Raw genomic sequence first — 57,671 nt, forward strand, 5'->3', positions numbered from 1 at the left:
TAACCATGATCGCCTTTAGGGTGAATTGAATGACTTAAACTATGTGAAATAATTGAATCTTGTAACGTAAAGTTACGGTTATTATAAAAGCTCGCAGTTTCATCCACGGACCAACTCAATGAACAATGGTCAATAATGACATTCTCACTGTTACGCACCGTTAATGAATCATCAGCATAACCAAATGTACCTAAGCGAAAGCGTAAGTAGCGAATAATCACATTATCTGCGGATGAAACCGTAACAGGTGCACCAACAATGGCAATCCCACCTGGTGAAGTTTGCCCTGCGATGGTTATATTACCGTGTGATATTTTAAGCTCCCCTGCCAATTTGATCACACCCGATACCGCAAATACGACAGTGCGAGGATGCTTTTGCACAATTGCATAGCGAAGGCTGCCTGGTTGCGGTTTATCTAAATTATCTTCTAATGTAGTCACTCTATAAAGCGTGCCATTAATGCCCCCAGTTGCGTACTTACCAAACCCTTTTGCCGTTGGAAAAGCCAATGGTGTATTAACTTGTGCAGCGTATAAATTAGTCGAAACAAAAACCGTTAACACAATAATGATGCTTAGTAATACGATATTGAGATAGTTTAAATTATTATTCTTCAGAACTTGCATAATGTTCCTTGGCTATTTCGTTTTTAATGCTGGTTAAAATAAAAAATTGTCAATATGTAAATTGACAGTTTCATTAATACAGTGTTAACTTCATGTTATTCCATTTTGCCACCGGTGGCAAGCTGGGATTTGAATCAACGGGAATCGCATATCTTGCACACACAATTAAAAGCCTGGAAAAGGAACAAAGATGAAGAGCATGAGATTAAGCACGATCGCAGCAGCATTAATGGTAGCTACGCCACTTTATGCGCAAACAGCTGATCCTGTACAGCCAAAGGTAGAAAGTGACAAACCAACAACAAACGCCGAAATAACAGCAGATAAAAAAAACGTAGAAGCTGAAGATGATATTGAAATCATTGCTGTAACAGGCGTTTATCAAGCAGATTTAAAAGCACGTGCTATGGAGCGCGATGCAAAAGCATTTAGCTCAGTGATTGCCACGGATGACATGGGAAACTTTGTTGACCAAAATGTTGCAGAATCACTGCGTCGAATCCCAGGTGTGACACTTGAACGCAGTGAAGGTGAAGGAAAATACATTGCCGTGCGTGGTTTAGGCCCTAAATTCGTATCAGTGAGCATGAATGGTGCAGAACTGTCTGGCGCAGGTGATGACCGTAAAATTGGCCTTGATGGCATCACCAGTGATTCACTCGGTGCCATTGAAGTATTTAAAACCCTTACCCCAGATATGAACCTCAATTCAATTGGTGGTGCAGTCAACGTAAAAGCCATCTCTGCCTATGATCGTGGTAAAAACACATTAAAAATGAAGCTTCAAGATTCATACAGTGAATTACGCGAAGAGCAATCACCTAAGTTTAGCATTGATGGTACGCAACTATTTTTAGACGAGAAAATAGGGGTTGGTTTTGCTCTATCCTATGAAGATAGAAAAACCCAAGTAGATGAAGTACGCCATCATAGCACTCGCGAATTAAACTTTTTACAAGGGGGAATTGGTCTAAGCGAAGAAGAACTCAGTGTCGCGCCAGAAATTTTGATCCCCGCGCAACTCGAAAACCGCCGTGAAATAGCCGACAGAGAACGTACCACTGCAACACTTAATGTTGAGTTTAAACCAACCGCAGACAGTTTTTATTACATTCGTGGTAACTACTCAAATTACACCGATAATGACGTTGCCCAAAGAGAGTTTTATAACTTTTATAATGGCGACCAAGCAGATGAGATTATCTATGTAAATGCTGATACAAAAGAGTTTGCACTGTCTGATATCGATATTTACAACCAATTTTTCATTCAAGAAGGTGAAACGACTACAACCAATTACAGCATCGGTGGTGAAAACTATATTACCGATACTTTACGTGTAGATTATGAATACGCGTATTCTAAAACAGATGATAAATCTGTGGGTGATCGCCGCGTGCAATTTCGTGAGCGCGAAAATATTGTCTACGGTCAAGGTAGTAAAAATAATATTGTTGCGAAAGTGCTTACTCCTGAAGAAGCAGCTGCCTTAGGTGGTTTTGCGTTAGATCCAGATAATGATGTTTTTGCCGGTGAAGCCGATGGTGATATCAGCGATTTATCAAATATGGAATACGACAACTTATTTATGGAAGACAGTGTCCGAACAGACGAAGTCACGAGTATCAAGTTAAACTTACAAAAAGACTTTGATTTTGAATACCTGAATTTCATTAAAATTGGTGGCACTTATAACGAACGCGAACACTTTCGTGATAAAGATCGCTGGAGCTATGCAATAAATCCACTGGACTGTGGCACAGATGAAACCTGTATTACCGTCGCCAACTCAAATGTGACAGATTATAACTTCGCGGTGCCTGAAGGTGGCTTATTTACCTACCCTTTTGTTAGCAACGAAGACCTTGAGTACATGGTTGACTCAACAAAAATTACACGCGACAGTGCCACCGGTGGCGAGGTGTCAATCGACAGCACTAAAGAAGACTATACCTTATACGAAGATACCTACGCAGCCTATATTATGGCTGAGCTGCAGCTATCAGAGCAGGTAAGTGTTATTACCGGTGTTCGCTATGCACATACCGAATTTTCATCAACCGGTTATATGTCATTATCAAATGATGATTGGAATTTTGGCGGAGATCACACCTTAGATATTTCGGTCCCTTTACCTGAAGCATCTATTACCTACAGTGAATTTTTTCCAAGTATGCATATACGCTACGAACCGAATCCTGAAATGTTAGTGCGTACGTCACTTTGGACTAGTTATACCCGCCCTTCTTTTAAACAAGCCCGTGGTTTTGCACGTTTTGATAGTGATATTAGCTTATGTGATCCAACAACCAACGAATGCTATAGCACCCCTGACGGGCAAAGTGCCATTGATTTACAAGGCTATATTCTAGGGCCTGACAATGCGCTACAAGTGGGTAATCCAAACTTGGTGGCCATGACCTCAGATAACTTTGATGCCTCATTTGGCTGGTATCCATCCAAAGAGTTATTTATGGAAGCGGCGGTATTTTATAAAAATATTGATAACTTCATCGTGGATGTCACCGGTATTCAAATGAGCATCGATGAGCTACCGCTTACTTTACCTGTAAACCAAGTGTCTGATTTTGCTATTCCTCAAGATCTAGCTCTCAATCAGGTTGATATCACCCTCAATGGCGATAAAGCCACTGTGTACGGTGTAGAGCTCAGTTACAACCAATTCTTCGAAAATGGCTTATTTTGGCAAAGTAATATGACCTTTGTAAAAAGCGAAGCCGAACTCGACGCCACTATCCGTCAAGACAAAATGCAGTTACCTGGCCAAGCAGATATTACCGGTAATGTTGCTGTTGGTTGGGAAAATGAGACTTTCTCGTTCCGCCTAATTAGTAATTATCGCTCAGATATTCTTGAAGAGGTTGGCTCTTGTCCCGTATCAGCTTCCGTATCAGACCCCCACACCTGTAAGTCATGGGCTGATATATACCAAGACGATATCTTAACCTTTGATATGAAAGTGAAATATGACTTCACAAAAAGCCTCAGCGTGTACTTTGACGCGATTAACTTAACCGATGAAGCGGATTTACGTTACTTCAAAGGGAATGATTTAGCCGGCGGTGAAATTCTCTACCAACGAGAAGATTATGGCCGTACGTTCCAGTTGGGTATGAACTATAAATTTTACTAATAATAAAAAACGAACTTATTAATACCACACACAATTAACGCGTAGAAAACACGCTTTCATCCTTGGAGGGATGCATGAATAATACAATAAAAATACCATCGTGTTTGCTGATCAGCTTGATCTTAGCAGGCTGCGGTGAAGAAAGTTCAGTTAATGTCAAAGAAGCACCGTTGCCACCTATTCAAGGGGTGTTTGTTGACAGTCCAGTTGCAGGTTTAACTTACAATAGTCCGTCGGTCAGCAATGGTGTAACGAATGCTGAAGGTCAGTTCGATTACTTTAGAGGTGAAGCTATCGATTTCTCTATCGGTGCACTTACCTTCCCTACGGTTTCCGCTGCCAACGTACTTACTCCACTGGCTTTATTTTCAACAGATACCGTGTTTCACCCTGCTGTTATAAATAGCTTACGTTTATTGCAGTCACTCGATGTTGATGGCGATCCTAGTAATGGCATCACCATTAGCGCGCAAGCTGCGCAGGCAGCTCAAATGACGCTTAGTGAAGGTCAAACAGTGACTGATTATTTCAGCAGCGATGAATTTGAGGCTAACGTTAATGCATGGCTCGCTGATGCAGGCTCAGCCAACAGTACTTTAATTCCAGCTGATCAAGCTATTGTGCACTTTGTCGATTTTATTTTTAAGCAATACAACAGCACTCAGCCTTTAGCATTTAATACTGCTGATTTTACCGGCACCATTTACAACCCACTAGTACAAGGCAGTGAAGCAAGCATTGCACAGTTAGTGTTAACACCAGACGATGAAGCAAACCTTGCAGGTATTTTTAGTCATGTTGTAGATGGCAGTGAGACTACAACCGGTAGTTATACATTTTTATTCGGTAATCGTGTACTTGCATTAACATCTGGTGAAGGTGAGTCTGCTACCACTGAGTATATTATTTCTCGCTCCCACAATACGGTTAATAATACTTACAGCGTTTGTGCCACCAGCGATCCGGCAGAATTGGCAACACTGGTGCTTACTTGTGATAGTAATGATGATGCTAAAAACAATATTTTAGTGTTCTCCGAGCAGCAAGCGCAAGAAGAGCTCATAAAGCTTAACGATCTCGCAGAGCAAGCAGGCTTAGCCCTAATTGAAGAATTTGATACTGACACTGAAACGTTTTTCTCATCAAGCTATAAAAGCTTATCTGATGAGCAAGGTAGCGGCCCATTGTATTTTAAAAGCGGTGGTAGCGCAGAAATTGACGACGTTGCAGGCCAACTAATTCTCGAAGGCGACCGTATTACAATCGGTAATACCCTGCCTGGTAAAGAATCAACAGCGGCTGATAGCTCAGGTGTGGGGATTTATAATTTAAGCGAAGGATTTACCCTCAGCTTTGATGTTATTTCTCACAATGGAGCCGGTGGCCTTTCGTTGTATGTCGATAATAATACCGCCAGTCAAAGTAACTCAGTGCATGGCGGTGCCTCTAAGTTTTACGGCAAAGATATAAATGAAACCAACACCCCTGCAGGTCAACGGTTTTCATATACCTACATTCCAGGCGAAGATGTAAATACTGGCCCAGATCTGACTCATGTCGATGCCCGCGGTATTTTAAATCCTGAGATTAAAAATTCATATTTCCAAATACGCACTGATTCAGCGGCAATGATTGTCATTGATAACTTAACCATTGAAACTGTCGCTACAGATGTTCCTGATGTTGAACCGCCGGTTGAGCCACCCATTGATCCTCCTGTAGAAGGTGAGATCCCAACAGTAGAATTACCAATCACCACTGACTTTACCACACTCACTGCAGATATTTTCTCTGTTGATCATCAAAAAATTATTGATGCTAACGGCGATGAAATACCCATGTTTAGCAAAACGGGTGGCTCAGTAACGGTTATTGACACCGGTTTAGAGCTTAATGGTGGCCGTTTCACATTAGGTAATACGACGCCAGGTATTGAAACCGCCGCAACAGATACCACCACCAGTGGGGCTTTAGATTTGTCTCGTCCGTATCAAGTAGTGATGGATATCGTTAGTGTGAGTGACCCAGAAGGTGATAATAAATTCCAAATCTATGTGGATAACAACTCATCAAGCAGTTCTAAATCAATCCATGGTAATGACTCTCGCTTTTATAATGAATTAATCAACTCGCTTACTGCTGGCCAAACTTTAACAGTCCCAGGTCAACTTGCGACTAAAAATTCATTTTTACAGCTACGTACTGAAACAGGTGGCACTGTGGTTATCAATAACCTCAGAATTGAGTATGTTAAAGATCCATCAGTATTTAGCTGCGCAGATGCGCCAGAGCTGTATTTTTGTGATGACTTTGCCAATGGTGAGTTAACTAATTGGCAAATTTTAGCCAAGCCTGATAACACCGAAGCCCCAATGGGTGAGTTTGATGTACTCGACATTATGGGTAATAGCATGATGCGTTACACAGCCGGTGGGGCTGGTGGTGAGCTGATTTTAGCCACTGAAGAAGCAATGGCTAACGTGCCGACTACAGGTAACTACTTTGTTGAAGCGAAAATTCGCCCACGCCAGAACTCTACCACGGCCAATAAGCAAATATTTTTGATGGCACGCTATTTAAATGCCGGTAACTGGTACGCTGGTGGCTTAAATGTGCAAAACTCATCAAGCAGTACCCAAGTGGAAGTTGCCGTGAGTAGCGAAGGCTCAATTTCGCGTCCAGTGCAAACAAAATCACCCATTTTACTCGGTGAAAAAGGTGCTACAGAAGATGGCGTTTGGTACACCACTCGCTTTGAGATGATTGATGATCAACTAACCGTATACTTAAACGGTGAAATAATGGGCACGGCTAGTGATACCAGCTATACCGCGCGTGGTTTGATTGGGGTGTTTACGAACAATCGTTCGTTTGAAATTGATGATGTAAAAGTGGGCGACCCAAGCATCAAACCAATTCAGCTAACCCTTGATTATAAAGAGCCAGCTTGGGATACCAGTACCACTATGGACCCACTTGTGATCAATGTCACAGCAATCAAAAACGATGGCATCACAGCTGATACCTACACTGTCACGTCAAGTAATGATGCAGTGCTAAGTGTAAGCATCGATGCAAATATGATCACCCTAACGCCGATTGCTGCAGGTGACGCAATAGTCACGTTTGTATCAGATTCAGATCCAAGCATTACGCGTACTATTAAAGTATCTGTTGCAGAAGGCTTTGTAATGCCAACTACTGTCTACGGTGACTTAACAACTAAAGTAATGCCAGCGATTGCTAGCGATAATCAATTTGTTGACACTCAGTTATCGATTACTTTTGATAATGCCCCTACATTTGGCAGTTTAGGTGAAGTACGTATTTATAAACAAAACGACAACACCCTAGTTGATACCCTCAAAGTGGGTAAGAATATCGATGTAATTGGCTACACAGGCCAAGATAGACTGCGCTCTGTGTATTACTTCCCGCTTAGCCTTGAAGGTAACACTTTAACGATCAAGCCACATAATAATGTACTTGAATATGGCCATACCTATCGCGTAGTGATTGGTGATGATGTGGTAATCGGCGCACAATTAAACGGAACTGACTTTGTCGGCTTAGGTGATAGCAGTCAATGGACGTTCACGACTAAAGTAACAACGCCTGCAGGCAACCAACTATTGGTTGATGACGATGGTGTTGCAGACTTTAGAACCGTACAAGGTGCCCTCAACTTTGCGATGGCAAGCCTTGGCAAAGACGAACAAACCACTATTTCTATAAAAGATGGTATCTATAATGAGTTACTGTTCTTACGCAATAAAAATAACGTAACAATACAAGGGCAAAGCCAAGACAATACTGTTATTCAGTACGAAAACTACGAAACACTTAATGGTGGTTCTGGTGGCAGTGCGCCTGTAGGTTCTGGCACACCGGGTGGCGGTCGTGGTGTATTTTTAGTTGAAGGTGCCGATATGTTGACCCTCAACAACCTTACATTAAAAAATACTCACTTGCGTAACAAGGTCGATTCAAACCAAGCTGAAACGATTTACTTTAATAGTAATGGTCGTTTAGTGGCTAATAATGCCAGCTTTATCAGCGAACAAGATACCCTATTACTGAAAGGTTATAGCTGGTTCTATAACAGCTTAGTTGCAGGCAACGTTGACTTTATTTGGGGCTATCCAGTTACTGCGTTATTTGAAAATAGCGAAATTCGCACTATTGGTGATTCTAAAGACGGTGATCCGACTAAAGACACCTCTGGAGGTTATGTATTACAAGCACGCGTACCAGTGGCGACTGATCCTGGGTTTATCTTCTTAAACAGTAGTTTTACGCATGGCCCAGGCCCAATTGGTAATGATGTGCTTGATAACTCAACCTATATTGCACGAAGTGGTGGCAGCGATACATATTTTGATAACATTACGCTTATCAATAATAAGTTTGACACTCACATTGCAACCTCAGGTTGGGCAGTGCAAGGGGTGAATGATCAACCGGCTCCAAACCCTGAAGTTGCAACGGCTACCAGTGGCTGGCGCGAGTATGGCAGCATGGACTTAGCAGGTAATGCCCTTGATTTAAGTGCTCGTGTTGGTGGTTACATTATGCAAGACAGCGACGTGGTTAACTTACTTGACCGTAATGCTATTTTCGCAAACTTTAATGATGACCAAGGTTGGACACCTGAACCGCTTACTATTCCTGTCCTGCCTGATGAACCGGTGGCAATAACACCTGTCAATAATAACCTTGGTTTTGCCGGTTATAACTTCAATGTAACAGGTGGTGAAGGTGGTACTGTGGTCACCGTTGATAATGGTGCATCGTTAAAAGCGGCGTTATCACAAGCAAAATCATCGGGAGTTCCGGTTATTATTTATGTGGATGGTGTGATCACCGATGCAAACAGTGGTGGTGATAACTCATCTATTGAAATTAAAGACATGGATAATGTTTCTATCATTGGGGTTGCAGATCGCGGACAACTAAGCGGTATTGGTATCGCTATTCGCCGCGCTAACAATATCATTATTCAAAACCTGAAGATCCATGAAGTATTAACGGGAGGCAAAGATGGTATTTCGATTGAAGGTGATGAAAATAAACCGACCGCTAACATTTGGATTGACCACAATGAGCTGTATTCATCTTTAGCTTCAGATCAAGACTATTACGATGGTTTAATCGATTCTAAATCAGGTGCTGAAAACATTACTATCTCGTATAACTATTTACATGATAGCTGGAAAACATCGCTACATGGCCACAGTGATGACGACTCAAGTAGCAACAAGAATCGCCATATTACTTTTCACCATAACCGGTTTGAAAACATAGTATCGCGTGTGCCGTTGTTTAGATTTGGTCGTGGCCATATATTCAATAACTATTATAACAATATTACTTCAAGCGCCATCAATTCACGGATGGGTGCAGAGTTACATATTGAAAATAATTACTTTGAACATACTAAAAACCCAGTGGTTTCTTTCTATTCAAAAGAATTAGGTTATTGGAATACATCGGGTAATTATTTAGGCGAAGGTGTTACATGGGGTGACGTTGAAGACGGTGATGTTGCCGCTGAAGTTACTACTACAGGCATGACACCAACAAGCTCTTACCAAGCGCCTTATGAGTATACTTTAACGCCAGTAATGGATGTTAAAGCACACGTTTTGGCCCATGCCGGCATTGGTAAGATTGACCAAAGTGATTTGGATATTCCAGATATTGCAGCACCTAGTGAGCCACCAGTACAACAGCCGCTTGGTTTACCATTTACTGAAAATTTTGCCGCAGCAAATTCTGACGAATTTTTTAGTAATAGTTACCGCGACCTATCAGGTTTAGCGGGTACGGGTACCCCGCTGTTTCATCGTGTCACTGGCACAATCGATGTATCAGCAGGCCAATTAACCATGACAGGTGCACGTATTAGTATTGCTAATACCACCCCTGCGGTGAATACCACCTCAGCGGATGCAAGTACAACAGGTCTACTTGATTTAAGTAACAACTATCAAGTGAGCTTTAAAGTCGCGGATGTAGCAGGTAACACCGCAAAAAGCTTCCAAATATATGTAGATAACAACACCTCAGGTAGCGCGAATTCAATCCACGGTGGTTCATCGAAGTTCTACTCAGTGCAACTTCAAGACTTAGTCCCTGGTCAAACTTATACAGTCGATGGATTGGTAGCCACAGCGACCTCATTCATCACTATCAGAACGGAAAGTGAAGCCACTATCACATTGGATGAGATAACCATTCAGTAGTTGTAATGAGAGCAGCCAAACACTGCTTTGAAACAATTTGATAGTTACCAATACCCTTGCCACGCACAGCAAGGGTATTTTTTTGTTTTAAATCCCCTTCAGCAGTCACAGCACACCAACGACAGCAACATCTTACAACTAGCGAAACGTTACTCGTGTTACCACCAGTCCAGTAATTGAGTAGTTAGATTTAGCAGCCATACATCGTTCGTGACCAGTAATTTTAGAGTAGTTTATTGTGAAGTATTAATACTTAAGAAGAGTTTTCTAAGGACAAAAAAAATGCGCCCTATTTAAAAATGGACGCATTGGAAGTCATATTGGGTTGTGGTTATTAAACCCTTTAGTTTTAAATGATAGGCTATTTTCCACATCTATTGGTTGATTCACGCTTCACTAGATAAGGGGTTATCACGTCATCTAGTTTGACACGTTCGCTGTGGGTAGATTGACTTTTATTAATTAACTTTTGCACCGCTAAGCACGCCATATTCTGCACTGGACGACGAATAGTGGTTAACGATGGAATAATTCGTGAAGCCAAAATATTATCATCAAAGCCTGCGACCGAAAGCTCTTCAGGGACTTTGATATTCAGGTTATTTGCGACACGTAACACCCCTGCGGCCATTTCATCATTATTAGCAACAATGGCTGTTGGGCGCGGCTCGGTGCTTAATAAACTCATCGCACACTCAATACCACTTTCGTAACTATTTTTGCCTTCGATAATACGGTGTGACGGTAATTGTACATTACACACTTGCAACTCGGCCAAAAAGCCCGCCAAACGCTCAATTGATGAACGATACACTTGCGGACCAGAGATAAAACCAATGTCTTTATGACCAAGCTCAACTAAGTAGCTGGCCATTTCTTTCATCGCCGCGCGTTCATCAGAGACAACAATGTTGTCAGCATCATCTAAATCAACGGATGCTAAACGCACATAAGGACAACCCGCGTCGCGAATAGCAGCGGCAAGTTCTTTATTTTCTGATACCGGTGGCAAAATAATGACGCCATCGAGTTTAGAACGTGAGATAAATGACAAACAATCATCAATAAATTCAGCGCTTTTAGAGTAACTTGGATGTACAACCAGCTCATACCCCAACTCGGAGCACACACTTAATGCACCACGTTGAACTTGGTCAATGTACAGTGCATCGGGGTTATCGTAGATCAAACCTAATAAGTAAGAACGACTAGATGCTAAGCCACGCGCTTGTTTATCTGGTGAGAAGCCAACTTCTTTTATTATTTGTAAAACCCGCTCACGGGTAGCCTCGCCAACTGCCCCAGAGCGGTTGATCACGCGCGATACGGTGCGTTTCGACACACCGGACAATTTCGCCACATCATTAATCGTTACTGACATAAAAGTTCCTGTTTTAGGATGTAATCAAAGTTTAACACTAACCCTAGGTTCATAAAAGTCTCTAGTCAGCGGTTCTCTCAATGAAAGTAAATAACCTGTACATCTAGATAGTTAATTCCTTAACCGTGTTCCGGTTAAGGAATAAGAATAGTCTGATTATAAAAGTAAAATGGAACTACTTTAGTTCCATTTAGTGCCGTTTTCAATTTCAGTTAATGTTACTCTATTAGCCCAAATAAGCGAGGTAACGTTTCACTAATTGCCGGCACATAGGTCACCAGCATTAACACCAAAAACATCACGCCATACAGTGGTAACATTGGCTTGATGATTTTATGCAGTGATGTTTTTGCCACCGCACAACTGACAAACAATACACTGCCTACCGGCGGCGACACTAAGCCAATTGATAAGTTAAGCACAATCATAATACCAAATTGAATTGGTGACATACCAAGCTGCTCAGCTACCGGTAAAAATATCGGCGTAAATATCAATACAGCAGGTGTCATATCAATAAACGCCCCAACCAAAATCAATATCAGGTTGATCAGCAGTAATATTAATAATGGATTATCACTGAGCGTTAAAAAGAACTCACTGACCAATTGCGGAATATGCGTGTATGACAATAACCATGACATGCCCGACGATGCCGCAATAATCAACATAACGATGGCCGTTGTTTCACATGCTTTTAAAAGCAAAGCTGGTAACTCAGCAGGGTTTATTTCACGATAAATAAACACCGACAGCACTAACGCATAAATAACCGCAATAGCACCGGCTTCGGTTGCCGTAAATACGCCACCAATAATGCCGCCAATAACAATAAAAATAAGCAATAAACTCGGTAAAGCAGCGAGTATTTTTTCAAGCACAATCTTAAATGGTAAACGTGCGGTTACTGGGTAATTATTTTTAATCGAGTAGATTGCACAAACAATCATCAGTGCCAGCCCGACTAAAATCCCCGGTAAGTAACCGGCAATAAACAAAGCAGCAATCGACACCCCGCCGCTGGCAATTGCATAGATAATTAGAATATTACTCGGTGGTATTAGCATACCTGTGGTGGCTGCACTGGCAGTCACTGCCGCCGCAAAACTGGCACTGTAGCCATGTTTTTTCATTTCAGGCACCATAAAGCTACCAATCGCTGAGGTTGCCGCAACAGCCGAGCCAGAAATTGCCCCAAATAACATACACGACATAACATTCACCAGTGCTAAACCGCCAGGTAAAAAGCCGATCATCGCCATCGCACATTCAATTAGCCGTTTAGCAATGCCGCCTTGGCCCATTATCAAACCTGATAGAATAAAAAACGGAATGGCGAGTAATGCAAAGCTATCAATACCACCTGCCATTTGTTGGGCGATGGTAGTGGTGGCTGGTGTGAAATCGATATGCATTAACAGCGCCGCTAAAGTTGACAGCGCAATACACAAAGAAATAGGCACATTGATAAATAACAATACAAAAAAACAAACGATTAATACAATTGCAGTTAAATCCATTACGCTTGCTCCTTGAATGCTTGCTGTGTGTAATTAACTAAGTTTTCGATGCAGTTTATTACAATCAGCACCCCACTTAGCGGTAACACGATATACACGTAACCCATGTTAATACCTAATGCTGCTGAGGTTTGTTCTAACTCAAAGCTCAACATCATTAAACGACTACCACCATAAACCAAGATGCTCAATGCAGTGAATAACACGCAAATTTCAATCACAAAGGAGCATTTATACCTAAGTGATGGGATCATTTTCTGATAAAAAAGATCAAGCCCTAAATGGGCTTTGGTGCGATACGCATAGGACGCGCCTAACACCCCGATCCAAATCAGTAAAAAGCGGGCTAACTCTTCTGTGTATGAGCTGGGTGCACGTAAAATAAACCGTGAAAATACTTGCCAACAGACAACGGTTACAATCGCTATCATGGCTAAAATCAGTAATCGCTCGATGATGCGATTTAAGTGTGTGTTTAGTTGTCGCATTGTGTGCCTCTACATGCTTTTTATTTTTTTAATATGCTCTGCAACCGCTGTATTAGCGAACGAAGCATGAAAATCAGCCACTTTATCTTGAAACGCTTGTTTATCTGGGTAAGTCACTTCTACGCCTTCAGCAATCACCGCTTTAAGTGCTTCATCGGATGCGTTTTGCCACAGTGAACGTTGATACTCTACAGAATCAGCCATGGCTTGGGTTAACCACTGCTGTTGTTCACTATTGAGCGAATTCCACACATCTAGACTTGCTAAAATAACGTCTGGCACGAAAGTGTGTTCGTCCAGAGAATAATATTTAGCAATTTCATAATGACGAGATAGGTAATAGCTTGGCGGATTATTCTCTGCGCCATCTACGACCCCTTGTTGCAATGCGGCATATAATTCACCCCATGCAATCGGTGCAGCTGCGCCGCCTAACGCTTGTACTGTGGCGACTGCTGTTGGGCTATTTAATACCCGTATTTTTTTACCGATTAAATCATCCGGGGTATTAATCGCACCATTGGTAGTGTAAAAACTACGACTGCCCGCATCGTAATAACCTAAGCCTTTGAGCCTTGCTGTAGCTACTTTATTAAGTAACTCAGTGCCCAAGTCACTTTTTAGCACCCGCCAAAAATGCTCGCTATCACGAAACAAATACGGAATACCAAATACTTTCATCTCTGGTACAAAGCCCTCGAGTGGACTTGCCGATACTTTAGTGATGGATAAACTGCCTATTTGCAGTAATTCAATCAGTTCACGCTCTGATCCTAGTTGGCCTCCTGGATAAATAACAATTTCCATTGTGCCATTTGAATAAAACGCCAAACGTTCGGCCATATATTCCATTGCTTGATGCACCACATGGCGAGTATCGAGTGTATGCGCCATGGTCAGTCGCAGCGTTTTTTTATCATCGCTACAGCTACTAAGCAAAAATAACGAAAAAACCAGCATTATCTTTATGAGAAGATTTCTATTCATTATTATTTCTTCTTATCGCTATTTGATCTCAAATGAGCTGATTATCTCAGCTCGCTCGGTTGATATTTATCCATATCGTCGTAGTCAAGGTTTTCACCTGCCATACCCCAGATAAAGCTATAGTTTTGTGTGCCAGCACCGGAGTGAATTGACCATGGCGGCGACACCACGGCTTGCTCGTTATGTACCCAGAGGTGGCGAGTTTCACTCGGTTCGCCCATAAAGTGACACACAGCTTGCTGCTTCGGAACTTCAAAGTAAAAATACACTTCGTTACGACGATCATGCTGATGAGCAGGCATGGTATTCCAGACACTCCCCGGCTTTAACTCGGTTAAGCCCATTTGCAATTGACATGTTTGCACCACGGTATTGATCAGCATTTGATTAATATCGCGCTCATTGGAGGTTTCAAGCGCACCTAAATGCAATACATTGGCATCATTACGAGTTACTAATTTGTTTGGGTATTTGTGATGAGCTGGTGCAGAATTAAGGTAAAATTTCGCAGGATGATTACTGTCATCACTTTTAAATACCACATCATTGGTATCTTTACCTAAATACAAGGCATCTTTATAACCAAGCTCAAACTGTTGGCCATCCGCAGTTACAGTGCCACTGCCACCGACATTAATAACCCCAAGTTCACGGCCAGCTAAAAAGTTGGCAGCTTTTAAATTATCTACCGTCTCTAGTGTGAGTGGCTTACTTGTTGGTACTGCGCTGCCGACCATAAACCGCTCATAATGAGTGTATAGCCAATAAATTTTATTCTCTTGCATGAGTTTCTCGACCAAAAACTCATCTCTTAATTGTTGGGTGTCATAGCCTTTAACTTCATTTGGCCCGACAGCGTAACGTGACTCTATTTCTGTACTCATAACTTGCTACCTAAAATTAAAAATTATCGTGCTAACCAGCCACCATCAACAGCAAGAATATGGCCATTGACATAGTCACTGGCTGTTGATGATAAAAAGATGGCTGAACCAATTAAGTCTTCTGCTTCACCCCAACGCCCTGCAGGAATGCGTTTTTCAATTTCGCTATTACGGGTGGCATCATCTTGTAAGGCTTGGGTGTTATCAGTTCTGAAATAACCGGGGGCAATGGCATTGACCTGAATATTGTGTTGTGCCCATTCGTTTGCTAATGCTTTAGTAAGACCCGCAACTGCATGTTTACTCGCGGTATAGGCTGGGACTGTCATGCCGCCGCTGTATGACAACATCGAGGCAATATTAATTATTTTGCCAAAGCCTTGTTTGATCATATTTGGCGCTACAGCTTGTGCTAATAAAAAGCTAGCATCAAGATTTACTTTCATCACGTTCTGCCATTGATCATACGGATAATCTACCGCAGGGCTGCGAAAGATGGTGCCGCCAACATTAACCAAAATATCAATACCGCCATGGTTTGCTAAGGCTGTAGCTGCTAAGGCATTCACTGAATCCGCATTACTTAAATCTGCTGCATAATCATACGCTTCGCCACCACGCTCTTTGATCATCTGACACGTGGTTTGGCAGCCTTGCTCTTTACTACTGCTACAAATAACCTTGGCGCCAGCGCTTGCTAAGCCCACTGCGATTTGCTGACCCAGTCCACGGCTTGCACCGGTAACGAGCGCTGTTTTTGAAGTGAGATCAAATAAAGTGGCTGTCATTTTAAGTTCCTATAAATTTATTTATTGCTATATTACTAACTCAATGTAAACCGAATTAGCCAAACTTGTTAACACCCATTCTTCGCTACCGGTGGCAATTTGTCAAATATTATTTGCCACCGGTGGCAAATATAGCTAAGATGTAAAAATCAATCAGCCCATATCACGTTTATAGGTTCATATTATGCAAGCACTAAATAGAAAAAACTTTAATAAAAACAAATACCCAACAAAAATAATGCAATACGGTGAAGGAAATTTCTTGCGTGCATTTATCGATTGGCAAATTGATAAACTCAATGAAACAAGTGATCTAAATGCCGGTGTTGCAGTTATTCGTCCTATCGATTACGACGCAATTCCTTTACTTAATGTTCAAGATGGCTTGTATACCACCATTATTCGCGGCTTAAATGAGCAAGGTGAAACCGTAGCAGATCACCGTATTATCAGCTCAATCAATGAAGAAATTCCAGTTTATAAAGACTTCCCTCGTTATATGGCGTTGGCAGAAAATCCTGATCTGAAAATTATTTTTTCAAATACCACGGAAGCCGGTATTGAGTACATTGATACAGATAAACTCAATGACTCACCTGCTAAAGCATTTCCAGCTAAATTAACCCAATGGTTGTTTCATCGCTTTAATCATTTTAATGGCTCAACAGACAGCGGCATGGTGATCATCCCTTGCGAGCTAATTGACTATAACGGCGAGAAACTCAAAGAAATCGTATTTCAATACTGCCAGCTTTGGCAACTACCTGAAGCGTTTTCAAACTGGCTTAGTGAGGCTAACCACTTTTGTTCAAGCTTAGTTGACCGCATTGTCACTGGATTTCCACGTGATGAGCATCAACAACTGCAAGAGTCACTCGGTTATTTAGATAACTTTATGGTGACTGCTGAGTACTTCCATTTATTTGTTATTCAAGGGCCGCAGCATCTAGCAGAATTACTCTGCTTACAAGACAGTGACCTAAATATAAAAATTGTTGATGATATATCACCCTATAAACAACAAAAAGTGGGGATTTTAAATGGTGCTCATACCGCACTAGTGCCGCTGGCTTATATGGCAAACATCGATTCAGTGGGCGAGGCGCTGGCTGATCCTTTGTTTGAAAAATACTTAACCCAGTTAATTTTTGCAGAGATTATTCCTACTCTTGATTTACCGGAAGATGAATTAAAGCGCTTTGCCAATGATGTACTAAACCGTTTTAGAAATCCGTATATTTGCCATTTATTACTGTCTATTTCGCTTAACAGTATGACTAAGTTTAAAACCCGTATTTTGCCGCAGTTACACACTTATGTAGCAACTAATAACGCGGTGCCAAATATGATGGCATTGGCTATTGCAGGGCAAATTTTAATGTATAAAGGCCTACGTAATGACCAACCGATTGAATTGAGTGACGCACCACAATGGTTAGAATTATTTAATACCCTTTGGCATGACTTTGATAACAATGCATTGTCATTAACAGCCCTTGTAGAACAAGTGTTAGGTGCAAAATGGCATTGGGAAAGTGATTTAAATGAACTTCCTGAATTAACTGCCACCGTTACAACTCACCTACGTACTATGCTCACCGACGGTGTTGCCGCTACGCTTACTAAACAATTAGGCCAATAACATGAAAGCACTAATAAAATTACATCCAACCGATGATGTTGCTATTGCAATGCGCAATATCAGTGCCGGTGAAATACTGCCCGTTGATAACGAAGAGCTCTTAGTCAATGAGAACATCGATAAAGGCCATAAAGTAGCGCTACGTGATATTAATAAACAAGAAAACGTTATTAAATACGGTGCGCCGATAGGCTTTGCTCTAGAGAATATACAAAAAGGCGGTTGGGTGCATACCCACTGCGTTAAAACCACGCTTAATGATGAGTTAGATTATCAATATATTCCTGAGTTTATTGAGCAAAGTGAAGCAACGCCCTCACCTGCTGTTAATATTTACCGTCGTCAAAATGGCGAAGTCGGTATTCGTAATGAAATTTGGTTGATCCCTACAGTAGGCTGCGTTAATGGCATGATCAATCAAATGATCAAAGAGTTTAAACAACGTAACCCGCAGTTAGAGATAGATGGCATTTATGCGTTCCCTCACCAATTTGGCTGCTCTCAACTAGGCGATGATTTAGACACAACACGGATACTGCTCCAAAACATGGCACTGCACCCTAATGCCGGTGGTGCTTTAGTCGTTGGCTTAGGCTGTGAAAACAACCAATTACCTGCCTTTCGTGATGGTTTAGGTGATTACGATGACAGCCGAATTAAATTTTTGATCACCCAACAAGCTGACGATGAAATTGAAGAAGGCGTGATTTTACTTGAACAAATTTATGCGCAAGTAAAACAAGATAAACGCCAACCAGGCACATTATCAGAGGTGAAATTTGGCCTTGAATGTGGTGGTAGTGATGGCCTATCGGGGATCACTGCTAACCCCATGTTAGGTTATTTTTCTGATTATTTAATTGCCCAAGGTGGTACCACAGTACTGACCGAAGTACCTGAAATGTTTGGTGCTGAAACCTTATTAATGTCGCGTTGTAAAGACGAAGAGACCTTTAATAAATTAGTTAGCATGGTGAATAACTTTAAAGGTTATTACAAAGCGCATAATCAGCCTATTTATGAAAACCCATCACCGGGCAATAAAAAAGGCGGTATCACCACCTTAGAAGATAAATCATTGGGTTGTACGCAAAAAGCTGGCACCAGCAAAGTACAAGCGGTATTACATTATGGCGAGCGCTTACAAGTGCCAGGGTTAAACCTCTTGGATGCGCCAGGTAACGACCCTATTGCCACCAGCGCGCTTGGTGCGGCTGGTTGTCATATGGTGTTATTTACCACTGGCCGCGGTACGCCTTATGGTGGCTTTGTGCCAACGTTAAAAATTGCCACTAATTCAGAGCTTGCTAATAAGAAAAAGCGCTGGATTGACTTTGATGCAGGTGTATTAATTAACGATGTCACAATGGAACAAGTGCACGGCGAGTTCGTGCAATTATTGGTTGATATTGTTAACGGTAAACCAACTTGCAATGAAATAAACGATATTCGTGAAGTCGCGATTTGGAAAAAAGGAGTGACCTTATAAATGACCCCTAAGTCCATCGCAATTATTGGCGAGTGTATGGTTGAGCTAAGCGGCCAACCATTTACTGCTATGCAACAAAATTATGGCGGCGATAGCATGAATACCGCCATTTACTTAAAAAAACTCGCAGCCAATGAGGTAAATGTCAATTACGTCAGTGCTATGGGCACTGATCCATTAAGCCGCGCATTAATCGATAAATGGCAAGCTCACCATATTAATACCGATAATGTGCTGCTCAGTCATAACAAACAACCGGGTTTGTATATGATCCAAAATGATGCTTCTGGCGAGCGAACTTTTCAGTATTGGCGCAGTGACTCAGCGGCTAAATACTTAGTGCAACATGCTGACTTTTCTAAAGTACTTACTAACCTTGCTGAAGTTGACGCTATTTATTTATCAGGGATCTCATTAGCAATTTTACCTGAGCAAGATTGCCATACCTTGCTCAGCCATCTAGCACAGCTAAAACAGCAAGGGATCATGATTATTTATGACAGCAACTACCGCCCATCACTATGGACAAGCAAAATGCACTGCCACCTTGCTAATAATAAAGCCTATGCGCTGGCAGATTTAGCATTAGTGACCTTTGACGATGAAGCGCAATTATGGGGAGACAGCAGTGTTGCACAATGTACCGAACGTTTGCACCAACAAGGCGCTCATGAAGTCATTGTAAAACTCGGGGAAGATGGTTGTCAGTACAGTAAAAAACACCCAGATAACTCTATTTCAGTTGAGCTGTTTAGCACTGTAAAAATAGCAAACGTCGTTGATACCACTGCTGCGGGTGATTCATTTAATGCTGGTTTTTTAGCGCAGTGGCTCACAGATAAGCCCATAGCACAATGTGCGCAAGCGGGTAATTTACTGGCTGCCCAAGTGATCCAAAAGCGTGGGGCTATTGTCGAAATTGACACTGCAACAATCAAACAGACAATAAAGGGTTAGCTTTGACGATGAGAAAACAGTTTATTGTGTATCTTAGTTTAATGATTGTCTGCGCTCACTTAGTGACATCAGCAATAGCGGCAACGCCACCCATTGGTACTGAATCAAGCAACATCTTGTATGTAGATAAAAAACAGCCAACAGCGTTTAAAACAATTCAAAGTGCTATTGATGCCAGCAGCCAATTTAAATCTGTAATTATCTTGATTGCTCCAGGGTTATACCAAGAAAAACTGTACATCACCCGTAATAACCTCAGTTTAGTTGGCAGTTCGCTTAGCGATACCCGTATCGAATATGCGCAGCTGCGTAACAACTGGCGTGAAAATCACGACAGTGATTGGGGCGCGGCAGTGATCAATATAGCAGGTAGCGATATTAATATTGTTAATCTTAGTGTTACTAATAATTATGGTCGCTTACATAACACCCATGATCATCAGTTTGCTATTCGCGGTTTTGAAAACGCCACACGGATCATATTGCATCAATGTGATATTACCGCCGATGGTGCTGATACGTTAAGCTTATGGAATAAAGAAAATGGCCTTTATTACCACTCTTATTGCTCATTCACTGGGGCAACGGATATGGTTTGCCCACGTGGTACAGCGCTTATCGAGCACTCAACGTTTTTCAACCTGAAACAAACAGCAACCTTGTGGCATGACGGTGAACTGGACTCGGAGCAAAAACTAGTGGTCGCAAGCAGTACATTTGACGGTGTAGAAAATTTTTGGCTTGGTCGTCATCACTATGATGCGCAGTTTTATTTATTCAACAATCAGTTTTCTGAGCGTATGGCTGATAAGGCTATTTTTAAGAAAACCTATGACGATGTTTCACGTAATCGTAACAACTATTATGGCGCCCGTTATTACTTTTATGACAATCAGAGCCCAATCAAGTTTCCTTGGCTAGCAACCAATATAACCCAAGCTCAACACACACAGTTTACAGAACCCTCATTAGAGCAATGGGTGTTTAAAGGCAACTGGCAGCCCACTAAAGTGCTTGCAGAGCTGCAAAAAGAGCTTCAAAAAGAAACAAAAAACCATAAATTTAAAAGCGAGCCGTTTAAGTTATAACACTCTTTAACGCTCGATAACCAAACCTGAGTGCATACCTAAGTATACTTATTTAAAATAACTGCTGTGAGACGCTTATTTTGTTTAAGTATACTTCCTCTCATGGGTATGCACTCGAATTCATCACGGCAGTCATCGCAACTTATTAGCGTTATCACTAAGGCGCTGATTTACCATCGGCATCGATGCCACGCTTCCAATACGCAGAACACACTATTTTTGCACTCGGCACAGCAAACTGCTCTTTTGCAATACTTTGGATTGTGCGCACCAGTGAACCTTCAAGCCCCATAAAAATTAATGGTGTACCAGTGTACTGATTTAAATAATTCGTGACTTGTTCCACTAACGCTATTTGTGGCTTGGTTGTAACCAGCCACTTAATACGGTGCTTAGTATGTGCCTCTATGGTATCTAGTGTGATGATATCTTGTGAGTCAGCAACATGGATGATCACATCAACAGCGGCACTTGCCGGTAGTTGCTGCAAATACCCATTAATTGCGTTCACAGAGGTTAAGTCAGCAATCATTAAATACTGAGACTGACTAAAATCAGTTAACTTTTTAGGACCCGGTCCTGCAATAGCTAACTTATCGCCAGGTTTGGCCTGTTTAGCCCAATTAGTTGCTATACCCTTATGTTGATTAACCACAAAATCAAGGGTAATTGTATGGTTAATATTATCTATCGCTCTAATCGTATATGAGCGTTTAGGTGCAGGATTAGTGGCTTTAAGGTCAATTTCGACCTCATCTTTACCATAATGCGGCAGTAATACTTTTACATAAGCACCGAGTTGATCCGCTGGAAAATCATAAAACTCATCAGATCCAACCACCAAACGTCTTAAATGCGGGGCTATATCTGCTGTGCTGATCACAGTTGCACGACGTACTCTTCTCGTCATTTTTGTCTCCTCATACGATTAATTCATTGTTTAATTGCACAACGCCCCATTGGTTGATAAAATCAACTATAGCAATTTAATTGATATTGTCAACCATTATGGATTTATTATGAACTCTTCATTGGCCAATACATTATTTGCTTTAATGCAAAATTATCGCGTTACCATACGCGAAGCCATTAATGCAGGTGAGCTTGGGTTAAACGCGATGCATGTGCGTTGCCTGCATATTATTGCTGCGACAACTCACTGCACTGCTAACGATATTGTGAATCAAACCCAGCGCGACAAGGCGCAAATAGCACGCTTAGTTAAAGAGCTAATTACATTAAAACTGATTGGCAAAGATGCCAGTGAGCACGATAAGCGATGCTTTATCTTATCGTTTACCGCTGAAGGTCATGCTCTTTATGACAAACTATTAAACGCCGAACAGCATGTGAATGAGCAAATGTGCAAAAACTTAAATCCTCAACAAATCAATGACTTTTTAGATACAGCTCAAAAAATGATTAAAAATATGCAGTGATCGCAGGTCCATTACTTGGCATAAGTTAACTAAAACGCATACACTGTACACTTATACAGTATATGCGTTTGGTTAATTATTTATGCTTGTTATTCCTATTTATATCGAAGCGGGTATTTGTGGCTTTGAATCACCTGCCGCCCAGTACAAAGAGCTGGGGTTATCCCTCGACCAATTATTGATTAAACACCCCGATGCCACCTTTATTGGCGTTGCCTCTGGTGAGTCAATGCAAGGTGTGGGGATTTTTGACGGTGACTTACTCTTGGTCGATCGCGCTGTCGATGCCAAAAATAATGATGTGATCGTGGCTAATTTAAATGGTTTATTTGTCTGTAAACTGCTTGATAAAACCAATGCACGCTTACTGTCGGCATCCCCCTTATATGGTCCAGTGCAATTAACCCAAGAAGATGAATTTCAACTAGAAGGCGTTGTCACCCTTTCTATCCGGTTACACCGTGCAAATCCTGAGTTACATCAATGTATGCCTTAGTGGATGCAGTGGCATTTTATGCCAGCGCCGAGAAAGTGTTTAACCCTGCTTTGCGTACTAAGCCGGTTGTGGTATTAACTAACAACGACGGCTGTATATGTGCAATATGCCCTATTGCACGACGGCTCAATATCCCTAAGTTTCAACCTTATTTTAAAGTTAAACATTTATTAGCCAAACATAATGTGGTTATTTGCTCATCTAACTATGAGCTGTATGCCGACTTGAGCGATAAAATGATGAATATCATCAGTCGCTTTTGTGATAATCAGTTTGTGTACTCGATTGATTTATGGCTACTAGTATTTTTCGTAAAGCATTTATACATAAAATTATCTCATAAAATTAATAATAACAAACATTTAAGTCTATATTTTTTATTGACGTGATATGTATACATATGTAACTATACTTTCAAAGTATAAAGAGGGGCTATGTTTGCATGTTTGTAAAAAAATTTCACAATCCCCTTTCTCCTGGCAAGCAGTGCGTAACCTTGGTAGACGAAGATGATATCCCATTGGATTACCCCGGGCTGTTCATCAGTCAAACAATCAGTCGCTCTCGTTACTCAATCAATACCCAAGAACGGATGGTCAGGGACTTGCAGTTTTTTCTCTTGTGGTGGAAAGAGCGAAATAAGAGCGGAGGCAATCTCCTAGAACGAATCCAAGCTGGTAAGTACCTAACACTGGATGAGATCGAAAGGTTTTCAGATGCAACGCGACTGAAGAGAGAAGATGCCTTTCGTGACCCGAATGTTTCGTCGTTGCATCCTGAAATCCAACAACGAATCGTGATGGAAGCCGTTTATGCGGGTCAAGTAAAGAGGTCGTTAGTAAAGGCTCAAACAACGAACTACCGTCTTGTAATGGCACGGCGCTACATTAATCACCTGATCCAGCTAATCCATGGCTTAAATGAGTCCTGGATACTTCGTCAGTCCCGTGAGGATATGATTCACGCACTAGACTTAGAGATGCGCCCTGTTTCTTCGGACGAACAGGCCGAACCGGATAGTTTAAAAGGCAACGAGCCTGAAATCAGCGATAATGCAATGATTCGACTAGGGCACCTCATTGAAAATGACCACAGTTCTATAGATTTCAGGCCAATTTGGAAGAACCCCACTATCCAAGAACGTAACTGTCTCATTATTGATCTGTTACGAACCACTGGTATAAGGCGATCAGAGTTATGTGGTATTAAGCTTGACGATATAGATTTCAGTACGCATAAACTTCGGATCATTAGCCGACCAAATGATAAAGCTGACCGTAGAGCCCTCACTTCTGAAGTCAAAACTCTCAGCCACACTTCTGTACTACCTGCTCATCTGCGCCGCCGAATTAAAAATTACATCGTAGACACCCGCTGCAAGGTGCTAGGCGTGCAAGGCACCGAGTATTTGTTTGTTGCACACCAAGGTAAGACTTGTGGTCGAGAGCTCTCTCTCAAGACAGTTTCAAAAATATTTGTATCTCTTAGTCGGGTTCTTGGCGAGCCGATAGCTGCGCACAAATTGCGGCATCGATTTGTTCAAGACCTGAAATCTTTGATGGACAAGCAAAAAATCGATACTGAAGAACAAGCCCAAATAATGCGTCAACTGCTTGGCTGGAGCCCGAACTCGGATATGCCGGAAAAGGTATATGATGTCTACAACCTGAACCAAAAAGCCATGCGGGCCATAACTGCCCTTAATGAAAAGCGCTTTGCACCGAAGAAAACTTATGACAATAACCTCTAATTACCTGGCTATCCAGCCCACTCGCACTAACGAAAATGAAGATTCAAAAAATAGGCTAAAGGTCGCCAAAACTGGTCTAAAGTTCGATCCCGAAACCGATGTTTGGAAGCTAAAACACGGGGTCTCGCCGGTAAAAGTTGGGTGGTTAAGTTCGCTGAAGGACAATACTTTAGCTGCTGAATTGCGTGAGGGATTAGCTTCAGCAGCGCGGAAACTAACTGTCTCCCGAATCACCCCTGCTAGTAAAGCTTGGAGTGAATACCTGTCCCGGAGTAACGAGGAAGTCACTAAGAGTAGTCTTATAGCGTATGTCGCATATGTACACAAGACCCAATCTGCAGATGTCAAGTTGTCTGTAATCAGCGGCACTCTTAAATACCTTCTTCCACTGAATCGCAGTCGATACAAACCTTTAGTTGATCACTTCAAAACCGTGACCTTCCGCAGCGGTAACAGAAATGACTTCCTGAACCCCGAAACTGGTGCACTCAGTAGTACCGAGGACGGTAACCTTGTTAATGGTCTCCGACAGCATTATCAAGGCTTGTTGCAAGCAACAAGTAACTCTGATGATTCTGGACTGACTTATGCCGCTTGGTCCGGTTACTTCGGAGTTCGTTTACTGCATTTTACAAACCGACGTTTCGATACTCTATCTCAGATGAAGTGGAAGGATTTCATAAATATCCATACACAGGGTATCGAACTCATTCGGCACGAAGCTCGTTTTCCTAGAGCGAAAACACAGGATGGCGGTTTTCGTAAACAATGGGAAGGCTACCGCATTGAGCTTAATGAAGAATTGGTAGGTGAACTCAATATGTTTCGGAGCGTAACAGAACGTTGCATACTCCGCATGCTTCGTGAGAACGAGATAAAGCTAAGCGAAAGTGATTTAGTCATACTCTCTAAGGAGTGGCCACTGCTTTGTCAACCCAATGCATTTCCTGGTTGCTACCAGAGCATGGAGCTGTTGAAGTGGCCAGATCAGATGTCATTATTTACCGCAGCAAAGGGACCTGGTCTGCACATGACTTCTAATACATTCAGTTCACAGACTCGAAAAGTGCTTAAAGCCATGGATATAAAGAGCGAACGAGTCTCAGACTTTAGCTATGGGGCGCGCCGTCAACGTCATACGTTGGGCACTTCAATGGCCATCGAAGGGCATGAGGATGCGGTGATTGCAAAGGCGTTAGGTGTAATTGATAAATCCACCGTAAAGGCATATAAGGATATGACTCCGGGGGCAATTGATACGATCGACCGCATTATGAGTCCTGTTCTTGGCCCACTCGTCGATGTTGCCATGGGTCGCGTGATTATAAATCGTGATGAAGCGGATGCCCAAGTGACTACCGATGGCATCGACGCGATAGGTGCGTGTAAGCATTGTCAGCAGCAGTGTAAAAGTAAGGAGTTGTCAGCGCCGTTTGCCTGCTATCCATGTGATCTGTTCCGACCAATAGCGTCAGGGGAACACAGTAAGGTACTGAATGAAGCCGTACAGCATTACAAGCGTGAGGTGAAGCGTGGCGCACGTCCGTTTCAATTACGAGGTTGGTCAAGAGTTATCCGTTACATCCAGCTAACTATCATTGCTTGCCACAAATTCAATCAGGAGCAATCGGATGTCTAAAGACTTTCATTTTGACAGGTTGCAGGTTAATGCTGAGCAGTTCATCACTGAGATGAAATCGGTGCCTTTTCCCTTTGGCTCGTTCGGCAAAACATGGGTTGATGATAACTGGCCGCACTTTACCTTTTCACGTCATGGCGTTAATTCAAAAGATATCAAAAACTACGCACCGGGAGAGCTATTACCCCAACCAATACGGAATTTCGCCAAGGCTTGGGGAGTTTGGTGTATTACCCAATATAACAATAATGCGCCACAATTTGCGTTGCATGTATCGCCTATCAAACTGATTGAGCTAGCGCTTCGAGAGGAAGGTCTCCCGTTAAAAATCAGCAGCTTTACCGAGGCAGTATATGATCGCTGTCTTAGTTTGATAAAAAAGCACCATCGTGGCCTAGGACGGCGAACAACTCAAGAGCACCTAAATAAACTCGTAAGGTGGCTCAATTCACGCACGGATTCTGAACAATTGATCCCTCGCTACATTGCTACACGGCACCCCTATCGGGGTAATACCCCGCACTATGTGGATAATACTGCTGAAGAACGGCGAAGGTCGAGGATTCCGGACAGTGAAGTAATGCTGGCAACTGCCGAGATTTTCTCGACGGTGATGCCATCAATGGCAGAAATGGAGGCGGCAGAAGGTAGCTTAAGATTTGACAGTTTCGAAAAACGTTTCGTCGCCTCATGTTGTGCACTACTCATGATAGAGCCTGCCCGGTACGGTGACATTTTCCTACTGGAGCGCAATTGTGTCGTGGAGAAAACCGATGATAAGGGGAAAACCTACGTCGCGCTGCGGTATCGTGGTAGTAAGGGCCACCCAGACTTTCATAAGGCGATACCTGAAACTACAGTCCCCTTGTTGAAACGTGCCGTTACTTGGTTGCAACACATGAGTGAACCAGGCTTGGTCTTGGCTCGTTTCTATGCCAATCCTAACATAGCGTTGAAAGATCTTATTGCTGGAACGGGATTTTCAGTACCAAAGTACCTTGAACACGCTAAACCTATATCTTTATGGCAACTCGGAACGATCGTCGGTGTTTATGATTGTAAACCTAAAGATGAAAGGCTGAGTAAGGCTTGGGATGTATGGGGTGAGTCAAATAAAAAGAGTCCAGAGGGCCAAGATCTAGAAATATCAATGGAATTGGCTGCGGTGGCATTAAATGTGCCATTGAGCGCTGCAAAGACACTCGGTTTGCCATCGCCGCTGACATTGAATTCATTACATGGTTTCTGGATCAAGCGGCAGCAAGAAGCCATGGATAATGGTTACCGCTATCATCTCGGCGCTGAGCATAAAGGTAATGGCAAACGCATACCACTCAGTTCTGCTCTGATAGTGCCAACCGGTGCAATGACCGGAAGAGGAAGACCCAAGCCAGATTCAAGCTCACAATCAAGGCCATCTGGTATAGGTTCCAGCTCAGGATTATCGCTGTCTTTCGCAAATGTAGGATCGTGGTTTACGCGTCGCTTAACAGGCAAAGGCAGTGCTACCTCTATCTTCAAAAATATGGGTTACCCAGAGGACTATTCTTTAAATAGTCATGGATTTCGTCATTGGCTGAACACCGCCGCTCAAGAACAGGGAATGAGTGATTCTCTTATTGCACTTTGGTCTGGACGTGCCAATAAGAAAACCAATTTTGTTTATGACAACAAAACTGAAGATGGACGTCACGAACACAACCTTAGTGTGCTAGGTGACACTGACGAGGCGGTAAATATTATTGTGGTTCCTGAAAATGCAGCGGAGTTTCGAAAGAAAACTGGTCGCAATGGCCTGACACCAACCTTGGCGTTACCTGACGAGGTTGAAGAAAATGGTGAGCCAATCACATCATTTGTCTTCAAGACAGCCCATCGGATGCGTACAGGTTACTGCGTTCAGCCTCTTGAATTAGTTCCTTGCAAGAAATTGGAAGGATTGGACTGTGTGGGTTGCAATAAAAGCTGTCACGTTAAGGGAGATCTGGACGACCTGAATGTGTTGCAAGAGGATCACGCAATACAAGCATACCGCCTGCATTCTGTGATTAAGCGCCGGGCAACGGGCGTTCCTGTTGATGACAGGTGGTTGGAAACACACGAACGTCGATACGCTAAGCGCACAGCTCTTTTGTCTCTCCTAACTGATAACAGTATTGAAGATGGCGCTGTGATTCGCGCAATCAATGATGAAGATAATCAATACCTTGTAACAAATGCTGCAATGACACAATCGATCACGATTCTCCCTCACTTGCCGGATTTACGGGAAAGGCTAGAGGCTGAAGAACTCGCCAAACAGCCGATTCAAGAGACCAATGCGGGTGATGAAACTGTTTATGAGTTCTGTCCGGAAGCTTTTTTAGCTGAATTAATGGAGTCGTGAGGTGGCAGCAAAACTAAACCTAAATAATCAACAAGTATCGATGATCTGCAAGATTATCGTTACCTGGTCAGATGGTGAAAAACTAACTTGGCAACGTTTGACGAAGGAAATCAAGGCCAGGATGTCTCTTGATGTGACACGGCAAACGTTGTGTAAATACTTTTCTGTCAAATACGAATACGATCTTAGGAAAGAGGCACAACGTGCTGGTGAACCATCTGGGCGCAACCCACCGTTCTCTGCTACCGAAAACGATTTACGAAATGAAATTGCACGATTACAGCGAGAAGTCAGTGAGTTAGAGCGTAAGGTTAATGTTCAGATTGTCGCTCTTAATCGTGCCAAGGTAAACGCTGCGAAACATAACCCACCAATCCTCCCTCATATTCTTTTTCAAGCTCCTGCTGAAGAAAATCGAGAATAGGAAACTCCGATGGGAAAGGTTAATTATGGACTGATGATGCTTCAGCTTGGCAACGGAACAAACGATCACGCCAATGTGTTGATTTTAAGGCTAAGTAGGGTGTTGGCACTGCAAAGTAGAAGCTTGCTCAATGACAATGAAGTAGCAAGATGTTGGGGTTAAGCACCACCTGTGGGGGGAGGAATGAGTCTCATAAGGACATACTTTTTGCGCTGATTGGTTTCTAACAAGGACGAAACTGCCCCAAGATGAGTTAACGTAAATGCTCTAAGGGCGGCTTTGAGCGAAAACCAGTCATTGTAGTTCGAGCAATTTTACTTCGTATTGATATACTAATGTCATGATTAAAGTTGATTTTATGGTTGGACGATGAAAACAATAGGCAAGTTGGCTAAAGAACTTGATATAGGCGTAGAAACTATACGGTTTTATGAGCGGGAAGGCTTGATAAAACAGCCTCAAAAACCTCAAAATGGTTATCGTGTCTATGACGACTCAATCACCAAACAATTACAATTCATCTGTAAGGCCAAAGCACTTGGCTTTACTCTAAAAGAAGTGGCTTCATTGATGTCAATGGATGGCGATTGTGCCAAAGTAGAATCCCTAGGCTTGCTGAAATTGAACGTAATTCAAAATAAGATAGCTGACCTTCAACGCTTAGAAGTCGTCATAAAAGAAATGACTAATTCATGCCGCAACAATAACGATCAATCTCACTGCCCAATAATCGATTCGCTAAAATAGTATTGACTCCGTACCTACCTACGGAGTTCATACTCAAATCATTCAAATAATGTTAGACGTTAAAAATGATTAATAAGATTTTAGATAAAGTTAGCTCAGGTGGTGTTTGGCTTGCGGCTCTTAGTTGTACGGGGTGCTTCCCCGCACTCGGCTCGTTAGCATCAGCATTAGGATTAGGCTTTCTCTCTCACTTTGAGGGAATTGCTGTAAATACCTTGTTACCTATATTTGCAACTCTGGCATTGTTGGTAAATTTGTATAACTGGTATAAAAACCAAAATCATGCGAGAGGTATTCTTGGGGTTATTGGCCCTATAGCGGTTTTGTTAACCCTCTATCCACTATGGCAATACGAATGGAGCACTTATTTGTTTTATGTAGGTATTTGTTTGATGATTGTAATGTCCGTATTAGACATTGTTAAACCTTTGAAGGAGCAAACATGCAAAGTATAGAGTTAAATTCTACCATTACTTGCCCTGAGTGTGGCTTCAGTAAAACTGAAGAAATGCCAACCAACGCTTGCCAGTGGTATTATGAATGTGAATCTTGCAAAGTTCTCCTAAAGCCTTTGAAAGGCGATTGTTGCGTATATTGCTCTTATGGAACAGTGAAATGCCCGCCAATTCAAGAAGGTCAAAGTTGTTGCGATAGCTAAATGACAGTCTATTAATGGCAATGAGAAGGCATAAAAAGAAATAGTGAAATGTCAGCAATCGTATCATTGCAGCCTTTATCACTAATTCACTCAAGGGCTGCTTTTGGCACAAAGCACGCATTCGTCCTAGCTCATAATTGTCCATCGATGAGTTATACATATAACTCGCCTTTGCCCCGAAATGTGTTTAGATAACTGCAAACCTTCATAAAGATAATTTGTCCAACAGGCTGTTGGACAAACTCTAGTATCCAATTTTGCAAGAGTGAGGAGAGTGTTCAGTTGTTGCAAAATCACAACAGCTACCACCGACTCCAAATTTGCAACAGCCTGTTGCAAAAATCAGTCAGAATCAAGAATGTCCAAACTTTAGTTTGGTCATGCATATTTGCAGGAACAAAGCGCTAAATTAAGTAATATTAGAGGTATTTCACCATCATATCAAATGCATCAGGTTCCAGCATTAATACCAGCTTATTGATGATTATCAGTGTAATTTTATTTCAGAAATTCTGGGGCTCTAAGATCTGAAGTTTTTGCGTTTTTCGATAACCCCTCAAAATAGATTAAATAATAAGCAGCTAGAGCACCTGTTTCACAAACTTTTCATTAATTGTAAAGCTACATTAATAATAAATCATTGTTATTAATTGACATAACTATAAATTCACCCTTTTGCTTTATAAAAAAGTAGCCATAAATTGATGAAGCGTTTTTGCACTTTAACGGCTTTACGCCAGTCATTAATGACTGGCACCAGTACGGCCAGTTAATTCGCCGTACTGTGTGGCGCGAAACTAAACTACCCGTTGGAGTTGGCTTCGGTCCAACGCCAACCCTTGCCAAAGCGGCTAATCATGCCGCAAAAAAACTCAGTGGCTTTAATGGGGTGGCCGTGATTGATGACGAACAATCGCGTACGACAATATTAGCAGCCATGGATGTAGGCGATATTTGGGGAGTTGGCAGGCGTTTGGCTAAAAAATTAAAACTAATGAATATTAACAGTGCACTCGATTTAGCCCAGCAATCCCCATCCCATATGAAGCGCTTATTTAGTGTGGTACTTGCCCGTACAGTTGATGAGTTAAATGGCCGCCCAACCTTAAACTGGGATGACGTGAAGCACAATAAGCGGGAGATATTTTCAACCCGCAGTTTTGCAACTAGGTTAAGCTGCCCTATTGCTTTAAAAACAGCGTTAGTGAGTCATGCCATGATTGTTGCACGTAAGCTACGCGCCCAACACTCAGTCACTAAGCGATTATTGTTGTTTATTGCCAGCTCACCCCATGAGCAACATTACACAAAAAAATCGCTTATTTATGAACTCCCTCACGCGAGTGCCGACAGTACTATTTTTGCTAATGCCGTAACCGCTATTTTCGAGCAACTGTATCAAGTGGGTATACGGTATTATAAATGTGGGGTTGGGGCATTAGAGATAAGCACTGCGCAGTTTCAGCAACAAGATTTATTTAATCAAAAAACAGATAATATTAACTTGATGGCCTGTTTAGATGCGGTCAACAAACGTTACGGTACAGATAGCTTAACGCTTGCCAGTCAGCAACAAACTAACCAATGGCATATGAAGCGCACTTTTTTATCGCCCCACTATACAACCCGCTGGCAACACTTGCCGAAGATAGCGTGTTGCTAGCGCTGTAACTCAAACTGACAAACGGTATCGCTGTCTTCTACGCTATAGTGTAGGCGGCTATCAGCAATAAATCGCAGGGTCTGACTCGTATCAAGGTTATCGCTGTCGTTTTCACAACGCGTATGGCGCAGCGATAAAATGATGCTTTGCGTTGTATATTTATATTTAGTGGTCACTAAACAAAAGTTTGCCACTTTATTGGTTTGCGTACCATTATGCAGGGCATTAAAGATGATGCTATTGCCAAGTTTAAAGCCCAGATCAGGATTACTGTCATCAAGCCATGCCAGCGACCCAGGCGCGCATTGCTCCGCAGCACCGGCCACTAATTGATAGTTGCCCACTTTGCTATTCAACAAAGAAATAAACTGACTTTTATTACTGGGCAACTCAGTTTTAGCGTTGCCTAACGCGCTCATACATAAGCAAACGGCATACAATAGTACTTCACTATAACGCATTAAAAACCTAACTATTCATGGTGTGTAACATCAGCATAGCATAACTACAATAATTAAAATAACATCAATAACCTAAACACTTATCTAAGCTATTGAATAAAATCACGTATTACTGCCAATACTTAGCAAAAAGTTGCGGGTAAGCTAACTTTAAAAACTTAGGTTTATCTTTGAAGCGTTTACCTTGTGGCTGTTCAAGGCCTGAAGGTACAAACGGCAATTCGTCTTCGTTTCGCTCTTCGTACAATAAACCCGCGATTAAGTCGTATTCATCTAAATACGGATAAGGCTGCTCATTTAAATGATAAACAGGAGTACAATCAGCTAGAGAATCGGCATTATCAAGTGCAGCTTTAAAAGCAGCTTCACCGCGAGAGATCAACCAACAACGAAATTCTGAAAAACCATAGTCATCATTACAACCAGCCATTACAAATGCCGCACCGAATAACTCCCACGTATAACTTTGGCGCATACAAAGGCTAAATTGCTTATCAAACTCAATCAGCTGCTCGTCAGTCAAGTCGCTTAATAACGCTTTTAATCGTTCGCTTACCGACTCTGGCTCGGCGGTTCGATCTTCCACCGTTACTAATTGCCAAAACTCGCTAGATGAAAGTGCGCTCATGACAGGATCTCTTTCACTCGCCCTACTTGGCCGTCTTCTAATTGCACTTTAATGCCATGCGGGTGATTAGGTGATTTAGTCAAAAGGCGCTCAACAACTCCCTGTGTTAATGTGCCGCTACGTTGATCTTCTTTTAAAACAATGTTGACTTCGGTGCCCGGAGTAATTTGCGAACGAGTAGGTACTGCCATAATGGATCTCTTTTACTATTTTGTTGGATTATAGCTGCATGTGAACGCTATACCAAATCAAACAATGCTAATAACAATAGCTTGTCGTTCATTAGTAGTTAAAATTGATACTAGATGCGTATTTATCTCGCTAACACTACCCAATATTTGAAAATCAAAACCTTGCCCATTACCATCAAGAATACAACTTAAGTAATTGTCAGCGATTGTGATTTTGCTAATCCTTGTGATATCAACCTCAGATATCTTTTTTATTGGCGCCTGTTTTATCACGAGCTCATTATTAACTCGAGTGATGGCATTCACTAGCGAATGTTGTTGTATAAACTTATCGCTGTAACGACGCGAAAACGCCCAAAATGCAATTGAGATTATAAAGCCATTACTAAAAACAGGTATCGGAGTCTCATTAGTTGATGCTGTTACTTGATAAATGCCTAGAATAAAAAAAAGCAATGCAAGTGCTAATAAACTGTATTGTTTCTGCTTGTTAGATAAATTTGAAAATACGCTAATCATAAGTAAGTTCGCTCAAAAGCTTATTGTCGGTGACTTAATGTTAATGGCTGAAAGCTGTGCTTTGATCTCATTTTCAATAGCGGGTAATTGTTGCTGTTCAGTCGCCTCTGACAGTGATAGTTCATCGATAAAAAAACAACTCACATGCAAGCTGTCATGTATTTTTTTTAGATTAACGGCATGGGTCAAGTGACTAAAACCAGTACACTGATCTTTTATATTTTCACAAGCTATGGTTAGAGCTTTACGAAGTGCTTTGTCCAATTGCTTTTCTGTTTTAGTCATTTTTTTCTGCGTGCTCAGTTGTTCTGCTCTTTTTATATTCGTCGTAGCTATCTTGCTGGCGTTTTACGCATTCATGGTACTCTTTATCTGCCATGTAACTACATTCTCCTAGTCGGGCAGATTGAATTTCGTGATATCGCGCATCGGTACTACAAGCGGTTAAGAAAAGTGCTATCACAGCACCGATGACATATTTTAGCTTATTAAAAAGCATTAAAAATTCCTTACATTTTTAACAGGAAAAGTAATTCATCCTTGGTGATTTTACTGTATATTGCAGACGTTTTATATCACTAACCGTTAAGGGCTCATTATGATGTTGTCGCAGTTACAAGAGCTGTTCCAGCGTATCGATAAAAGTAAAATATTTCAATCATTTGTTATTGCCGTTATTGTTGTCTCAGCACTGACCGTTGGTGCGCATACCTATTCATTACACCCAACTGTAGAGTTTGCGTTGCATTGGATGGATGTTGGCATAACCGTGTTTTTCTTAATCGAACTTATTATTCGCTATGTAGCAAGCAAAGGTCTCAAAGACTTTTTTAGCAAAGGCTGGAATATTTTTGATTTCATTATCGTTGTAGGTAGCTTATACCCTGCTGCGGGATCAACCATATTTATAGCTCGCTTACTGCGTATATTCCGTGTACTACGATTAGTGTCAATGATCCCGGAGCTACGCTTGCTAGTAAACTCATTGCTCAAAGCGATACCGCAAATGGGTTATATCGCCTTGTTAATGTTTGTGATCTTTTATATTTATGCCGCTACAGGCAGTATGTTATTTGCAGATATAAACCAAGTACTCTGGGGTGATGTATCAATCTCAATGCTAACGCTATTTAGAATTGCGACCTTTGAAGATTGGACCGACGTAATGTATGAAACCATGGCGGTCTATAAACTGAGCTGGATTTATTACCTGACGTTTATATTCCTAACCGCCTTTGTGTTTTTAAATATGATGGTCGGCGCAATTCTTGAAGTAATGTCCGAAGAGCATCGCAATGCCCGAGAAGAGCAAGCAGATGTAGACTCTTTGCCTGCAACCCAAGGACAAGTTAATGAGCTCAAAGCACAAGTTGCAGAGCTTACACAACTAATAAAAAATCAACGCTCATAGTAAAAAATAGGCCAGCTTAGCTGGCCTCCTATTAATTACACTTTAAATTTTCCTACCAACTCAGTTAATACTGACGAAAGTCGATTCATTTTATCACCATTTTCGTGTGTCGCATTCGCAATATCACTAACATCATCGGCAACATGTTTTATCTCAGTAACATTACGGTTGATGTCTTCTGCAACATGTTGCTGCTCTTCTGCAGCGGTCGCTATTTGTGTATTTAAATCACTGATAGTTGCAATCGATGTGGTGATCTCAGCAAACTGTTGTTGTGCCGAGTGTGATAACTCCACCGTTTTATGGGTGCTTTCAAGGCTGCGATTCATTTCACTAGACACTTGCGCAGACATACTACGTAGCTTATCAAGTTGTGATGCAATCTCTTGCGTTGATTCAGCAGTGCGTTGCGACAATGCGCGTACTTCATCGGCTACAACAGCAAAGCCTCTACCATGCTCTCCTGCTCGCGCTGCTTCTATTGCAGCATTGAGGGCCAGTAAATTTGTTTGCTCTGAAATACCGCGAATAACATTCAAAATAGACATGATGTTTTCACTTTCAGCATCAAGCTGTGAAATATCAGCACTGGCTTTAGTGATCACCACTGAGAGTTGTTCAACACTTTGCACAGTTTGTGTGATCACCGATTGACCAAGCTCTGACGCTTGTTGTGTTTGCATTGCAAGATCCGCCGCATTAGCACAGCTTGCCGACACTTCATTGGCGGTCGCGGCCATTTCGTTAATTGCTGTGGCTGCCATTTCCAGTGCTTGCTGCTGCTGTGAGGTCGCCCCTGTTAACTGCCCTGCTTGTGAAGAGGTCTGCTGCGATGCATCAGAGACATCTTTAGCGCACTCGTTGATTTGCGTAACCAGCTCCGCAATCAGGTTTAAAAATAAATTAAAACTATTCGCAAGTTTTGCCGTTTCATCTTTGGTTTTGATCACTAATCGCTTGGTTAAATCACCGCCACCTTGTGAAATTTCAGTTAGGCCATCGCTCACTTCAACGATTGGACCGGCAATTAATTTAGAGATGTAACTGGCAATCGCGATGAAAACCACAATCAATAATAGACTGAGCCCCAAAATGGTCCATGTCATCGTGTTAACTGGTCCCATCACTTCAGATTTTTCAACCAAGGCAATGTATTTCCAGCCAAGTTTATTCGAGCTGAAAATATTTACTAAATAAACGGTGTCATTTAAATTAAGTTCAAATTGGCCATCGCGGTTATTTGCCAATACTTTGTATGTGCCATTTGCAACTTCACCTAACTGTTTAAAGCGATAATTGTCGTGTTTAGGGTCAACTAAAATATTGCCACTGTCTTCTGCCAGCATCAGATAACCGGTTTCGCCAAGTTTTATATTTGCGATAATATCGGTAAGTCCTTGCAAAGACACATCCATGCCCTGCACACCCACTATTTGCCCGTTATTTTTAATTGCTTTGACTGTTGAGACAATGACAGTGTCATCTATTTCCCAATAATAGGCGTTGGTGCGAATAGCATTGCCATTGGCTTGCTTAGCAGCCGTGTACCAAGGTCTTTGGCGAGGATCATACTTGGCATTTACTTCCCCCTCTGGCCACTGAATATAGCCGCCTTGCTCATTGCCCATATAAATATAAGCAAGCCCAGAGTGAGTTTCACCAAAGTGATTAAATAGCTGATAAGCATTAGCTTCCGTGCTAGTGCCTTGAGTATGCATAAGCTGCGTAGCTGAATTCGATGAAACATAGGTTTTGACATCTTTTTGTGCGGATACAACATCTGGATGAGAGGCTAAAAAGTCGACGTTTTTTTCAATCTCAGAGAAAAACATCTGCATAGCATTATCAACTTGACTTGCTTCGCGGTCGCTGAGCATTTCAAAGTTATCGAGTGCTTGATTTCGAGTTTGAGTAATAACCAGTGAAGCAATAATTAATAGTGGTAACACGATTGCTAACGCAAACGATAACTTAAGTTTTCTTGAAATATTCATTCAGTACGCCCCAACTTTTTTATTAATATAGGCGCGAAAAGCATTGGCAGCAAGAAAATGATTTCAAAACCACTAAAATCCTTAAACCCCCTTTGGATCAGGTATTTGTGATGTGCTTACAGTCGCCGAGTAAAATCACTTTGTAGCGGTGCAGTTACCAAGCTAAGACAGCCAATCAATAAAAAAAGCACTAAACGCAATCGCATTCAGTGCTTTTATAAACTCAAAACAGTTTTATGAGCGCTATAAACTCATAACACCCGCTTTAATAATCAAAAAATCTTAACCTTGGCCGTCAACAATAATACGTAACATGCGGCGAAGTGGCTCTGCAGCACCCCATAATAATTGGTCACCAACGGTAAACGCGCTAATATATTTAGGGCCCATGGCTAGTTTGCGAATACGTCCTACTGGAATACTTAATGTGCCAGTCACTTTAACTGGTGTTAAATCTGTAGCCGTAATATCACGCTCATTCGGGATCACTTTAACCCACTCATTGTGTGACGCTAAGATTTGTTCAATTTTCTCCACGCTGATATCTTCACGAAGCTTAATTGTCATCGCTTGTGAGTGACAACGCATTGCACCAATGCGAACACATAAGCCATCAACAGGCACAGGTTGCTTAGAGGAACCTAAAATCTTATTCGCTTCAACTTGCGCTTTCCACTCTTCTTTTGATTGACCTGATGGCATTGGTACATCAATCCAAGGGATCAAGCTGCCCGCAAGTGGCACGCCAAATTGATCTTGTGGTAAATCGCTTGACGCAATTTGCTGCGTGACGAGTTTATCAATTTCTAAAATAGCCGCTTGCGGGTCGGCTAATTTGTCAGCCACACTTGCGTGGATAGAGCCCATTTGCGCGATCAGCTCTTTCATATTACGGGCACCGGCACCTGAGGCTGCTTGATAAGTCATTGGGCTGACCCATTCAATCAAATCTTGCTCAAATAAACCACCCAGCGCTAATAACATCAATGAAACTGTGCAGTTACCACCCACATACGTTTTAACGCCTTGCTCAAGGCCTTGTTCAATAACGTCTTTATTGACAGGGTCTAGTACAATAATACTGTCGTCGCTCATGCGCAGAGCAGACGCTGCATCAATCCAATAGCCGTCCCAACCTGCTTCACGTAATTGTGGATACACAGCTTTGGTGTAATCCCCACCTTGACAAGTAATGATAATGTCCATTTTTGCCAGTGAGTCAAAATCCATAGCATCAAGTAATGGCTTTGCAGGACCTGCTAAATCTGGGCCAAGCTGACCTGTTTGCGAGGTGGTAAAAAAAGTGGTGTCGATATGAGCAAAATCATTTTCTTGTTGCATACGCTCTAGTAATACAGAGCCAACCATGCCCCGCCATCCGACTAATCCTACTTTTTTCATTGTTTGTTCCACTGTTTGAGTCATAAGAAATACCTAATTCATTAAAAATTAAAATTCATTGCGTGAGATTTAATTTTTAGAACAGTTAATCTAGCACCCTATACCCAGCAAAACTAGTCAATAACAGCTAACTTAAAATTATTTCATATGCTTTTTTTAATTCTGAAATTAATAACGGCACAAAAAAAGCCCTACACAAGGTAGGGCAATTATTGTAAGTTTTTATATTCGCCTTCCTAGGCTATGTTTTAGAACTCGTAAGAGTAACTGAGACTTAGTTCAGTGCCTTCATCACGTGAACGAACAATGATATCTGACTGAGTAACTTCTTTATCTTCACCAAGTAAGTTTTGTACTTTGAACTTAACTTTAGAGTTAAAATCTGGATACCAAGTATAAACTAAATCTAATGAGTTAAATGGTTGCTCATAGGCATCATCACGTCCAGCTACACCGGCAGCAAGTATACGTTCACCAAAAACGTTATAGACTAATGATGCACTATGAATACCATCGGGTGAATCATAGTTTAATTGCATATTAACGACATATTTTGAATGACCTGTCATACGCTTTTTAGGATTAGTTAAATTACCAGCTAATGCAGGGTCGATAGTCGCTTCAGAGTCACTCAATGTAATATTACCACTGGTGAAAAGACCTTCCGTTAGCATTGTAAGGTCTTGTAACCACTCTGCTTCAACACCGTAAACTTCTGCTGTATCGCCATTAACAAAACTAGCAGAGTAATCATCGTCGCCGACTCTTAATACCGTTTCAATTGGCGCTTGAATATCTTTATAGAATGCAGCTACGCTGAATGAGTTACCAGCTTGGCCATAGTATTCATAACGTAAATCGTAGTTTTTAATCGGGCTACTTTTGAGGCCAACACGTCCAAAAGTACGAATATCAGTGAGCGGATCAAAGTATGTAACCGGTACAACTTCACGAAAATCAGGTCGAACAACAGTTTCACCATAGCCAGCACGAATTTGATAATCTTCACCGCCTAGGTAGGTTAACGACAGAGCTGGATACCAATCATCTTCTAAGATAGTCCCTGCTTCAATCTTTTCAGGAGACCAAATATTTTGTAGGTCTTCACCATCAAAGATTAAACTCGAAGTGCCCACAGATGATTGACTAAACTGCTCATAACGAATACCACCGCTAACACGTAGCCATTGATCATAGATAACATCAAAAGAACCGTATCCCGCATCTATTTTTTGCGCAGCGATATAATCATCAGCATCAGGAGCTGTTGGCTCATTAAAGTCGACTAAGACACCATTATTATCGATAAACTCATCAGAAAGATAACCGCTATTAGCAAGAGGATCATTTGTACCATCGTTTATTGTGATCGGTGAGCCTGAGCTGTTATTAACTGTAAAGCTTGATGTATTATACACACGTGCTCTATCTGAAAAATCATAACCAACTTTGAATTCTACCTCCATAGAATCAAAAGTAAGTGGCAGGTTAAAATTACCACCGTATGAAGTAACATGCTCCTCCATGTCTGTATAAGACATGATCACACGGTTGTCATCACCTGTGATTGTTGACCCAGCGTAATTACCTTCACTATCGTATTGGTCTCTAAATTTATAGTTAGCATTTGTTGGAATATCTGTAGTCGCTTCAGAGCGTGTATATTGCCAATCAAAACCAACCCCCCAGTAATCAAGGAAAGTATGTTGGCCTAAAAATTGGCTAATATTTAACTCTCTTTGCTCTAGGTTAAACTCATGGTTACGGTTTGCAATGCCATTACCTGCAATACTAAATGTAGAACTGCCCGCAGGGCTTTGAGAAATTGAAACTTCAGTTTCATCTTCATTATCTACAATGTATAAATGCTGCGCTGAAATACTATGAGTTTTATAAGAATAACCAACACTTCCAGTTAAGTTATAGCGCTCATTTTCAGTCGTAACTGTAGAGTCTTTTAATGTATTGTAACAAGATGCGGCAACATCTTCCGATGTTTTCAACGTAGTTGAGCAGTTTTCTAAATCCTCTTGATCTTGTGTAATAACTGATGAGAACTGTGTTCTAGAATCCCATTCATTTACATAGGCACCAGAGAGTAAAAAACCGATTTTGCCTCCAAAATAAGACTCTTCGTAACTATTGCCTATATGTGCTTTAACACCATATTCGGGATCAATTGAATCTTCTTCTAATGCGTAATTTCGCGGCAGTGATTTAAGTAATTGGTTATTAATAGCCGTAGCTTGCTCAGCACGAGTGCCTTGTTCACTATCAACTAAAAGGTCTCTGCTTACAATATTACTAACACTAAAGTTACCGTGGTATTGCACAATTGCATCTTTTAATGCTTGTGGAATTGCACTGTCTGTACCTGAATATTTATAACCATCATTAGCAGAAGTGTTATACCCAACTCCAAGTTCAACGCCAGCAGTAAACTCTGATGGAATTGATTTAGTGCGAATATCTATATTACCACCACCAAACGCTGCTGGCATATCTGGCGAGTAGGCTTTTTGTACCGCCATACTCTCAATAATACTCGCTGGGAATATATCTAATGGCAGTACATTTCTAGTTAAATCTGGACTTGGAACATATGCACCATTTAAGCGAGCACTTGAATAACGTTCACCTAAACCACGCACATAAATAAATTTACCATCTACGAGCGTTAAACCAGTAACCCGGCGAAGTGCAGATGCAGCATCACTATCACCAGTTCTTGAAAGTTGTTCAGCACCTAGTATATCTGCAACAAAAGCTTGATTTTTACGCTCTTCAACTACGGCAGCTGCGCTACCTTGAAGGCGTGTACCAACAGCAACAACTTCTTCAATTTCGTTATTTTCGAGTTGTTCGTCTGCTGCGCTTACATAACTAGTGTGAATAAACAATCCCAGGCCAATTGCGAGTGACAGTTTACTCAGCCTATATTGTTTTGACATGATTTACATCCTAATCAATTTGATAAAAAACAGGCGCCAATTGCTTGTGACTAAGCATGAAGGCGCCTACATTTCATAACTCTAAATGAGCAGGTATTAGTCTTGAGCAGCTGCTGCAAGAGCAGTTTCAACCCACTTGTACCAGCTAGAGCTAGTATCTTGATCAGATACTGCACCGATGTAATCCACAGTTTCGAAAAAGCTATCATCAAGAATAGTTAAATCATTAGCAGCGATTGTTATATCTGTAGAGGCTGTATTAGTAGCGAAGCCATTATCAGCGAATACTACAACATCATCCGTTAAAACTTCACTACTACCGCCATTTTCAAACCAAGAAGCTTTTGTTTGAGCTGCTAGTGGGCCACCCGCAAATGTATCTGTTTCTGCGAAGTTTGATGAACAAGCCATAACAGAATTATTAAACATAATTTTATCGGCTTGTTTCTCTCCATCAGAAGAAAGCTCGATACAACTCGTTTCCACTGCATTTTTCTTAACTAACAAAGCATTATAAATATTAGCATTAAACTCATCGTCAAACTTAAAAGCTTGTGAAGGGTCATCATCACGTACTGACTTAGCGTCAGTAGTAATAACCGTAATATTTGCTAGGGTTGGATTACTTGGTGCCACTTCAGCAGAAGATTCACCTTTAACACCGTCTGATTCAAAACCATTATTACCCATATTTGCAATTGTGCCATCAGCAAGTGTTACAGTGCCGTGTTGAACAAATAAGAATTGACCTTTACCTTGCCAACCTGCATCGAAGTCAAATGAATCATCTTGCGTATCAGTAACAACAATGTGTTTAATTGTCGCTGCACCACCAAAAAACTCGATACCGTCATCAAAACCTTGGTGGATATGCAAGTAATCAAATACTGAACCGGAACCCACAGCATTAAGCGTTAGTGAGTTAAGGTCATCGCCTTCACCACCCACTTTAGGGCCTGAACCTGCATACCAAATTTTAGCCCACTTAATGCTACCGCTTGAGTCACTATTATCATTACCGCCAAAGTAACTTGTAATACCTTCAGATGGCACATTACATGTAGTTGCTGCTCGCTCTGCATCAGTACATTGATCAGTAATGCCGTTACCATTGATTATGATACCGCCCCAATCAGCATAACGAGCGCCATTACCTGCACTATCAAAACGGTCAAAAGCATTCGCAGACGTGAATGTAATTGGTTTAGCTTCTGTACCGTTTGCTTGAATTTTAGCACCACGGGCAATACGGATTATTGCTTCACCAGATTGAAAAGCAAGTGTTGCGCCAGGCTCTACTGTTAAAGTAGGCCCATTTTCAGGCACCACAAAACCGCTAGTTGTATCACCATCATTACCAATTAATAAAGCATCGGCTAATAAGTGAACACCACCATCAGGGATTTCTTTGAAAGTGATATTACTAGTGATCTCTATAGATTTACTTGCGAATGAATCATTGTACGTACAATCTTTACCATCAAAAATACCTTGCACAGTACCTGCATCTGACTCATAACTAGCACACTCAAAATCATCAGTGTTACCACCCCCACTAGTATTATTAGAATTATTCACACTGTTATCTGTAGTCGTACTATTATCGTTAACAGTTGGAGTGATCTCAATATCACCTCCACAACCTGCAAGCGTCATAGCAGCAGCCACAAGACTGATTTTAAATAAGCCAGAAAATTTCATTGTTCACTCCATTTGGGTAATTAATATTTAGTTATTTTATTAGCGCATTAAGTTTTCTGTAGGTCACTTTAAAACATATAAACCATGTATTAAGGTCACTTAACTTTTTCAACGAGTGATACTTTACGGGAGCTGTGTGACAATACAGTTACACTTTAATAAACATAAAATGACAATGTAATCTGTTTAAATAACAATTTGTTAGAGAATATTGAAACGAAAAAAACCGCCCGAAGGCGGTTTTGGTGTTGCGATTATAAAACAGGTTTTGTAATCAAACTGGCAGCGTTTAAATTACAATAATAGCAGTGGCAAATTATAACAATGCGGTGCGTAATGTTTCCGCGTGTAATTTTTCACGCTTGACATATTTGATCCATTGTTCAGCCAATCGCTGCGATTTCTTATGCTTTTCAGCTTGCTCAAACGCTAAGATAGAGGCATCAAAATTTTGTAAGCTGTACTGCGCCATACCTAAAGCAACGTACGCATTTGACTCAAAATCAAGTGAGCCTTTATCAAGCGCCGTTCGGGCTGCATCAGCGGCATCTTCAAATTGCTCTAAGTTAACAAGTACTTCAGCCATACGTTGATCGTACTTACCGTGATCCGAAAGCTCTGCCGCTTTAGCAAAGTAAGTAACTGATTTATTATCTTCTTTGGCTTGGACCATGGCTTCTGCGATGAATGCGTAATTTTTCGCTGACTTTTCAGCAACGCCTGATTCAATCGCTTTACTCATCACTTCAGCCGCTTTAAACGCTAAGCCGTTGTATAAGTACACTTGGGCAAGTTGACGTAAATCTGATTTTGACGTTAAAAAGCCTTGCTGATAAGCCGCTTCTAGGATTGCTAGCTGTTGTTTTTCTTTGCCTGTTTCGCCATACATACCACCGAGTTGCACCCAGTATTCAGGCTTGTTATAAAGCTTTACCATACGCTCAAGTACAGCAACAACATTGTCAGTTTGATTAAGTGAGTAGTACATGGCGCGTTGCAGTACTAACCAGTTTTCTTTTGGTACCTTGCCTTCACTATCACTTTGGGCAATCGCTAAGTTAATATTATCAATGCCTTTTTGGTAATCTTTTAACTGATAATATGCCTGCGATTTAAGTACATAATAGGCATCAGTTTTAGGCTTGGTATTAATTGCATCCCACTTAGCTAAGAAATCAATTACCTTATTGTAATCACTGTTTGCCATTGCTAATTGCGCTAAGCTAAACGTAGTGCTGACACGTAATGTTTCTGGAATACCTTCTTCTGCTATCACCTTTTCAAATGATGCAATTGCTTTAGGCAAATCATTTTCGTTGTAATAAATAAAGCCATAAAAATTATGCATCATGGCAATTTCATAGGAGTTCATGCTAGAAGAACGTTCTTTGATGCTATCAAGCGCCTCAAGTCCTGCTTTAGCGTCGCCATCATCGGCTAACTTTTGTGCACGGGCCAATTGGCTATACACTTTTTCGCGCAGGGCTGGCACCTTAGTGGTTTTTTGTTCTTGTGCGTAAACACTACCAAGCGTAACACCTGGCAACAAAGAGACTAAACTTGGCAGCGCAACACTAGTGCCAATCGCAAAAGTACACACTAATGCTGTTTTTAATAATTTCATAATCGCAATCCTCTGTTTCTAGCCGTTAATTTGGAAAGAAATTTTATTCTGTACACCCGCAACTTCGACAGCTTCGCCATCGATCACACGTGGTTTATATTTAAACTTAAGTGCCGCATCCATCGCCGCTTGGTCAAACAATGACTCTGGTTCTGCTTTAACTACCTTGGCATCACGAACTGTGCCTTGTTTAGTTACGGTGAATTCAACAATCACATAGCCTTCGATACCGCGTGATAATGCTCTACGCGGATAAACAGGTGCCACTTTCACAATCGGCAGGTACTCACCGTCACTTGAATCAAGCGCTAACCCACCACTGAGACTAACATCTGCATCAACACTGGCACCAAAGTCAAAATTAGACGCCGATGCATTTGGATCACTGTTTTGCATTTGCGGTGATTCCATAGGCGGTGGCGGCTCTTTTGGTGTTGGTGGTTTTTGTGGTTTACGCTCTTTCTTTTGTACTGTTTCTTCTTTTTTCAGGCGTACAAAATCAAGCACATTACCTTTAGCGGGCTCTGTCATTGCCCCTTCACCGCCGGTGATCAGCGCCTGCATGCCTAAAAACAGCATAAAGGTGACGACACCGGCTACAATTAATGCTACTAAATAACGCATTGTTAACCCTTACGCTTCTTGAGCCGCAATAGACACATCAAACACACCAGCAGCGCGCGCAGCATCCATCACTTTGATTAAGGTGTCAGTGGTGGCTTTTTTATCGGCTTGGATAACCACACTACCTTGTGGGTTTTCAGCTTTTAAACGCTCAATATTCGCCTGTACTGCACGTACATCAATTTGACGTTTGTTGATCCAAATCTCACCTTTATCAGATATCGCTACTAAGATATTAGCGCGTTCTTTTTTAACCGCAGTTGCGGCTTCCGGGCGATTCACATCTATGCCTGCTTCTTTAACAAAAGAGGCAGTTACAATGAAGAAAATAAGCATAATGAAGACAACATCAAGCATAGGTGTCATGTTAATTTCTTCTGCTTCATCTTCTTGAAAAAGGCTTCCTAATGGGGCTCTCATTTTATTCTCCTGATTGCATGTGGCTGTCGCCACATACTAAAATTGTTGTTTTAATGGTCTAAAACCATGCTATCTTCAAGTAGTGCAACTTCACGCTTCGCTTTACGCTGTAAGTAAGTTGAAGCAAATACGCCTGATAACGCACCGACCATACCGGCCATAGTTGGAATCGTCGCTTTAGATACACCTGATGCCATTGAACGTGCACTGCCCGTTCCAGTAATTGCCATCACATCAAATACTTCTATCATCCCTGTTACCGTACCGAGTAGACCAAGCAAAGGACATAAAGCAACCATCACATTGATCAACGCTAAATTGCTATTTAGCTTCATCCCAGCGCGAGAAATCGTCGCTTGGCGAATTTGCTCGGCATTCCAGCTATTACGCTCAGCTCGAGAAGTCCAACTACTTTTCACAGCATGTTTGTAACGACGAAAACCATTAAAGAAATAAATAAATCGCTCGAGTATCAATAACCACATCGCGAAGATTAACACTCCGATGACCAATAAAACTTGGCCACCAGTGTCGAGAAAATCACGGATAGCATTGATTGAGTCAATCAATAGCACCATGGGTTACGCTCCCTTTTCGCTTCGCTCAGCGATAATACCCGCGCTTTGCTCTTGTAAAATAAGCAGTAAGTTCTTTGAGCGTGTATTAAGTAAGGTGTATAAGAACACGGTAGGAATAGCCACAACCAGACCTAGAACCGTTGTTACAAGTGCTTGCGAAATACCACCAGCCATCAATTTAGGGTCACCAGTACCAAACAGGGTAATTGCTTGGAAGGTATTGATCATACCGGTCACTGTACCCAGTAGACCTAGCAGCGGCGCGACTACCGAGATAATTTTGATAAGCGTTAAGTTACGAGTAATTTTTGGCATTTCACGCAAGATTGCTTCGCTTAACTTAAGTTCAAGGGTGTCATAAGCGACATCAGGGTATTGATCTTTAACTTTCATCACACGACCCAATGGGTTGTCATCACGCGGTACTGCGTCTTTAAGCTGACGACGGATTTTGCCACCCATCAACATCAGTGAAATAAAGCGCTCAATTGCGATAAGTAATGCCAGTAAGCCAACACCTAAAATCACGTAACCAACTGCACCACCTTGATGAACTTGCTCTGTTGTATCAGGAGCTTGAACTAATAAACCAAGAATTGAACCACCCGTTGGGTCAAGTGCAAATTGCACCGTACCTGAACTTGCCTGTTGTAAATCACTGGCTGTTGACGTGTAACGGCCAACCGGCTGACGAGTCAGTTCACTGATTGTGTTTGTCGTGGTGTTGTACTCAAGGTATTTACCTTGTGAAATTAGGTTAAACGCACCAACGCGAACTACTTCCTGCTTAGCTTTGTTACCGCCTTCAACAATAACATCGGTAGTAAAGCGTGATACTTTGCCTTGCTCAGTCATTTCACGTTGTAATTCAAACCACACTTTCTCGATGTCTTCAATTGACGCAAGTTGTGATGTTGAACCCATTTTTTGCGCCAAATCATCCATAAATGCGCCGCGCCCAGGTAACTGTGCAGATACCACTGAGGTAGCAAATTTATTACTAGAGTCGCCTGCTACTTGTTGCAGCACACCAAACAACTCTTTTAATGAGCCCATGCGCTTAGATAATGTATCAGTCAGGTTAGCCAGTTTGATCTCGTTTTCTTCAAATTGAGTCTCAAGACGTTCAGATTCACCCAGCATTTGATTACGTTTAGCTTGCGTGTCTTTTAAAGTCTGTACTTGCTCATTTTGACGCGCAGCAAATTCTTGCTCACGTTGTTTGTTTTGTGCAGATTGCGCTGATTTGCCTTGCTCAAGGGTTTTTAATAGTGAGTCTAAATCCATTGCATCTGCGGCAACGCTATTACCAACAAAGCCCAGTGTGGCGCTTAATAAAGCGATTTTGGTCATTTTTGTGAAAAGTTTCATTTTAACCTCTTATTCCGCAGCGTGTACTGGCAGTGTTAACATATCTGGGGCAAGTTGCTTACGTGCAATACGTAAACCTTTACTAATTTGGCTGATTGTTGAGTCATCAAGGGCAACAAACTGTTTGCTAGTTGCATCCCATGTGCCTGCTTTTTTACCATCACGAGTAAGGTAAATTAGCTCTAAACGACCAATGCGTAAAAAGTCTACTTCACGCTCTTTACCATCAACGTCTAATAACGCGGTATACGCTTCGATAGTGCGGCCATAATCAACTTCAACTTGATAGGCTTCTAATACACGGCGGAATTTTTCACTGGAATTAATGTCAGCACGATTCATCATGTCTTTTAAAGAGGCGATACGCTTTTCACGCTCGTCAGTTAAAAATGGCACATCAAGCGCAACGAATTGTTCAAGGCCTGTGATCATGCGTAGCATTAAAGGTGTAATTTGACGTTCAATAATAGAAACCTGATCCATTGATTGGTTAATAGCTTCCATTTCACTTATTTGATTACTAAGCTGTTTGCTCAGTTGCGCGTTATATACAGTTAAACCATCAATTTCTTTATTGAGAGTTTTAAACTGCTGTAAACGCCCTTGCATTGAATCTGCAATCTTGTCTATTTTTGTTTGTGATTGCGCAGCTGATTGATTAATTTCACTGCTTTTATCGATAACCTTATTTAGATCATTTGCTTGTACAGTCGCACTCATGGCTACAATACTAGCTAATATCAATGGTTTAACGCCTTTCATCGCATACACCTTTACTCGTTAAATTAGCGGATTTGCTAGTTGCTTAATATCAATGAACGAGATTCTATAGATGAAAAATGACAAAGGTGTTGCGCTAAAAAGTCTGTTTTATGACAAAGGCAATAAATAACACCAATTGCAAAGCATAAGGCAGTGTTAGCTAGGTAAGTTGGCAGAGCTGAAAGTACTATCTGATAAGGTGATCAGGGGGATTTTTACAAGGCAAGTACACTACGAATGCGAGCTATAACCTGATCCGCATCAGTATAATTAACAGCAATAGCATAATACTGCTGGTTATGTAGCAACACTAATGAGGGAAAGCCTTGCACCGGGAGCTGTTGCACATACATCAGCTCTTGTTGAAATAACTGTTCAAGTTGTGCACTTTGCAACAAGCTTAAAAATGCGCTGCTGTCTATATCCAGTTGCTGCGCAAAACGTACCAGCGTACTTATATCGGAAGGATTTTGTGCCTGCAAGTAATAGCCCTTTTGAATGGCTTCAAACATTGCTTGTTCTTTATTATATTGTCGCGCGGCGATCACCGCCCTACAAGCAGGGTATGTGCTGCGACGAGGCTGGCAATGAGTCCAAAAATCAAAATTAAAATCAGCCCCTGTTTCAGCGGCAATACGCCGCCAAGTTTGCTGTAAAAAGAGTTGCATATCTTCCGGCATTAGCTGATCTGAATCAGCGGCAAGCCCACCAACTTTATAAATGATCTCAAGCTCATCAGCAAACGCCGCTTGAATTTTTTGCCAACATGCTTTAAAGCCCCAACACCAGCTACACATCGGATCATAAACATAGATAAGCTGAGTGTTATTATTCATTTATTCACCTATTAGTCATTACTCAAAACAGCGTATACTAGCCCTTTCATTAGGCGTAATATAAGTATTTGATGGCCAAAATCATGGCCATAGTTATCATTTATACTTTAAAGCGTAATACCATTTTCTCAAGCTCATCAAATTGCTGTTTTAAGCGCGTACATTCTGCCAAGGTATTGTTTAAGTTTAGCTGACCTTGTTGTGATAACTCACTAATTGTATGAATATCGTTATCTAATGATTGAATAACCTCATTCTGCTCTGTCGTTGCATTGGCAACACCATGATTTACGTCATCAATGGCTTTAATTGCCGTTGTTACTGCCGCCATTTTATCGCCAGCGACATGTGCTTGTTTTACGCTATTGTCGCTTTCTACTAAACTGTCTTTCATCACCTTAACAGCACTGGCAGAGCCCTGTTGTAATTGACTGACTGTGTTTTCAATCTCTTGTGTTGATTGTTGAGTACGATGAGCCAGTTGCCTTACTTCATCTGCAACGACGGCAAACCCGCGCCCAGCTTCTCCCGCACGTGCAGCTTCAATTGCCGCATTTAGTGCAAGTAAATTAGTTTGTTCACTCACTCCTTTGATCACCTCAAGTACCTGACCAATACTTGCCGAGTGCTCAGCTACATGACTAATAATATCCTGTGCTTGGCGCATATTTTTAGACAGCACACCGATGGCATTGATATTATCGTTTAACGAGCCTTGGCTTTGCTCCGACTGCGTGTTTGCATCGGTTGCAAGCGCAGATGCATGGCTCGCGCTGCTGGAAATTTCCACTGCACTGGATGACAATTGATTTATGGCGGTAGCAACGCTGTCTGTACGTTTAGTTTGATCGCTGTACATACTTAATGTTGATTGAGTTTGCTCAACTAAACTTTCCACTGAACGCTCTAGTTCCACAGTAGTGGTTTTAACCTGGTCGATAGAGGTGTGAATTTTATCTATAAACGCATTAAAATAGCGTGATAGCTCACCAAATTCGTCATCATTTTCAATGTCTAAACGACGAGTTAAGTCCCCTTCACCTTGCGCAATGTCTTTAATTGCGTCGTTTAAACGATGCATAGGACGCATTAAGTAACGTAGTGAATATTGCATCATGAAAATAGTCGCAACAATCCCCAGCAGCATGTAAATTGCTGCCATGTTTCGAAATGAAGCAACCGATGAAAACGCAATATCCTTGTTGATCACTACACCTAAGTACCAATCAACATTCTCAATACCTTTAATACGCGTGAATGAGACTAAATGGTCATCGTTGTTAAATTCAAGCTCAACGAACTCAGGATTTAATGGCAAACTTTTACCAAACAAACTCGCCATGTTCTTATCATTAAAATCTGTATTAGGGTGACTTAAGATACGGTCATTACTGTCGAGTAAAAATCCATAACCAAACCCTAAAAAATCAATCTCATTGACTATTTTAGTGATTGTTTCCATATCAATATCAGCCCCCGCAACACCACTAAAGCTACCGTTATTTAAAATCGGCGCGACCGCAGAGATGGTTAATTCATTGGTGGTTACATCAATGTAAGGGGTGGTAAAAGCTGTGGTGGTTTTGTTTTCAACTAATTTATACCAAGGCCGGGTTGTTGCATCGTAATCAGCAGGTAGCACCACAGTTTGGTCATTAAGTACAAATGTTCCATCAGGCTTGCCTATGTAGGTATTTTTAAACTCGCCCGCCATTTCTGCCGTGTTTAGCTGGCTGAGCGTTAAAACCTTAGTATCATTTTGTTGATGGGTTTTCGCCACCGACTTCACTATGGCGAGTTTATTGTTGAGCCAATTAGCAATATTTTGAGAAACTGATTGCGAACTTTCTTGTAATACCAAAGACAGTTGCTGCTGTGTTTGTGTGCGCATTGAAATAAAGTTATTGACTGTAAATAACCCGAGCACCAACACAAGTACAACTGACGCAGCAATAGTTACCTTAGTGGTAAATTTAAGCGAGCTTTGCATGACATACCTATTTTTTTATTATTGTTAGCAAGTTACTTTTAGCAAAAATAAGGCTCTTTGTCTTATTTATTCGGTAATAGTCGCTATATTACGGACAAAAACACGACAAAAGCATGATAAATCCTGCAAAACTGAATAATATACACGCGACTGATCAGTGCAGGTTAATCTGCAAAATGTGTCTTTATGATCATCAAAAACAAAAATCAATTTAAAACCTTATCGCACAAAACTGTGACAAACTGGATCGTTCCATCAGGTTTATAATATCGCGCTATTGAATACGTATTCAGAAGCAAATAGCTAAATTACTGTATTTATGAAAAATCAGGAAATAACTTTAAACTCTGGGGAATTGTTGGCGGGAAGTGAAACAGCAAAACGCATTAACAGTATCGTAAATGCGTTTTGCAATAGAACTGACAGTCAATTAATTTACTATTTGTTGCCACTTATTAGTAAGCTTGACAACATTCAGCCCATACCACGCGATAAAAATATAACACAATGCTGGCACGATAAAGCTGATTTGAATATTTACAACATCCGCAACCACGCCTTGAACTAACGGTATTAATGCTCCACCCACTATAGCTAAACACAACCAACCAGAGCCTTTACTCGTCAATGATCCTAATCCTTGGATTGCCACTGAGAAGATCGTAGGGAATAATATTGAATTAAATAAACCAATAGATAGCACCGCATACAATGCAATATTACCTTGGGTGAAAATAGTCACTAGCAGTAAAACAATGACCGCAATCGCGTTAAATGCAATGGCTTTTGAAGGGGCTATTTTTTGCAACAAGGCTGAACCGATAAACCGCCCTACCATTGCGCCGCCCCAATAATAAGCAATTAAAGCAGCGGCTGCATGCTCTTCTAAACCGGCGATATGGGCTTCTCCAAAAAAGTTAACTAAAAAACTACCTATGGCCACTTCGCCACCTACATAACAAAAAATTCCCACAACCCCCATCACTAAATGTGGTGCTTGGGTTAATGAGTGCCCTTTTGCTTTACAATCAAGTTCTTCTTTATGTGATTTAATTTCCGGTAATTTTAAAAAGGCGAAAACCACTGCAATGGTTAATAACGCAGCGGCTAAAATTAAATACGGAACCTTCACGGAATCAGCTGTGGCTGCGGTGGCTGTAAGCGAGCCCGCTGCGCCAAAAAATAAAATCCCCCCAACGTATGGACCAACTGTTGTGCCTAATGAATTAAGCGCTTGAGCTAGATTTAAACGTGAGGACGCTGTTTTTTCAGGACCAAGGGCGGCAACATAGGGATTAGCAGAGACTTGTAAAACGGTAATACCACCAGCAAGTACAAATAAAGCAGTTAAAAACAACCAATATTCATGCACAACAACCGCAGGGTAAAACAACATACAACCGATAGAAGCAACGATAAGACCGCTCAGTACCCCATTTTTATAACCAAATTTATTCACTAATATGCCAGCAGGAAGTGACACTATAAAGTAAGCCCCAAAGAAGCAAAACTGTACTAGCATCGCCTCTGTATAACTTAACTCAAATACCCCTTTTAAGCGTGGGATCAGCACATCATTTAAAACGGTAATAAATCCCCATAGGAAAAACAGGGTCGTCATTGCAGTTAAAGGTAACAGGTAATTTTTATTTTGCTGCGACTGTTCGGTGACAAAGCTTTTATTTATATTTATTTCACTCACGTGATTTTCACTCCATTAACAAGTTGCAATTGATTTTACACAGTCTAAAAAGAAGATCACATATTATTACTTGGATCGTTCCACGAATATAATTACATACTAAAGCGCTGAATAAGTATTTACACCCGTGATAATTCACTATTAGTTTGCTTTCACGACAATGAATTTAGATTAATTAGTTCTCTTTTCTGCAAGCTGCAAAATGGTTGCTATAATTTAATTCGCCAATTGTGTTTTGAGATAGGAACTCGTATGAAGCAAAAATTACTTGCCCCGCTGTTTGCAATAGTATGTGTGTTTAGCAGTTATAGTTATGCAGATCAGTGGCAGTATAAAATTGAACCTTATTTGATGTTGACGAGTATTGATGGCGATTCAAGTATTGGTACAGTAGACGCACCCTTGGCAGTAGATTTTGACACCATTTTAAATAATCTCGATAGCGCCTTTATGCTACGATTTGAAGCGTTTCACCAATCTAATTGGGGAGTCATGGCTGACTGGGCGTATATGGATTTAAGTAAGTCGCACCAACAAGCCAAACTCGGTGTATTCAATGCGCGGGTTAGGCAAGGTGTGCTTGAAGTGGCTCTCGCTCATAAACAATCAAGTCCAAGTGTTGGGCAGTGGATAAATTACGTAGGCCTTCGTCACTGGGACAACACGTATCAATTTAACCTTGACCCAAATAATTTTCCGCAAACCTCGTTAGTTGATAGAGATGAAGACTGGGTTGATATTATTCTTGGTTTTAAAATTGATAAACCCATCAATAATAACTGGCTATTCAGCTCATCCGGGGATGTGGGTGGTTTTGGGCTTGCTGCTAAACTAACCGGTAGTTTAAAGGTAGGTGTTAGTTACCATATAAGCGATGAATGGGATGTATCCCTGTTATACAAAGGTACTTACGTGGACTATGACACTGGGGATGAAGGAGATAGCAGTTACTTTAGCTACAAAACAATCACCCATGGGCCGATCATCAGTGCCAGTTATCAATTTTAACGGTCAGTAAAAAAGTGTCATCGTGACACTTTTTGCCATTTCATTTTATTATTTGTATCACGGCTTTGAATGATAGTTTTATCAGAACTTTCGACACCGCCAAGTTTTGCAAGGCGGTCATAGAGCACCACATTACACGTTGCAGCTAAATTCATACAGCCAATAGTTGGAATATATACAACTTCATCACACCAGTTCAGGACATCTTTACTGATCGAGCCATCTTCTGGGCCAAAAATATAAAATGCATTTTCAGGATGAACAAACTCAGGTAATGGCGTAGCCCCTTCAATTAATTCAATCACCACTACGGTCGCACCTTCAGGCTTAGCTAATGCTAGGTCGGTCACACTCGTTAAAGGAATACGTTGTACTACATTTTTAGTATCAGTATGAAATTTTTGCGCGTTTAAATACCGCGTACCGGTGAAGAACACTTGCTCAGCGCCATAACATCCAGCGGCACGCAGTACGGCTCCAACATTGCTTGGGCTTTTCGGATTGATCAAACCAATTTTTGCTGTCATTAATCGCAATCCTTCATCGGCCATTGCGCAACATATAAGTCAAAGTCATCAAAATCGACATCACAATCTTTTACCGTTTTACCTTGCACTGAAATATCAAGCTGATGCATTTTTTCTTTACTACCATTATTAAGTAGCGGATGCCATGAGGCAAGCCCACGCCCTTCATGTAAGCGTCGATAACTACAACTTGGCGGCATAAAGAAAATACTTGCTAAGTTCTCTTTGGTTAATTTGACACAACTTGGCACCAGGGTTTGACGATTTTCATAATCACTACAGCCACAGCTTTGTTCGTCTAAATACTGACAAGCAATACTGGTAAAAAGCAGCTCTTCACCTTCGCGCAGTTGCTCTGTTACAGTAAATTCATCATCGTATTCACTGTCAATTAATGTATTTAAACAACATTTACCGCAGCCATCACAAATGGCTTCCCATTCATTTTGTGACATTTGCTCGAGTGATTTTTTAAGCCAAAATTGGTTTTCTAACATAGTTAAACTCAGCGCCCCATTGAGCGCGCATTTTAACGTAATCAACAACGGCGCGCAAAGCCCAATAGCATTACACGCCGTTTTAACTGCTTATTGCTGTTTTTCAACCCAACGTTTGATCTTTGCTTCTAGAATTGGCATTGGCAGTGCGCCATCAATCAATATTTGTGTATGAAACTCTTTAATATCGAATTTATCGCCCAACACTTGTTTGCAGTAATCGCGCAGTTCTTGAATCTTAAATTGCCCTAACTTGTATGACAGTGCTTGTCCAGGCCACGCTATGTAACGTTCAACTTCTGCGGTAACATCACTCAAAGCCATTGAGGAATTAGCAAGCATATAGTCAATCCCTTGCTGACGAGTCCAACCTTTGGCATGAAAACCGGTATCAAGTACCAAACGCATAGCGCGTAATTGCTCATCAGATAAACGGCCATACCACATATACGGATCGGTAAATAAGCCCAACTCTTTACCTAAACTTTCGGCATACAAAGCCCAGCCTTCGGCAAATACAGTGTAACCACCAAATTTACGAAACTCAGGTAATGATTCGACTTCTTGCTGCAAGGCAATTTGAAAATGATGCCCAGGCGCTGCTTCATGAATAGAGAGTGTTTCGAGTAAAAATTTTGGCTGCGCTTTTAAATTGAAGGTATTGATATAAAAAATACCAGGTCGAGAGCCATCTGGCGCAGGTGATTGATACGACGCTCCAGCGGCTGATTCAGCTCGAAAATCTTCCACCGCCTTCACAATATAATCAGCTTTTGGCACTATGTTAAACAATTTAGGCACACGTGCGTCAATCTTTAACTTTACGGCTTCATAGGCCGCAATTAATTGCTCTGGCGTATCAAAATAAAACTCATCAGAATCACGTAAATGAGTGAAAAATTCGCTTAAATCACCTTTAAAGCCTACCGTTTCCTTTACTGTTTTCATCTCATTAAGGATACGCGATACTTCCTTTAGACCAATTTCATGAATTTCATCTGCAGATAAACTCAAGGTGGTGTTTTGCTTTATTTGGTATTCATACCATGCCTTACCATTAGGTAAAGCACTGTAGCCGACTGTTTCACGACTATTAGGAATATAAGTCGTGGCTAAAAACTCACTCATATTTGCATATGCAGGCACTAGTTGTTCCATGATAAGCGCACTGTACTGCTTAGTGAGTTGTTGTTTTTGTTCAGCACTAAAATTAGCAGGCAGCTGCTTTATCGGGCTATAAAAAAGTGATTGTTCTGCACTGGTAACTATGTGCGCTTGAAACTGTGGTAATAATTTTTCTGCAAGTGGTTTTGGTAATACAATCCCCTGCTCTATACCTTGACGCATTGCCTCTTGCACTGATGATAACCAAGTTACAAAACCTTGGGCACGACTGATGAAGTTTTCATAGTCTTGAAAAGTTTCAAATGGTTGCGCGCTTTGTGCTGAGCCAAAGCCAGCAAACGTATTGTGCGCTCCCGCCATCTGATTGATAGGGAGTAAATAACTTGGAAATTGAAAGCCTTCAATCGTCAGCGCTAAATCCCGTTCGAGTATTTCGTAACTCAATAACGCTTGTCCCGTTAATTGCTGCTTATTTATACTAGCTAAACGTTGTTGATAATCTTTATAAAAAGCCTGTTGTGTGGCTCTGTTTTGTTCACTGATCGGTGCTATAAATTGATTGTTATATTGACTATAACCAATATACGTGGCGAACAACGGGGAAAATTGTAGTGACTCAACAAAATACTGCTCTACCAATGTATTTAGTTGTTGGTTTGCGCTTTGTGTCGCTTGCGTAGTTGCTGCTGATTGCCTAAGTTCATTGTTATTAGTTGTATTAAAACATCCAGCTAATGCGCTGAGTACACCAGCAACAAGCAAGGTTACCTTAAATTTATTCATAATTTTCCCTGAGTGTAAGTATTGGCAACGATTATGCGATGTTCCTGCCGCTAAATAAAGAAAATGCGATAGTCAGCGCGTTTTGTTTACAGCCGAAAAACAGCTTGCTACAT

The 57,671-nt window shown here is 41.3% G+C and carries 47 protein-coding genes and 2 pseudogenes (1 of these 49 running past the window's edge); 19 read left to right on the forward strand and 30 right to left on the reverse strand.

All coding sequences use genetic code 11. The features are described 5' to 3' along the window. Nucleotides 1-629, reverse strand: partial view of a pectate lyase family protein gene (locus A7968_RS01870; protein ID WP_064664874.1) — the start only. It extends 799 nt beyond the left edge of the window; 629 of the gene's 1,428 nt are visible here — the first part of the coding sequence; the start codon lies at nucleotides 627-629; its stop codon lies beyond the left edge, outside the window. A gap of 190 nt (nucleotides 630-819) precedes the next feature. On the opposite strand from A7968_RS01870, the gene A7968_RS01875 reads away from it, so the two are divergent. After that, nucleotides 820-3,783: a TonB-dependent receptor gene (locus A7968_RS01875; protein ID WP_064664875.1), complete on the forward strand. Its 2,964-nt coding sequence runs from the start codon at nucleotides 820-822 to the stop codon at nucleotides 3,781-3,783. A 74-nt stretch (nucleotides 3,784-3,857) separates the two neighbouring features. After that, nucleotides 3,858-10,028 (forward strand): pectinesterase family protein, encoded by a 6,171-nt coding sequence (locus A7968_RS01880; RefSeq protein ID WP_064664876.1) that lies wholly within the window; start codon nucleotides 3,858-3,860, stop codon nucleotides 10,026-10,028. Nucleotides 10,029-10,389: 361 nt separating this feature from the next. Here the strand turns inward: A7968_RS01880 and A7968_RS01885 are convergent, their stop codons facing one another. The 6 genes from A7968_RS01885 to A7968_RS01910 form a co-directional block, all read right to left on the reverse strand. Continuing rightward, nucleotides 10,390-11,409 (reverse strand): LacI family DNA-binding transcriptional regulator, encoded by a 1,020-nt coding sequence (locus A7968_RS01885; protein ID WP_064664877.1) that lies wholly within the window; start codon nucleotides 11,407-11,409, stop codon nucleotides 10,390-10,392. 218 nt (nucleotides 11,410-11,627) lie between these two features. Beyond that, a complete protein-coding gene (locus tag A7968_RS01890) occupies nucleotides 11,628-12,929 on the reverse strand; it encodes a TRAP transporter large permease (RefSeq protein ID WP_064664878.1) in 1,302 nt (433 codons plus the stop codon). Beyond that, a complete protein-coding gene (locus A7968_RS01895; RefSeq protein ID WP_064664879.1) occupies nucleotides 12,929-13,417 on the reverse strand; it encodes a TRAP transporter small permease in 489 nt (162 codons plus the stop codon). The genes A7968_RS01890 and A7968_RS01895 overlap by 1 nt, the downstream gene beginning before the upstream one ends. Before the next feature lie 9 nt (nucleotides 13,418-13,426). Beyond that, nucleotides 13,427-14,404, reverse strand: a complete 978-nt coding sequence (locus A7968_RS01900) for a TRAP transporter substrate-binding protein (protein ID WP_064664880.1) — start codon at nucleotides 14,402-14,404, stop codon at nucleotides 13,427-13,429. Nucleotides 14,405-14,445: 41 nt separating this feature from the next. Continuing rightward, nucleotides 14,446-15,288, reverse strand: a complete 843-nt coding sequence (gene kduI / locus A7968_RS01905; RefSeq protein ID WP_064664881.1) for a 5-dehydro-4-deoxy-D-glucuronate isomerase — start codon at nucleotides 15,286-15,288, stop codon at nucleotides 14,446-14,448. Between the two features lie 23 nt (nucleotides 15,289-15,311). Then, nucleotides 15,312-16,076, reverse strand: a complete 765-nt coding sequence (locus A7968_RS01910; RefSeq protein WP_064664882.1) for an SDR family oxidoreductase — start codon at nucleotides 16,074-16,076, stop codon at nucleotides 15,312-15,314. A gap of 184 nt (nucleotides 16,077-16,260) precedes the next feature. On the opposite strand from A7968_RS01910, the gene A7968_RS01915 reads away from it, so the two are divergent. Genes A7968_RS01915 through A7968_RS01930 form a run of 4 tightly spaced genes read left to right on the forward strand, consistent with a single transcriptional unit; the run spans nucleotide 16,261 to nucleotide 21,252 of the window. Next, the gene (locus tag A7968_RS01915) at nucleotides 16,261-17,718 is read left to right on the forward strand and encodes a tagaturonate reductase (RefSeq protein ID WP_064664883.1); all 1,458 of its coding nucleotides are present in this window, start codon (nucleotides 16,261-16,263) and stop codon (nucleotides 17,716-17,718) included. Between the two features lies 1 nt (nucleotide 17,719). Further along, nucleotides 17,720-19,207, forward strand: a complete 1,488-nt coding sequence (locus A7968_RS01920; RefSeq protein WP_064664884.1) for a UxaA family hydrolase — start codon at nucleotides 17,720-17,722, stop codon at nucleotides 19,205-19,207. Beyond that, nucleotides 19,208-20,164: a sugar kinase gene (locus tag A7968_RS01925; RefSeq protein ID WP_064664885.1), complete on the forward strand. Its 957-nt coding sequence runs from the start codon at nucleotides 19,208-19,210 to the stop codon at nucleotides 20,162-20,164. A gap of 8 nt (nucleotides 20,165-20,172) precedes the next feature. Continuing rightward, entirely contained in the window at nucleotides 20,173-21,252 is a 1,080-nt protein-coding gene (locus tag A7968_RS01930; protein WP_084447970.1) for a pectinesterase family protein, read from the forward strand. 157 nt (nucleotides 21,253-21,409) lie between these two features. On the opposite strand, the gene A7968_RS01935 is transcribed toward A7968_RS01930, so the two are convergent. Next, on the reverse strand, nucleotides 21,410-22,162 hold the full coding sequence (locus A7968_RS01935) for a siderophore-interacting protein (RefSeq protein WP_064664886.1): 753 nt from the start codon (nucleotides 22,160-22,162) through the stop codon (nucleotides 21,410-21,412). 109 nt (nucleotides 22,163-22,271) lie between these two features. Between A7968_RS01935 and A7968_RS01940 the strand changes: the two genes are divergently transcribed. The 11 genes and pseudogenes from A7968_RS01940 to A7968_RS01990 all read left to right on the forward strand — a co-directional run. Continuing rightward, nucleotides 22,272-22,691: a MarR family winged helix-turn-helix transcriptional regulator gene (locus tag A7968_RS01940; protein ID WP_064664887.1), complete on the forward strand. Its 420-nt coding sequence runs from the start codon at nucleotides 22,272-22,274 to the stop codon at nucleotides 22,689-22,691. Nucleotides 22,692-22,773: 82 nt separating this feature from the next. Next, nucleotides 22,774-23,187 (forward strand): LexA family protein, encoded by a 414-nt coding sequence (locus A7968_RS01945; RefSeq protein ID WP_064664888.1) that lies wholly within the window; start codon nucleotides 22,774-22,776, stop codon nucleotides 23,185-23,187. Next, a pseudogene (locus A7968_RS01950) lies at nucleotides 23,175-23,495 on the forward strand (Y-family DNA polymerase); the annotation flags it as partial. The gene A7968_RS01945 and the pseudogene A7968_RS01950, both read left to right, overlap by 13 nt. A gap of 134 nt (nucleotides 23,496-23,629) precedes the next feature. Beyond that, nucleotides 23,630-24,937 (forward strand): site-specific integrase, encoded by a 1,308-nt coding sequence (locus A7968_RS01955; RefSeq protein ID WP_064664890.1) that lies wholly within the window; start codon nucleotides 23,630-23,632, stop codon nucleotides 24,935-24,937. After that, nucleotides 24,921-26,576, forward strand: a complete 1,656-nt coding sequence (locus tag A7968_RS01960; RefSeq protein ID WP_064664891.1) for a hypothetical protein — start codon at nucleotides 24,921-24,923, stop codon at nucleotides 26,574-26,576. The genes A7968_RS01955 and A7968_RS01960 overlap by 17 nt, the downstream gene beginning before the upstream one ends. Beyond that, nucleotides 26,569-28,962, forward strand: coding sequence for a hypothetical protein (locus A7968_RS01965; RefSeq protein ID WP_064664892.1), 2,394 nt, complete (start codon nucleotides 26,569-26,571; stop codon nucleotides 28,960-28,962). The genes A7968_RS01960 and A7968_RS01965 overlap by 8 nt, the downstream gene beginning before the upstream one ends. Nucleotide 28,963: 1 nt before the next feature. Continuing rightward, the gene (locus A7968_RS01970; protein WP_064664893.1) at nucleotides 28,964-29,386 is read left to right on the forward strand and encodes a hypothetical protein; all 423 of its coding nucleotides are present in this window, start codon (nucleotides 28,964-28,966) and stop codon (nucleotides 29,384-29,386) included. A 369-nt stretch (nucleotides 29,387-29,755) separates the two neighbouring features. Further along, nucleotides 29,756-30,133: a MerR family transcriptional regulator gene (locus A7968_RS01975; protein ID WP_010557530.1), complete on the forward strand. Its 378-nt coding sequence runs from the start codon at nucleotides 29,756-29,758 to the stop codon at nucleotides 30,131-30,133. Nucleotides 30,134-30,198: 65 nt separating this feature from the next. Beyond that, nucleotides 30,199-30,588 carry an organomercurial transporter MerC gene (gene merC, locus A7968_RS01980; protein WP_024601094.1) on the forward strand — a complete coding sequence of 130 codons (390 nt, stop codon included), beginning with the start codon at nucleotides 30,199-30,201 and terminating at the stop codon, nucleotides 30,586-30,588. Then, nucleotides 30,576-30,791, forward strand: coding sequence for a GDCCVxC domain-containing (seleno)protein (locus tag A7968_RS23495; protein WP_076916053.1), 216 nt, complete (start codon nucleotides 30,576-30,578; stop codon nucleotides 30,789-30,791). The genes merC and A7968_RS23495 overlap by 13 nt, the downstream gene beginning before the upstream one ends. A 700-nt stretch (nucleotides 30,792-31,491) precedes the next feature. Beyond that, nucleotides 31,492-32,454, forward strand: a pseudogene (locus A7968_RS01990) (DUF4113 domain-containing protein); the annotation flags it as partial. On the opposite strand, the gene A7968_RS01995 reads toward A7968_RS01990, so the two are convergent. The 6 genes from A7968_RS01995 to A7968_RS02020 all read right to left on the reverse strand — a co-directional run bounded on the left by A7968_RS01995 (nucleotide 32,451) and on the right by A7968_RS02020 (nucleotide 34,752). Beyond that, nucleotides 32,451-32,915: a hypothetical protein gene (locus A7968_RS01995; protein WP_064664895.1), complete on the reverse strand. Its 465-nt coding sequence runs from the start codon at nucleotides 32,913-32,915 to the stop codon at nucleotides 32,451-32,453. The pseudogene A7968_RS01990 and the gene A7968_RS01995 overlap by 4 nt on opposite strands. Before the next feature lie 109 nt (nucleotides 32,916-33,024). Continuing rightward, the gene (locus A7968_RS02000; protein WP_064664896.1) at nucleotides 33,025-33,543 is read right to left on the reverse strand and encodes a DUF4240 domain-containing protein; all 519 of its coding nucleotides are present in this window, start codon (nucleotides 33,541-33,543) and stop codon (nucleotides 33,025-33,027) included. Then, nucleotides 33,540-33,734 carry a YwbE family protein gene (locus tag A7968_RS02005; protein WP_064664897.1) on the reverse strand — a complete coding sequence of 65 codons (195 nt, stop codon included), beginning with the start codon at nucleotides 33,732-33,734 and terminating at the stop codon, nucleotides 33,540-33,542. Before A7968_RS02005 ends, A7968_RS02000 begins: the two co-directional genes overlap by 4 nt. 57 nt (nucleotides 33,735-33,791) lie before the next feature. Further along, complete coding sequence (locus A7968_RS02010) at nucleotides 33,792-34,253, reverse strand: hypothetical protein (RefSeq protein ID WP_064664898.1); 462 nt, start codon at nucleotides 34,251-34,253, stop codon at nucleotides 33,792-33,794. Between the two features lie 12 nt (nucleotides 34,254-34,265). Continuing rightward, nucleotides 34,266-34,538, reverse strand: coding sequence for a hypothetical protein (locus tag A7968_RS02015; protein WP_064664899.1), 273 nt, complete (start codon nucleotides 34,536-34,538; stop codon nucleotides 34,266-34,268). Further along, nucleotides 34,531-34,752 carry a hypothetical protein gene (locus tag A7968_RS02020; RefSeq protein ID WP_064664900.1) on the reverse strand — a complete coding sequence of 74 codons (222 nt, stop codon included), beginning with the start codon at nucleotides 34,750-34,752 and terminating at the stop codon, nucleotides 34,531-34,533. Before A7968_RS02020 ends, A7968_RS02015 begins: the two co-directional genes overlap by 8 nt. 102 nt (nucleotides 34,753-34,854) lie before the next feature. Here A7968_RS02020 and A7968_RS02025 point away from each other — a divergent pair, with 102 nt between their 5' ends. Further along, entirely contained in the window at nucleotides 34,855-35,664 is an 810-nt protein-coding gene (locus A7968_RS02025) for an ion transporter (protein ID WP_193330446.1), read from the forward strand. 35 nt (nucleotides 35,665-35,699) lie between these two features. On the opposite strand, the gene A7968_RS02030 is transcribed toward A7968_RS02025, so the two are convergent. The 13 genes from A7968_RS02030 to A7968_RS02090 all read right to left on the reverse strand — a co-directional run bounded on the left by A7968_RS02030 (nucleotide 35,700) and on the right by A7968_RS02090 (nucleotide 53,618). Continuing rightward, nucleotides 35,700-37,658, reverse strand: coding sequence for a methyl-accepting chemotaxis protein (locus A7968_RS02030; protein ID WP_064664902.1), 1,959 nt, complete (start codon nucleotides 37,656-37,658; stop codon nucleotides 35,700-35,702). Nucleotides 37,659-37,940: 282 nt separating this feature from the next. Next, nucleotides 37,941-39,083, reverse strand: a complete 1,143-nt coding sequence (gene asd / locus A7968_RS02035; protein ID WP_064664903.1) for an aspartate-semialdehyde dehydrogenase — start codon at nucleotides 39,081-39,083, stop codon at nucleotides 37,941-37,943. 224 nt (nucleotides 39,084-39,307) lie between these two features. After that, nucleotides 39,308-42,010 carry a TonB-dependent receptor domain-containing protein gene (locus A7968_RS02040; protein ID WP_064664904.1) on the reverse strand — a complete coding sequence of 901 codons (2,703 nt, stop codon included), beginning with the start codon at nucleotides 42,008-42,010 and terminating at the stop codon, nucleotides 39,308-39,310. A 96-nt stretch (nucleotides 42,011-42,106) separates the two neighbouring features. Next, a complete protein-coding gene (locus A7968_RS02045) occupies nucleotides 42,107-43,711 on the reverse strand; it encodes a beta-helix domain-containing protein (RefSeq protein WP_064664905.1) in 1,605 nt (534 codons plus the stop codon). Nucleotides 43,712-44,027: 316 nt separating this feature from the next. Beyond that, on the reverse strand, nucleotides 44,028-45,335 hold the full coding sequence (locus A7968_RS02050; RefSeq protein WP_064664906.1) for a tetratricopeptide repeat protein: 1,308 nt from the start codon (nucleotides 45,333-45,335) through the stop codon (nucleotides 44,028-44,030). 18 nt (nucleotides 45,336-45,353) lie between these two features. Further along, complete coding sequence (locus tag A7968_RS02055) at nucleotides 45,354-45,959, reverse strand: energy transducer TonB (protein WP_064664907.1); 606 nt, start codon at nucleotides 45,957-45,959, stop codon at nucleotides 45,354-45,356. 9 nt (nucleotides 45,960-45,968) lie between these two features. After that, the gene (locus A7968_RS02060) at nucleotides 45,969-46,379 is read right to left on the reverse strand and encodes an ExbD/TolR family protein (protein WP_064664908.1); all 411 of its coding nucleotides are present in this window, start codon (nucleotides 46,377-46,379) and stop codon (nucleotides 45,969-45,971) included. Nucleotides 46,380-46,429: 50 nt separating this feature from the next. Then, on the reverse strand, nucleotides 46,430-46,957 hold the full coding sequence (locus A7968_RS02065) for a MotA/TolQ/ExbB proton channel family protein (RefSeq protein WP_064664909.1): 528 nt from the start codon (nucleotides 46,955-46,957) through the stop codon (nucleotides 46,430-46,432). A gap of 3 nt (nucleotides 46,958-46,960) precedes the next feature. Further along, nucleotides 46,961-48,328 carry a MotA/TolQ/ExbB proton channel family protein gene (locus A7968_RS02070; RefSeq protein ID WP_064664910.1) on the reverse strand — a complete coding sequence of 456 codons (1,368 nt, stop codon included), beginning with the start codon at nucleotides 48,326-48,328 and terminating at the stop codon, nucleotides 46,961-46,963. 9 nt (nucleotides 48,329-48,337) lie between these two features. Then, complete coding sequence (locus A7968_RS02075) at nucleotides 48,338-49,090, reverse strand: DUF3450 domain-containing protein (protein ID WP_064664911.1); 753 nt, start codon at nucleotides 49,088-49,090, stop codon at nucleotides 48,338-48,340. Nucleotides 49,091-49,305: 215 nt separating this feature from the next. Continuing rightward, nucleotides 49,306-49,926: a DsbA family protein gene (locus A7968_RS02080; RefSeq protein ID WP_064664912.1), complete on the reverse strand. Its 621-nt coding sequence runs from the start codon at nucleotides 49,924-49,926 to the stop codon at nucleotides 49,306-49,308. Nucleotides 49,927-50,026: 100 nt separating this feature from the next. Then, nucleotides 50,027-51,916, reverse strand: a complete 1,890-nt coding sequence (locus tag A7968_RS02085) for a methyl-accepting chemotaxis protein (RefSeq protein WP_064664913.1) — start codon at nucleotides 51,914-51,916, stop codon at nucleotides 50,027-50,029. A gap of 430 nt (nucleotides 51,917-52,346) precedes the next feature. Next, a complete protein-coding gene (locus A7968_RS02090) occupies nucleotides 52,347-53,618 on the reverse strand; it encodes a sugar MFS transporter (RefSeq protein WP_064664914.1) in 1,272 nt (423 codons plus the stop codon). A 252-nt stretch (nucleotides 53,619-53,870) separates the two neighbouring features. Here A7968_RS02090 and A7968_RS02095 point away from each other — a divergent pair, with 252 nt between their 5' ends. Further along, a complete protein-coding gene (locus A7968_RS02095) occupies nucleotides 53,871-54,626 on the forward strand; it encodes a hypothetical protein (protein WP_064664915.1) in 756 nt (251 codons plus the stop codon). 17 nt (nucleotides 54,627-54,643) lie between these two features. Here the strand turns inward: A7968_RS02095 and A7968_RS02100 are convergent, their stop codons facing one another. From A7968_RS02100 to A7968_RS02110, 3 genes are all read right to left on the reverse strand, one after another. Further along, the gene (locus tag A7968_RS02100) at nucleotides 54,644-55,153 is read right to left on the reverse strand and encodes an RNA methyltransferase (protein WP_064664916.1); all 510 of its coding nucleotides are present in this window, start codon (nucleotides 55,151-55,153) and stop codon (nucleotides 54,644-54,646) included. After that, entirely contained in the window at nucleotides 55,153-55,650 is a 498-nt protein-coding gene (locus tag A7968_RS02105; RefSeq protein ID WP_064664917.1) for a YcgN family cysteine cluster protein, read from the reverse strand. Before A7968_RS02105 ends, A7968_RS02100 begins: the two co-directional genes overlap by 1 nt. Nucleotides 55,651-55,740: 90 nt before the next feature. After that, on the reverse strand, nucleotides 55,741-57,558 hold the full coding sequence (locus tag A7968_RS02110; protein WP_064664918.1) for a DUF885 domain-containing protein: 1,818 nt from the start codon (nucleotides 57,556-57,558) through the stop codon (nucleotides 55,741-55,743). Nucleotides 57,559-57,671: the final 113 nt, after the last annotated feature.

Origin of the sequence: Pseudoalteromonas prydzensis (assembly GCF_001661495.1) — a bacterium.
GTDB lineage: Bacteria > Pseudomonadota > Gammaproteobacteria > Enterobacterales > Alteromonadaceae > Pseudoalteromonas > Pseudoalteromonas prydzensis.

Excerpts from the sequence above, each read along its gene's own strand:
- A7968_RS01875 (WP_064664875.1), top strand. The coding sequence starts at position 820 with ATGAAGAGCATGAGATTAAGCACGATCGCAGCAGCATTAATGGTAGCT.
- A7968_RS01880 (WP_064664876.1), top strand. The coding sequence starts at position 3,858 with ATGAATAATACAATAAAAATACCATCGTGTTTGCTGATCAGCTTGATC.
- A7968_RS01885 (WP_064664877.1), bottom strand. The coding sequence starts at position 11,409 with ATGTCAGTAACGATTAATGATGTGGCGAAATTGTCCGGTGTGTCGAAA.
- A7968_RS01890 (WP_064664878.1), bottom strand. The coding sequence starts at position 12,929 with ATGGATTTAACTGCAATTGTATTAATCGTTTGTTTTTTTGTATTGTTA.
- A7968_RS01895 (WP_064664879.1), bottom strand. The coding sequence starts at position 13,417 with ATGCGACAACTAAACACACACTTAAATCGCATCATCGAGCGATTACTG.
- A7968_RS01900 (WP_064664880.1), bottom strand. The coding sequence starts at position 14,404 with ATGAATAGAAATCTTCTCATAAAGATAATGCTGGTTTTTTCGTTATTT.
- kduI (WP_064664881.1), bottom strand. The coding sequence starts at position 15,288 with ATGAGTACAGAAATAGAGTCACGTTACGCTGTCGGGCCAAATGAAGTT.
- A7968_RS01910 (WP_064664882.1), bottom strand. The coding sequence starts at position 16,076 with ATGACAGCCACTTTATTTGATCTCACTTCAAAAACAGCGCTCGTTACC.
- A7968_RS01915 (WP_064664883.1), top strand. The coding sequence starts at position 16,261 with ATGCAAGCACTAAATAGAAAAAACTTTAATAAAAACAAATACCCAACA.
- A7968_RS01920 (WP_064664884.1), top strand. The coding sequence starts at position 17,720 with ATGAAAGCACTAATAAAATTACATCCAACCGATGATGTTGCTATTGCA.
- A7968_RS01925 (WP_064664885.1), top strand. The coding sequence starts at position 19,208 with ATGACCCCTAAGTCCATCGCAATTATTGGCGAGTGTATGGTTGAGCTA.
- A7968_RS01930 (WP_084447970.1), top strand. The coding sequence starts at position 20,173 with ATGAGAAAACAGTTTATTGTGTATCTTAGTTTAATGATTGTCTGCGCT.
- A7968_RS01935 (WP_064664886.1), bottom strand. The coding sequence starts at position 22,162 with ATGACGAGAAGAGTACGTCGTGCAACTGTGATCAGCACAGCAGATATA.
- A7968_RS01940 (WP_064664887.1), top strand. The coding sequence starts at position 22,272 with ATGAACTCTTCATTGGCCAATACATTATTTGCTTTAATGCAAAATTAT.
- A7968_RS01945 (WP_064664888.1), top strand. The coding sequence starts at position 22,774 with ATGCTTGTTATTCCTATTTATATCGAAGCGGGTATTTGTGGCTTTGAA.
- A7968_RS01955 (WP_064664890.1), top strand. The coding sequence starts at position 23,630 with ATGTTTGTAAAAAAATTTCACAATCCCCTTTCTCCTGGCAAGCAGTGC.
- A7968_RS01960 (WP_064664891.1), top strand. The coding sequence starts at position 24,921 with ATGACAATAACCTCTAATTACCTGGCTATCCAGCCCACTCGCACTAAC.
- A7968_RS01965 (WP_064664892.1), top strand. The coding sequence starts at position 26,569 with ATGTCTAAAGACTTTCATTTTGACAGGTTGCAGGTTAATGCTGAGCAG.
- A7968_RS01975 (WP_010557530.1), top strand. The coding sequence starts at position 29,756 with ATGAAAACAATAGGCAAGTTGGCTAAAGAACTTGATATAGGCGTAGAA.
- merC (WP_024601094.1), top strand. The coding sequence starts at position 30,199 with ATGATTAATAAGATTTTAGATAAAGTTAGCTCAGGTGGTGTTTGGCTT.
- A7968_RS23495 (WP_076916053.1), top strand. The coding sequence starts at position 30,576 with ATGCAAAGTATAGAGTTAAATTCTACCATTACTTGCCCTGAGTGTGGC.
- A7968_RS01995 (WP_064664895.1), bottom strand. The coding sequence starts at position 32,915 with ATGCGTTATAGTGAAGTACTATTGTATGCCGTTTGCTTATGTATGAGC.
- A7968_RS02000 (WP_064664896.1), bottom strand. The coding sequence starts at position 33,543 with ATGAGCGCACTTTCATCTAGCGAGTTTTGGCAATTAGTAACGGTGGAA.
- A7968_RS02005 (WP_064664897.1), bottom strand. The coding sequence starts at position 33,734 with ATGGCAGTACCTACTCGTTCGCAAATTACTCCGGGCACCGAAGTCAAC.
- A7968_RS02010 (WP_064664898.1), bottom strand. The coding sequence starts at position 34,253 with ATGATTAGCGTATTTTCAAATTTATCTAACAAGCAGAAACAATACAGT.
- A7968_RS02015 (WP_064664899.1), bottom strand. The coding sequence starts at position 34,538 with ATGACTAAAACAGAAAAGCAATTGGACAAAGCACTTCGTAAAGCTCTA.
- A7968_RS02020 (WP_064664900.1), bottom strand. The coding sequence starts at position 34,752 with ATGCTTTTTAATAAGCTAAAATATGTCATCGGTGCTGTGATAGCACTT.
- A7968_RS02025 (WP_193330446.1), top strand. The coding sequence starts at position 34,855 with ATGTTGTCGCAGTTACAAGAGCTGTTCCAGCGTATCGATAAAAGTAAA.
- A7968_RS02030 (WP_064664902.1), bottom strand. The coding sequence starts at position 37,658 with ATGAATATTTCAAGAAAACTTAAGTTATCGTTTGCGTTAGCAATCGTG.
- asd (WP_064664903.1), bottom strand. The coding sequence starts at position 39,083 with ATGACTCAAACAGTGGAACAAACAATGAAAAAAGTAGGATTAGTCGGA.
- A7968_RS02040 (WP_064664904.1), bottom strand. The coding sequence starts at position 42,010 with ATGTCAAAACAATATAGGCTGAGTAAACTGTCACTCGCAATTGGCCTG.
- A7968_RS02045 (WP_064664905.1), bottom strand. The coding sequence starts at position 43,711 with ATGAAATTTTCTGGCTTATTTAAAATCAGTCTTGTGGCTGCTGCTATG.
- A7968_RS02050 (WP_064664906.1), bottom strand. The coding sequence starts at position 45,335 with ATGAAATTATTAAAAACAGCATTAGTGTGTACTTTTGCGATTGGCACT.
- A7968_RS02055 (WP_064664907.1), bottom strand. The coding sequence starts at position 45,959 with ATGCGTTATTTAGTAGCATTAATTGTAGCCGGTGTCGTCACCTTTATG.
- A7968_RS02060 (WP_064664908.1), bottom strand. The coding sequence starts at position 46,379 with ATGAGAGCCCCATTAGGAAGCCTTTTTCAAGAAGATGAAGCAGAAGAA.
- A7968_RS02065 (WP_064664909.1), bottom strand. The coding sequence starts at position 46,957 with ATGGTGCTATTGATTGACTCAATCAATGCTATCCGTGATTTTCTCGAC.
- A7968_RS02070 (WP_064664910.1), bottom strand. The coding sequence starts at position 48,328 with ATGAAACTTTTCACAAAAATGACCAAAATCGCTTTATTAAGCGCCACA.
- A7968_RS02075 (WP_064664911.1), bottom strand. The coding sequence starts at position 49,090 with ATGAAAGGCGTTAAACCATTGATATTAGCTAGTATTGTAGCCATGAGT.
- A7968_RS02080 (WP_064664912.1), bottom strand. The coding sequence starts at position 49,926 with ATGAATAATAACACTCAGCTTATCTATGTTTATGATCCGATGTGTAGC.
- A7968_RS02085 (WP_064664913.1), bottom strand. The coding sequence starts at position 51,916 with ATGCAAAGCTCGCTTAAATTTACCACTAAGGTAACTATTGCTGCGTCA.
- A7968_RS02095 (WP_064664915.1), top strand. The coding sequence starts at position 53,871 with ATGAAGCAAAAATTACTTGCCCCGCTGTTTGCAATAGTATGTGTGTTT.
- A7968_RS02100 (WP_064664916.1), bottom strand. The coding sequence starts at position 55,153 with ATGACAGCAAAAATTGGTTTGATCAATCCGAAAAGCCCAAGCAATGTT.
- A7968_RS02105 (WP_064664917.1), bottom strand. The coding sequence starts at position 55,650 with ATGTTAGAAAACCAATTTTGGCTTAAAAAATCACTCGAGCAAATGTCA.
- A7968_RS02110 (WP_064664918.1), bottom strand. The coding sequence starts at position 57,558 with ATGAATAAATTTAAGGTAACCTTGCTTGTTGCTGGTGTACTCAGCGCA.